General features: G+C 47.3%; 42 protein-coding genes. 37 read left to right on the top strand and 5 right to left on the bottom strand.

Features of this window, described 5'->3' with window-relative positions:
• Positions 1-39 precede the first annotated feature (39 nt).
• Together DXA36_RS23665 and DXA36_RS23660 are read left to right on the top strand one after the other, a co-directional pair.
• Complete coding sequence (locus DXA36_RS23665; RefSeq protein ID WP_118681929.1) at positions 40-645, top strand: nucleoside recognition protein; 606 nt, start codon at positions 40-42, stop codon at positions 643-645.
• Between the two features lie 279 nt (positions 646-924).
• A complete protein-coding gene (locus DXA36_RS23660) occupies positions 925-1,455 on the top strand; it encodes a spore maturation protein (protein ID WP_412250273.1) in 531 nt (176 codons plus the stop codon).
• A 111-nt stretch (positions 1,456-1,566) separates the two neighbouring features.
• Here DXA36_RS23660 and DXA36_RS23655 read toward each other — a convergent pair whose 3' ends face one another.
• A complete protein-coding gene (locus DXA36_RS23655; RefSeq protein ID WP_118681901.1) occupies positions 1,567-2,940 on the bottom strand; it encodes a sodium-dependent transporter in 1,374 nt (457 codons plus the stop codon).
• Between the two features lie 187 nt (positions 2,941-3,127).
• Between DXA36_RS23655 and DXA36_RS23650 the strand changes: the two genes are divergently transcribed.
• The 19 genes from DXA36_RS23650 to DXA36_RS23560 all read left to right on the top strand — a co-directional run bounded on the left by DXA36_RS23650 (position 3,128) and on the right by DXA36_RS23560 (position 31,110).
• Positions 3,128-4,018: a prepilin-type N-terminal cleavage/methylation domain-containing protein gene (locus DXA36_RS23650; protein ID WP_118681900.1), complete on the top strand. Its 891-nt coding sequence runs from the start codon at positions 3,128-3,130 to the stop codon at positions 4,016-4,018.
• Positions 4,019-4,063: 45 nt separating this feature from the next.
• Positions 4,064-13,381 carry a GLUG motif-containing protein gene (locus DXA36_RS23645; protein ID WP_118681899.1) on the top strand — a complete coding sequence of 3,106 codons (9,318 nt, stop codon included), beginning with the start codon at positions 4,064-4,066 and terminating at the stop codon, positions 13,379-13,381.
• Complete coding sequence (locus DXA36_RS23640; protein WP_118681898.1) at positions 13,371-13,979, top strand: hypothetical protein; 609 nt, start codon at positions 13,371-13,373, stop codon at positions 13,977-13,979. The genes DXA36_RS23645 and DXA36_RS23640 overlap by 11 nt, the downstream gene beginning before the upstream one ends.
• Positions 13,958-14,320 carry a hypothetical protein gene (locus DXA36_RS23635; protein ID WP_118681897.1) on the top strand — a complete coding sequence of 121 codons (363 nt, stop codon included), beginning with the start codon at positions 13,958-13,960 and terminating at the stop codon, positions 14,318-14,320. The genes DXA36_RS23640 and DXA36_RS23635 overlap by 22 nt, the downstream gene beginning before the upstream one ends.
• A 5-nt stretch (positions 14,321-14,325) precedes the next feature.
• Positions 14,326-15,030, top strand: coding sequence for a type II secretion system protein (locus tag DXA36_RS23630; RefSeq protein WP_118681896.1), 705 nt, complete (start codon positions 14,326-14,328; stop codon positions 15,028-15,030).
• A 448-nt stretch (positions 15,031-15,478) separates the two neighbouring features.
• On the top strand, positions 15,479-15,952 hold the full coding sequence (locus DXA36_RS23625) for a type IV pilin protein (protein ID WP_182479237.1): 474 nt from the start codon (positions 15,479-15,481) through the stop codon (positions 15,950-15,952).
• Between the two features lie 66 nt (positions 15,953-16,018).
• The gene (locus DXA36_RS23620; protein ID WP_118681894.1) at positions 16,019-16,507 is read left to right on the top strand and encodes a prepilin-type N-terminal cleavage/methylation domain-containing protein; all 489 of its coding nucleotides are present in this window, start codon (positions 16,019-16,021) and stop codon (positions 16,505-16,507) included.
• 14 nt (positions 16,508-16,521) lie between these two features.
• Positions 16,522-16,971 (top strand): hypothetical protein, encoded by a 450-nt coding sequence (locus DXA36_RS23615; protein WP_118681893.1) that lies wholly within the window; start codon positions 16,522-16,524, stop codon positions 16,969-16,971.
• 315 nt (positions 16,972-17,286) lie between these two features.
• Positions 17,287-18,006: a prepilin peptidase gene (locus tag DXA36_RS23610; protein ID WP_147366641.1), complete on the top strand. Its 720-nt coding sequence runs from the start codon at positions 17,287-17,289 to the stop codon at positions 18,004-18,006.
• A gap of 25 nt (positions 18,007-18,031) precedes the next feature.
• Positions 18,032-19,234 carry a type II secretion system F family protein gene (locus tag DXA36_RS23605; protein WP_118681891.1) on the top strand — a complete coding sequence of 401 codons (1,203 nt, stop codon included), beginning with the start codon at positions 18,032-18,034 and terminating at the stop codon, positions 19,232-19,234.
• A gap of 19 nt (positions 19,235-19,253) precedes the next feature.
• A complete protein-coding gene (locus DXA36_RS23600) occupies positions 19,254-20,711 on the top strand; it encodes a hypothetical protein (RefSeq protein WP_118681890.1) in 1,458 nt (485 codons plus the stop codon).
• A gap of 12 nt (positions 20,712-20,723) precedes the next feature.
• The gene (locus tag DXA36_RS23595; RefSeq protein ID WP_118681889.1) at positions 20,724-21,425 is read left to right on the top strand and encodes a hypothetical protein; all 702 of its coding nucleotides are present in this window, start codon (positions 20,724-20,726) and stop codon (positions 21,423-21,425) included.
• A 1-nt stretch (position 21,426) separates the two neighbouring features.
• Entirely contained in the window at positions 21,427-23,106 is a 1,680-nt protein-coding gene (locus tag DXA36_RS23590; protein ID WP_207666374.1) for a GspE/PulE family protein, read from the top strand.
• A 38-nt stretch (positions 23,107-23,144) separates the two neighbouring features.
• Positions 23,145-24,191, top strand: a complete 1,047-nt coding sequence (locus DXA36_RS23585) for a type IV pilus twitching motility protein PilT (protein WP_118681888.1) — start codon at positions 23,145-23,147, stop codon at positions 24,189-24,191.
• 376 nt (positions 24,192-24,567) lie between these two features.
• On the top strand, positions 24,568-25,032 hold the full coding sequence (locus tag DXA36_RS23580) for a restriction endonuclease (RefSeq protein WP_118681887.1): 465 nt from the start codon (positions 24,568-24,570) through the stop codon (positions 25,030-25,032).
• A 28-nt stretch (positions 25,033-25,060) separates the two neighbouring features.
• Positions 25,061-25,762, top strand: coding sequence for an ABC transporter ATP-binding protein (locus tag DXA36_RS23575; protein ID WP_118681886.1), 702 nt, complete (start codon positions 25,061-25,063; stop codon positions 25,760-25,762).
• A 71-nt stretch (positions 25,763-25,833) separates the two neighbouring features.
• The gene (locus DXA36_RS23570) at positions 25,834-28,866 is read left to right on the top strand and encodes an ABC transporter permease (protein ID WP_118681885.1); all 3,033 of its coding nucleotides are present in this window, start codon (positions 25,834-25,836) and stop codon (positions 28,864-28,866) included.
• A gap of 486 nt (positions 28,867-29,352) precedes the next feature.
• A complete protein-coding gene (locus DXA36_RS23565) occupies positions 29,353-29,799 on the top strand; it encodes a MarR family winged helix-turn-helix transcriptional regulator (protein WP_118681884.1) in 447 nt (148 codons plus the stop codon).
• A gap of 309 nt (positions 29,800-30,108) precedes the next feature.
• A complete protein-coding gene (locus tag DXA36_RS23560; RefSeq protein WP_118681883.1) occupies positions 30,109-31,110 on the top strand; it encodes a serine hydrolase domain-containing protein in 1,002 nt (333 codons plus the stop codon).
• A 219-nt stretch (positions 31,111-31,329) separates the two neighbouring features.
• Here the strand turns inward: DXA36_RS23560 and DXA36_RS23555 are convergent, their stop codons facing one another.
• Positions 31,330-32,559, bottom strand: coding sequence for an ROK family transcriptional regulator (locus DXA36_RS23555; protein ID WP_118681927.1), 1,230 nt, complete (start codon positions 32,557-32,559; stop codon positions 31,330-31,332).
• Positions 32,560-32,861: 302 nt separating this feature from the next.
• On the opposite strand from DXA36_RS23555, the gene DXA36_RS23550 reads away from it, so the two are divergent.
• From DXA36_RS23550 to DXA36_RS23530, 5 genes are all read left to right on the top strand, one after another.
• Positions 32,862-34,241 carry an ABC transporter substrate-binding protein gene (locus DXA36_RS23550; RefSeq protein WP_118681882.1) on the top strand — a complete coding sequence of 460 codons (1,380 nt, stop codon included), beginning with the start codon at positions 32,862-32,864 and terminating at the stop codon, positions 34,239-34,241.
• 128 nt (positions 34,242-34,369) lie between these two features.
• Positions 34,370-35,245: a carbohydrate ABC transporter permease gene (locus DXA36_RS23545; RefSeq protein ID WP_182479236.1), complete on the top strand. Its 876-nt coding sequence runs from the start codon at positions 34,370-34,372 to the stop codon at positions 35,243-35,245.
• 7 nt (positions 35,246-35,252) lie between these two features.
• Positions 35,253-36,074: a carbohydrate ABC transporter permease gene (locus tag DXA36_RS23540; RefSeq protein WP_118681880.1), complete on the top strand. Its 822-nt coding sequence runs from the start codon at positions 35,253-35,255 to the stop codon at positions 36,072-36,074.
• Between the two features lie 18 nt (positions 36,075-36,092).
• Positions 36,093-38,402: a glycoside hydrolase family 2 protein gene (locus DXA36_RS23535; protein ID WP_118681879.1), complete on the top strand. Its 2,310-nt coding sequence runs from the start codon at positions 36,093-36,095 to the stop codon at positions 38,400-38,402.
• Positions 38,403-38,444: 42 nt separating this feature from the next.
• Positions 38,445-39,443: an ROK family protein gene (locus DXA36_RS23530; RefSeq protein WP_118681878.1), complete on the top strand. Its 999-nt coding sequence runs from the start codon at positions 38,445-38,447 to the stop codon at positions 39,441-39,443.
• A gap of 77 nt (positions 39,444-39,520) precedes the next feature.
• Here DXA36_RS23530 and DXA36_RS23525 read toward each other — a convergent pair whose 3' ends face one another.
• Positions 39,521-41,395 (bottom strand): DUF885 domain-containing protein, encoded by a 1,875-nt coding sequence (locus DXA36_RS23525; protein ID WP_182479235.1) that lies wholly within the window; start codon positions 41,393-41,395, stop codon positions 39,521-39,523.
• Positions 41,396-41,707: 312 nt separating this feature from the next.
• Here DXA36_RS23525 and DXA36_RS23520 point away from each other — a divergent pair, with 312 nt between their 5' ends.
• From DXA36_RS23520 to DXA36_RS23480, 9 genes are all read left to right on the top strand, one after another.
• Entirely contained in the window at positions 41,708-42,793 is a 1,086-nt protein-coding gene (locus DXA36_RS23520; protein WP_118681876.1) for a GntR family transcriptional regulator, read from the top strand.
• A 326-nt stretch (positions 42,794-43,119) separates the two neighbouring features.
• Positions 43,120-44,616 carry an L-arabinose isomerase gene (gene araA / locus DXA36_RS23515; RefSeq protein ID WP_118681875.1) on the top strand — a complete coding sequence of 499 codons (1,497 nt, stop codon included), beginning with the start codon at positions 43,120-43,122 and terminating at the stop codon, positions 44,614-44,616.
• Positions 44,617-44,629: 13 nt separating this feature from the next.
• On the top strand, positions 44,630-46,231 hold the full coding sequence (locus tag DXA36_RS23510) for a xylulokinase (RefSeq protein WP_118681874.1): 1,602 nt from the start codon (positions 44,630-44,632) through the stop codon (positions 46,229-46,231).
• An 81-nt stretch (positions 46,232-46,312) separates the two neighbouring features.
• Positions 46,313-47,017, top strand: a complete 705-nt coding sequence (locus tag DXA36_RS23505; RefSeq protein ID WP_118681873.1) for an L-ribulose-5-phosphate 4-epimerase — start codon at positions 46,313-46,315, stop codon at positions 47,015-47,017.
• A gap of 271 nt (positions 47,018-47,288) precedes the next feature.
• The gene (locus DXA36_RS23500) at positions 47,289-48,125 is read left to right on the top strand and encodes a transketolase (RefSeq protein ID WP_118681872.1); all 837 of its coding nucleotides are present in this window, start codon (positions 47,289-47,291) and stop codon (positions 48,123-48,125) included.
• The gene (locus DXA36_RS23495) at positions 48,113-49,069 is read left to right on the top strand and encodes a transketolase family protein (RefSeq protein ID WP_118681871.1); all 957 of its coding nucleotides are present in this window, start codon (positions 48,113-48,115) and stop codon (positions 49,067-49,069) included. Before DXA36_RS23500 ends, DXA36_RS23495 begins: the two co-directional genes overlap by 13 nt.
• A 64-nt stretch (positions 49,070-49,133) precedes the next feature.
• Positions 49,134-49,808: a ribulose-phosphate 3-epimerase gene (rpe, locus tag DXA36_RS23490; protein WP_182479234.1), complete on the top strand. Its 675-nt coding sequence runs from the start codon at positions 49,134-49,136 to the stop codon at positions 49,806-49,808.
• Positions 49,809-49,876: 68 nt separating this feature from the next.
• Positions 49,877-50,842 carry a D-2-hydroxyacid dehydrogenase gene (locus DXA36_RS23485; protein ID WP_118681926.1) on the top strand — a complete coding sequence of 322 codons (966 nt, stop codon included), beginning with the start codon at positions 49,877-49,879 and terminating at the stop codon, positions 50,840-50,842.
• A gap of 130 nt (positions 50,843-50,972) precedes the next feature.
• A complete protein-coding gene (locus DXA36_RS23480) occupies positions 50,973-51,809 on the top strand; it encodes a response regulator (RefSeq protein ID WP_118681869.1) in 837 nt (278 codons plus the stop codon).
• 36 nt (positions 51,810-51,845) lie between these two features.
• Here the strand turns inward: DXA36_RS23480 and DXA36_RS23475 are convergent, their stop codons facing one another.
• Together DXA36_RS23475 and DXA36_RS23470 are read right to left on the bottom strand one after the other, a co-directional pair.
• On the bottom strand, positions 51,846-53,528 hold the full coding sequence (locus DXA36_RS23475) for an ABC transporter ATP-binding protein (RefSeq protein WP_118681868.1): 1,683 nt from the start codon (positions 53,526-53,528) through the stop codon (positions 51,846-51,848).
• A gap of 264 nt (positions 53,529-53,792) precedes the next feature.
• Positions 53,793-54,977 (bottom strand): acetyl-CoA C-acetyltransferase, encoded by a 1,185-nt coding sequence (locus tag DXA36_RS23470; RefSeq protein ID WP_118681867.1) that lies wholly within the window; start codon positions 54,975-54,977, stop codon positions 53,793-53,795.
• 277 nt (positions 54,978-55,254) lie between these two features.
• Between DXA36_RS23470 and DXA36_RS23465 the strand changes: the two genes are divergently transcribed.
• Positions 55,255-56,532, top strand: coding sequence for an MFS transporter (locus DXA36_RS23465; RefSeq protein WP_118681866.1), 1,278 nt, complete (start codon positions 55,255-55,257; stop codon positions 56,530-56,532).
• A 55-nt stretch (positions 56,533-56,587) separates the two neighbouring features.
• Complete coding sequence (locus tag DXA36_RS23460; RefSeq protein ID WP_118681925.1) at positions 56,588-57,589, top strand: DUF2804 domain-containing protein; 1,002 nt, start codon at positions 56,588-56,590, stop codon at positions 57,587-57,589.
• Positions 57,590-57,671: the final 82 nt, after the last annotated feature.

The raw sequence follows: 57,671 nt of genomic DNA, 5'->3' as shown, positions 1-57,671 counted from the left end.
GAAGAAATAAAATATAATGGTATAAAAAAGGACTTTTTTATGCTGAATTATATTTGGGCGGTTATGATTGCCATAGGGGTTATTTACGGCGCGCTGACCGGCAACATCGAAGCGGTTGCCAACGGGGCTCTGGACAGTGCGGGAGAAGCGGTACAGCTATGTATCACAATGACGGGTATTATGGCGCTTTGGGTTGGGCTGATGGAAATTGCTAAAAATTCCGGTCTGATTGCATCGATGACCAAAGGGATCCAACCGTTTATCTCCTTCCTTTTTCCACGTATTCCTAAAAACCATGCGGCAAGGGAATACATATCCACAAATATTATCGCCAATATACTGGGGCTGGGCTGGGCATGTACACCGGCAGGGCTTAAGGCAATGGAGGAGCTGCAGAAGCTGAACGAAGAAGAATGCAGGAGGACGGGGAACTCACCTGCTGCGGCGAGCAATGAGATGTGTACGTTTTTGATTCTAAATATTTCTTCTTTGCAGTTAATACCGGTATCCATTATTGCATACCGAAGCCAGTACGGCAGTGTCAATCCCACTGCCGTGATTGTACCGGGCATTATTGCCACACTGTCGTCCACGTTGGTGGCGGTGGTAATTTGTAAAATCATGGATGCGAAGCGGAGGGCGTAAGGCCTTCCGCTTTTGCCGATTGAAAGGATAGTAACAGCACCGTTTTTAAGATAGCAATGTGTTGAGAAAGAGGAGAAGAAGATTGAATTAGAGAAGGCTATACAAAATATTACTTGCAGGTCCAGGACAGCCCGGAAGTGGATGGGGGAACTGGTGGATCCGCTTGACGAAGCCGATGACAGGAAGAAGAAAAAAGCCGTTTTACAGTACTTTGGTTCTTAGACCGGGCGGCAGCGCATATATTGTTTAGAAAATACTGCCGAGGTATCCTTTCTTATGATGAATGCGCTGGCGAACCTATCCAATATCATAATTCCTGCCCTGATATTTTATATCGTGGCTTATGGAGTGATTCATCATACCAATGTTTATGAGGATTTTATCAAAGGGGCGGAAGATGGTTTTCATACCGTTATCAAGATTATGCCCACTCTGATTGGTCTGATGATGGCGGTAGGGATATTGCGTGCATCCGGATTCCTTGAGTTTTTTGGCGGGGTAATTGGAAAGATAACGGAACCGGCCGGGCTTCCGGCGCCTATTGTGCCTCTTATTTTTATTAAGCTTTTCTCTTCCTCTGCGGCTACGGGTCTGGTGCTTGATATTTTTAAGAATTATGGGACGGATTCCTATATCGGGATGATGACATCCATTTTAATGAGTTGTACGGAAACCTGTTTTTATACCATGAGTGTTTACTTTATGGCAGCGAAGGTGACTAAGACCCGGTATACATTAGCCGGTGCACTGACGGCAACCGCGGTGGGGGTTGTGGCAAGTGTGCTGTTGGCGGGGATATTTGGAGGATAAAGCTTTTCCGATGCCGGTACGGGCTTTGCGCCGGGGACACTGAGAGGATGGTATAGAATAATATGTAATAAAAAGGCATGTCCCGGTAGGACATGCCGATTTTTTTATGCCTTATTTTACAAATTTCTGGATATATCCCATGATAAATATAAATAATACAATTGCAGGCAGAATAAAGCTTACATATATGCGGGACCATTTGGGGAATTTGACACCCCGGCCGGCATCCGCTTCCGCGATGAAGTTTTTCCAGCCCCAGCCATAACGGCTGGTACAAAACAGCAGATATCCAAGGCTTCCCAACGGAAGCAGGTTATTGGAAACAATGAAGTCCTCCAAATCCTGGATGGTGGAACCGGCACCCAAAGGAGCGATTGCGCTCCAGATATTGAATCCGAATACACAGGGCAGGGAAAGAACAATAATCAGCACCAGGTTTACCGCAACGGCTTTCCCTCTTTTCCAGCTGAACAAGTCGATGGAAAAGCTGATGATATTTTCAAATACCGCTATGATTGTGGATAAAGCGGCAAAGCTCATAAATACAAAGAACAGGGTTCCGAAAATCCTGCCTCCGGCCATCTGGTTAAAGATATTGGGCAGAGTGACAAACACAAGCCCCGGGCCCTCTCCGGGATTCACCTGGAAGGCAAAACAGGCCGGGAAAATAATTAAACCGGCAAGCAGGGCCACCAGGGTATCTAAAACACAAATCCGTATGGATTCACCCGTAAGCGTATGATCCTTCGTGATATAGCTGCCGAAGATAGCCATGGCCCCGATTCCTAAGCTCAGGGTAAAGAAAGCCTGTCCCATGGCGGCGAATATGACATCAAACCATCCGTATTCCTTTATTTTGGTGAAGTCGGGAATCAGATAAAAAGCGGCTCCGTCCGCCGCTCCGGGCAGGGTTACGCTCCGGATGCAAAGGATGATCAGAATGACGAACAGGGATGCCATCATGAATTTTGTAATTCGTTCCACGCCCTTTTGAAGGCCGAGGCTGCAGACCAGGAAACTGATGATTACGGTGAAAATCATCCAGAAGGTCATGGATCCCGGCTGGGTAAGCATGTTATTAAATACACCGCCCACTTCATCGGGTGTCAGTCCGGTAAACTCGCCTTTTACCATTTTAACCACATAGGACAGCATCCAGCCCCCTACAGTGGTATAAAACATCATCAACAGGTAATTGCCGGCGATGGCGATATAGGATAGGAAATGCCATTTGGTACCGGCGGGTTCCAGGGCGTGAAAGCTTCTGGCCGCTGATTTCTGACTGCTGCGGCCTACGGAAAATTCCATTACCATAATAGGAAGGCCGAGTATAACAAGAAACACCAGGTAAATCAGGACAAATGCTGCCCCGCCGTATTTGCCGGTAATATAAGGAAAACGCCATACATTGCCAAGTCCTACGGCACAGCCGGCTGAAATCAGAATAAATCCCAGTCGGGATGAGAATTTCTCTCTTTTTTCCATGATAAAGTTCCCCCTCAAATTTAGTATATACGATATCAGCATATAAAAGAAAGTGGGGGAAGTCAATAGGAAAATTGGGAGGTAAGACACGGGTGTTAACCTGCTTGTGAAACGATTTTTGTTATGGTATGATGGAATAATCTCAATAATAGGGCGGATCTGCCCTTGCATGTAAAAGAGGTACTCTATGAGAAGTATAGGAAAAAAGGGGTTCACATTGGTGGAAATCATTGTCGTCATGGTGGTGGTGGGGATTCTGGCGGCAATTACGGTCCCTTCGTTGGGAAAGTATATTGATAATGGCAAAAAAAGAGATTGCGATATTAACAGGAAGGCCCTGCTGGCCCGTTTGGAGTCGGACAGAGCTTTAGCTCCCGGAGTGACGATGGCTAAGGTGCTGGCGGAAAATACGGATATCAGTTGTCCCTCGGGCGGGGTGTATCGTGCGTCGGATGATAATACGGTGGAATGTAGTGTGCATGGGAAGGATAGTGCCCTTTCGGCAGTTGATGAGGGTGTGGGCGGTGAGCTTGTGGAAATTTCGGAGGTGGAGTCTGAACTGCCTGGGGATGAGACAGAGAAGCCTGAATCTTCAACGGAAACAGTAGAGATGACGTCTTCTGTTGCTCCGGAAGTCCCTTCGAATATGATTAATGATGGAAGTTTCATAATAGATGGTATTGAATTTTACTATCAAGTAAATTTAGAGGATGAAAAAGATAATGTTCAGGTAAATAAATATAACATTTATAAATTATCAAATGGTAAATTTGCTTATGCACAAACAAATGGATCCTTAAATAATACGCAGGGAGAGAATGCTTGGTTGATGCAGGAAATACCGACTGACAAGCAAAATGGAAAGAGAGAAAAAATATATAATTTTGAAGAAATCATTGAAACTGATGGAGGAGGAACTGTCCATACTACAGAAAAAATATCTGTCGGAATGGTATTTCTATATAACGGAGAGTATTTTATGCGAGTGGATTCCGGGGTAGATAAAGGAGTATGGATTGGGTATCCGGGAGAAAGCAATAATATGCATAATTGGGTAAAATTATATCCTGTGAAGTAGCTGATGGTTTAATCACTATAAATATAGATTAACTAAGGATTAAAAATGAAATCGGATAAAGAAAGTTTATGTAAACAATTAAAACAAATGAATACCTCCGGCTTTACCCTGGTAGAGGTCATCGTCACCCTGGTCATCCTGACAATCCTTCTCACCGGTGCAGTAATGGGTATCGCCTCCTGGAACCGCAATTCTATATATAAAAAGAACAATGAATACGCGCAGACGCTGTTTATCGCTGCGCAGGCGGCGCTTGCCCAGGAAGCGGCAGCCGGCAATACACAGGAATTGCTTGCATATGTGGAAAACGGCGGTGCAGGTTCCGGGCTGGTCCGGGATTATGACGCTTCCAGAACCCTTTACTATCTGGATATCAGGGCGGATGAAAAAGATAACCTGGAAGGGAACCGCCTTTATCAGCTTTTATGTAATTATGTCTATGACCAGAAAATATTTGAAGCAGCAATCCGGCTGGAATTCGATCCGGGGGAGGGCGCGGTTTATTCCCTGAGCTATTCGGATCGGGTTACTTCTTTTAATTATTCGGAGGATGACGGATCGGACGGCGTGACAATGGGGATAAATTCCCGTATCCGTGAAGACGAAGGACTTCGTAAAAAACAACTGCTGGGATATTATGATACGGTGCTTTCCGAACAGGCCCCTTTAGAAAGCTATGGTAAGCCTTCTTTCCAGAAAGCGTCTCTGGATAACGAAGAAATGCTTGTCCTCCGTCTGAAACTGTCCCCAAAATATGAACGGTTTATGCTGAAATATAATTATGGCTTCGAAGTATATGATGCCGCACATAAAAAACGGCTTTCTTTTTATATCAAGGGAAGTGATCTGGGAGATAATGACAATAATACGGCGACCACCCATACCGCTATGGTTAAGGTGGCAAAATTCAATGAAAACGGGGATGAGGAAATTCCTGAGGAATATCCGCTTCAGATAACCGTTAACCAAAGCAAAGAAATCTGTATTGTACTGGATGCGGTGGATTTGCAGGCTTCGGAAATATTGGATGAAAAATATGCGAATACGGTGGAGGGAAAGGAAAGCTACCAGACCCTTCTGGATTCCGGTTTTTATGTAAATACTACCGGTATTCTCCGTTTTATGGGAGCGGATGATGCGTCCTTTGGAATCCCTTTTGATACGGAAAGCATCTATGTCCAGGCCTGCGCGGGCGTGGATCTTCATAATGCAAACACCAAAACCACCAACACGGGACAAAACCCGTTTATGGGGAAAAAGAAGGAATCCGCCAATAAGAACATAACATATGAAATACAGAATGCCCGTCATTTATATAATATGCGCTATACCGAAATTTTTCATGGGCTTGCCGGCTCTCCCGGCAGCGGGGAGCAGACAAAGGTAAGCTACAGCCAGACGGCAGATATCGGCTGGGGCGGAACGGACGGCCTCGTGGGCCGTTACCAGCTTTATGATACTTCACGGCCGCAGGGAGAATGGCAGGTTAATCCGGAGGCGCCGTACAGTACCCAGCTAAGCAATGCGGACGGAATGCCGTTCCCGTCAACCCCTGTCTTACATAAAAACAGCAGTTATTCTGCCGGAAAGGGTATTTTACCGGGAAATTATCAAATCCGCGGTCTGACTTTGTATGAAGAAAAAACGGCAAAGGTATCCGATTATAAACAGGTAAAAAATTATGCACTGGGCCTTTTCCGATGGAATGAGGGTCAGATTTCCAATGTGGATTTTTACGATGTGAAAGTGGAAGGACAGAATTATGTAGGCACGGTCTGCGGAGTCAACCTGGGATCCATATCCCGCATTGCCGTAAAACGGAGCGAAGAGATGTCGGCCATGACGCAGAACGAACTGGCAGAAGCGAGCTATGTCAATGGATTGCAGTTCGTGGGAGGAATTACAGGAGGGGATCTTTTTCTGCTGGATACGGACAAAGTAGATGAGACATATCTTACAACGGACGGCAGAGGCCAGCAGCTGAAGGGTTATATACAGCTGCATAACGAGGTTCCGGTTACCGGGAATTCTTATGTGGGCGGCATTATTGGGGCATCCTGTTTTGGAAACGACAAGCTGACCGCTGCCGGCAGCGTGATTCAGGAATGTACAAATAAAGGGTCTGTCACCGGTTATCTGGGCAAGAAGAAAACGTCTGTTTATCTGGGAGGAATTGTGGGCTATTCGTATGGGGCTAGCCTGAGGAACTGTGAAAGTACACTGGGGAACAAAGATTTTTATGCGATGGAAACCAGTGATTTTGCAGGAGAAGATGACTTTGTCGGCGATTATATGGGGGGAATTGTCGGATATGGTACGGCAGGAAGTACCCTGGAAAATTGCACGACCAAAGGAGGAACCCTGAAAGGCCATAAATATGTAGGCGGTATTGCCGGCTATCTGGAATATGACGCAAGCATGGGAAATATGATTCTGGATGGTAAAGGCGCAGAAAATAAAACGGATATTATTGCCTATGAATATGCAGGAGGTATTCTTGGGGCAAATGCTTCCCTGGATAACAGCCGGGAACCATTGGAAAGCTATGAGGAAGCCAGAATCGTCCAAAACTGGACGAATAAAGGGATTGTGGTTTCTTTTGTGGGATATGCGGGCGGAATAACCGGTTTTAATACAGGAAAGCTGGTGGATTGTACCAGTACGAAAGATCTTACGGTTGCAGATGGGGAAACACAAATAGCGGCGATCCGGAATTGGATCAATTACGATACGGAAGGATGCACCGGAGGTCTGGCCGGTTATAACAATGGTTTGGTGAAGGCGGCTTCTGGAAAAACAAACGGGGATATTGTTGTAGGCACCAACTATGTCGGCGGCCTGATTGGCTATAACGATGCGGATGGTGTCCTGGATCTGAGCAAATATAACAGGAAAGGCGGTTATGTGGACGGTGATGCCTTTGTGGGCGGTCTGATCGGATGCAATGTATCGGATACCGTTTTTTCCGGGACAGAGGAAGCGTCTGCGGATAAGCTGCTTCAGGCGGAACCGGATTGTGTATCGGGTTTATGGTATGTGGGAGGTCTGATAGGAGGGAATTTGGCCGCTATGGATAATGCGGAAGGCCAGGACTGGTATCTCCAGTGCCGGACCGGAAACCAGATGGGAAAAGTAACGGCCATACATAATGGAAATTCCAAAATAGTGGGCGGAATAGCAGGAGGATATATCGGCTACAACCGTATTTTATATGTACCGGGAGATTCCGCCCAGAGGCGGGAACGTATCCGGAAGGAAGCGGAAGTCCTGGCTGATATTGCAGGTACTTATGGAAAAGATCTGACAGGTGCGGTAAAAGCTGTCCTCCAATGGGAAAAGGATACCGGGAATCTTTCGGGAGCCGGTAAACTGTATCTTGTAGATACCACAGGCGATGCCGGCGAGACGACGGCAAATACCGGGAAGGGAACCCATAGCAATGGCGTGGGGGAAGTCAGCGGCGGTGTAATGATCGGGGGTATTATCGGATATAATGCCCGGGATACCCATCTGGAACTGCGCGGCCTGGTGAACCGGGCTTCGGTGTATTCGGAAGGAAATATTTCTTCTACCGACTTCACATCTTTAAACAGCCGGAATGCAGCCGGCCTGACACAGGCTGTACTCGCCTATGATGAAAAGGGTACCCCTTATATCCGCAGCGATGGAGATCCGGTCAATTATTCCTATACCGGCGGAATCATCGGTATGGCGCAAAACAAGGTGACCATTGATAACTGTATCAATGAAGGTGCTGTGACTGCTCAGGCTCTGGGGACTACTTATTACGGAAATCTGACAGAAGTGAATGCCGGTACGGTTATCCGTTGCCAGGTAAAATTGCCGGATACATCCCAGGGACTCTATGCCGGCGGTATTACAGGGAAGAATACCGCAGAAGGAAAAATTATGGACTGTACGGTATCCGGGATTGTAACCGGCAGCCGGATGGCAGGAGGTCTGGCGGCTGAAAACTTTGGCCAAATCAGTACTTCCACCGGTGATCACCCCTTTTCTCTGACAATGAAAGGAAGCGTGAGGACAGAGAATGGCTGTACAGGCGGAATCGCCGGTTTTAATGCCGGCACTGTCAGCGGGGCCGATGCCGATGTGGAGATATCCGGAAATGTGTACCGGGCTGGCGGTATTGCCGGTGTCAACAGAGGAAGCATAGATGCGGGAGAAGCGGAAGGGGAGATTCTTATATCCTCCGGTTCCGGCGCTGTTGGCGGTATTTCGGGAGAAAACCAGGGAAATATAACGAATTGTACGTTTTCCGGGAATGTACAGGCAGCAGGGACGGACTTTACGGGAGCCGGTGGAATTGTGGGACTGGTTTCCGGGGAATCCGTCATAACCGGCTGTGAAAATAACGGTATCATAACAGGGGATCATAATACGGCAGGTATTATCGGCATCGTGGACCAGACGGATGGCCGGATTACCCTACAAGTGGAAAATTGCGTAAATCATGGGACAGTATCCGGGAAGCATGCGGCCGGCGTGGCAGGCAGGATCTCAGGGATTGCCAACGGAACCCTTTTAATCCGCAATTGTGTGAATACGGCTGATCTTGATGGAAATGCATCTGTTACAGGCGGAATTATCGGCGTATTGGACGGGAAAGCAAACGGGGGAGAGATTTCCGTAAATGACTGCCGGAATTACGGAGAGCCGGTAAACCAAAAGGATACCATGCATGGCATTCTGGGTGAAACAGCAGAAGAGGAACAAGGGACCTTTGAAGCGGACAAGTATTTGAAGATATCGGAATGCATCAATGTGTCGGATTTAAAAAATCCGGTGGCTTCCGATTCCCTGCGTCCTGCCGCTTTCGATAATAACTATTATTTTACGCAGCCTGCTTCCTTTGACGGAAATACCATGGCGGTTACCCTGTATCCCGATTCCGGGACAACGGCTGACAATGCGGCAAACATTGCGGATAATGATAACCGGACCAGGGCAGTACTCAAAAAAAGCGCAGATGCAAGTGTAAAGCTTACCTTTAAGGATAAGGACGGAAAAGATACCGCTATTAACACGGAATATCTGCGTATTTCCTGGTTCCGGGAACAGGACAGCGAAAGGACGGTTCAATTTACCCTTACCGTAGCTTATGAAGGCGGAGAAACTGTAGATCTCAAACCGGCTGACGGAAGCGATTTTTGGAAGGGAAAAGCCGGGGGAAACAAAGACGCGGGAGCATCCTTGGAGGATTGCGAAAGGGTATCCCTGAAGGATTCGCAGGGATGGCGGAATGAAAAAGTGGAATCCATTACGATCCATCTAAACGGATATGAGGAAGCGGCGTTTCAGGCCCTGAATTATTACTCCATATGGGATATCTATGTGGATAACACGCAAATGCCTCCGGAAGAAGCGCAGAAAAGAGGGATTGCAGAACCCCTGTATGTAAAGAAAAACCCGAATGCGGACAGCTGGAATGCCTATAGGAAGAGCAGGTTCGACAATGTGCCTTTCATCCGGGATATGTCTGAAAATCCGTGTACCTGGAGCGAAACCGGCAAAGAATTATATCTGCGGATTGATGATCAGCTCCATTGGAAAAACAGAGTCAGGGAAAAACTGAACCCGCCGCAGGGATTGCAGGTGAAGCTGGAAAACAGCGAGTATCATATATCCTGGGATTCTAGGGACGAAGCCTATGGGTATGAAGTAAAGGCGGTTTTGTATACCGAAATGAAGGAAAGCAGTAAGGTGGAAGGCAAAGGAAGCAGTGCATACATCCCTACTGGGACAAACACAGTTATCACCCCTTCTATGGACTGGGCCGGATTGTATCTGCGGATCTCCGTCAGGGCCAAGAGTATTTTCGGGGAAGAATATGACTCGGATGAGGTATATTATGCGGATGAAAATAACAATACCTATATAAAAGTACAGCCTATGCTGCCTGCACCGGAAATCTATCTGGAAAAACAGGACAGTGCGGCGGATACCTGGTTTCTGCATTTGGAAAATGCACAGGCCTACAAAGCAGGGACCGGATTTGCCGGTTGCAGACTGGTTATTACCCTCCAGACAGGTGATATCGGGGAGGAAAAAGCAAGCTTTTCAAGCAAGGATTTCCAGGTGAAAAACGGCGAAGTGGTTATGGAAATCAAGGATATCCAATTTGGCGGGGAGGAAAAGTCGCAGATAGGATTCCAAATGTTTCCGGAGGAAGAAAGTAAATACTTAAAATCTCCCGTAGTTACCATGGAGCAATGGATGTTAACCGGGGAGTATCTGAAAGACCAGGTAGCGGAAATCAGCCTGGATGGGGGAACGCCTTATTTGACCGGAACCTCTCCGGATACCCTGGGTTATGATACGCTTTTTAAGAGTTCGACGGAAGGACGCAGTACCCTGTATCGGACGGAACTGGTTATGTTCGATCCCCAGCTCGGTGCAGAAGTCGCTGCAGGAAGCAGCGATACGGTTTCCGGAAGGGCCAGGGAAGAAATAACATCGGGCAGTATTTCAGACGTGAACCTGTTACTGGCAGAGTACCAGGCAGAAGGCCTGTGTCCGGAAATGGATAACATCAAGGTCAGGACATATGCCTATGCATCAGGAAACACATTGACAGGGACAGACGGAAATACGGCGGAAACACCCGCCTGTTACCTGGGAAGCAGGAAACCATTGAATGAACAGCCCCTTACAGCGAAGCAGTTGGTTTCAAATGGGACCTATCTTACCAAGGATGGAACTTTTACTTTGATGGATAGGAGTGGAAATGCAAAAAACAAAAACAAATATAAGGTTAACAGTGGCTATGTAATAGAACGTGTCGGTGCCCGCAGTGACGGAGAGCCATTATATAATGTGTATACCAGATTTTATCTGAAGGATCCGGCTGCTTCGCCGAAGCAATATGCGGAACAAACCATTAAGTTAAATGACTTAAAACAGCCTGCTCCGGTTATTTCGGAGGAATACGAACAAAACGGTGATACAACAACCTTCCGCTGGGACGGCGGACAAAGAGACGGCGGTGCCGGATATCAGGTAAAACTGATGGGCATCCGGGAAGATAACAGTGAGGTTTGTCTGGAAAGCCTGAAGGAAACAGAACAGACAAGCCTTACCATAACCGGATCCGGCTGGGAGGATAATTATAAGACCATGCGGCTGGAGGTTACCAGGCTGGGTATTCAGAAGGAGATAACGGATTCTTTTGGCGGGACAAGGCAGGTAGTTGATAAACTGTACAGTAAATCCGTAAGGGAAAATGACAGGAAGCTTCCCGTGATTACCTGGGGAACCGTACAGCTTACGTCACAGGACGAACTGAATTACGATATTTACTGGAACCGTATATTAGACGAACCGCAGCGCAGCTATCTGAAGGAATACAGGCTGTATGCCCAGGTTTCCTGCGGGGAGGCTGAAAAGAAAGAGACGCAGGAGCTGGAGGAGAAGCTGAAAAAGGCTTATGGAGATGCTTCCGTGGAGATGCTGAAGGATGTTTCAGGAAAGCTTACAGGCTTTAAAGTATCTCTTTCCGTAAGAAAAAAAGCAGCCGGACCTTATGAACCAGGGTATAATAAAAATTATAGTGAAAACAAAGAAGAAAACTTTAGCCTGGAACCCTTCAGCGGCTGGGAAGTGGAACTGTATGTCATTGCGGCAGCAATGGATGGAAATGAAGGATTCCGCGATTCCGCAGAAGGCCCGCATTACAGGGTGAAGATACCGGAGCGCCTGGAATTGCCCGCAGGTATAATGACGGATCTGAAAGATGAAAACGGCGGAAAGATTACCGGCGGATCCGAATATCCAGAGGACGCTTTTGATAAGCTTTCCATGAAATATGTCCTTCAAGGCAGTGGACTTTCCGGTGAGTATAAACTGGAAGCTGCCGTTTATGCTGAAAGCTATGAAGGAAATGATTTTATTAGGAAAGACGGAACCATAAATCCCGATTTCCTGGATGAAAACGGGGCAATAACCGTCCAGCCGCTGGCTCCGAATACGGATCAGCCGTGTGTTGTAGTATCACAGGCATTATCGGACACGGTTACATTTGCATTACATAAAGACAATTTAACAGGCTGGAGTACAGAACTTGCCGGGAAATATCTGGTTACCCGGTACAGGGCTGCGCAGGAGGAAAGCATCAGTTCCGTATGGTCCGGTTATCAGATTGTGCAGCTTCCGAAAGTGAAACCGGATGTTGTTTCATTAGTGAGAGAAGATACGGAAGAGAATATCGGAGTGCATTCTGTTTTCCGGGAAACATTCTTGTGGGACTGGAAATATGAGGAAGGAACCTGCCTCGTTGCAATCAAAGATTTATCAGGGAACAGCCATACTATTTCCATCGATTTTGCAGAAGGAAATATCCCTGTGGTTAAAACAGATAATACAGAGATAACCATGCAAAAGAAACAGGATAATGTCTATGAAGGAAACCTGGATTCGATTACTTTCGAAACTGCATGGCCGTGGGAGAATTCTGTGTCAAAGCATTCGGCCAGACTCAGGATTGTTAATAACGGAAAGGATGGAGTTAATACATTCAGGTGCAGCCTTATCCTGCCGGATATCAGCAAAGTCTATGGTACGAAGGCAGGGGAGGAATTCCAATATCTGTTTACTTCAGCGATTTCGGTACAACAAACCTTCGGGGCAGACAGTGCCCGTGCGAATTCAGACACCGTGTTCTTTGTTCGTACAGGGGAGCAGGATAAACCGGAATCACTGTCATGGGAAAAGGGGGAAACCGACAAAACGTTGGATGAAATTCTAGGATCATGGAATAGCGGTGAACTTGGCGGTAAACCAATATTTACAGTACAAGACGGCAAAGTTCCGGTAATACTTCGTAAAGACGATACTACGACAGCTTTTGTCAATGGAAAAAACACCTTATCGGGTAACAGCCTGCCTGCTAAAGAAAAAACGGATTCTGTATCGGACAACTCAATCGAGACTGAAACCGGCATGGAGGAAGAACAGGAATCCGTGTCCCATACAAGCACAGGAACGGCTCCGGAAAAAGAAACGGAAACCGGCACCGAAACCGACACTGGCATCGAAACCGGCACCGAAACGGAAGCATCTACAGAAAGCCATACGGCGCCTGAAAGCGAGTCAGAGTCCCAGAACCGGACAGAGTATGAAAGTCAGACAGAGTCCCAGAGTTATACGGAGTCCCAGAGTCATATGGAATCCCGGAGCCATACGGATCCTGAAGGCCGTATGGAGTACGATCACAAGACAGAGCCCCGGGGGGAAGAACCGAAACCGCAGATATATACACAAACTGCGGCTCACCCCGGCTCCTATGCCGGCAACGGAAACGGGCCGGCAGACGGAATAAAGAAGGAGGAGCCGGGCCATGTGGGATAAGAAAAGAAAGAGGAATGCCGGGAGCAAACGGATAAATAAAAAGGGAGATGCCATGATTGTTGTGGTTTGCCTTATGTTTCTTTTCACGGCGCTTTCCCTTGCCCTCCTTCTGTCCGTATCCGCAGTAACCGGATCCCTGAAGAAAAATGCCGCCCTTACCCGCTGCCGCATTGCTGTGGAAAGCTTCAGCGAAATGATGGCAAAGGATTTGACGGATACCACCCGGGTTACTCAATTCCAGGAAGATGTCAAAGCTTTGCTTCTCAGTGACACCGCTTTTGATTTCTGCTGGTATACAGGGAAGGAAGGCATGGCATGGGAATTCCAGCCCCAGTTTGATAATGGAAAAGCGGTAAAAGATACCATACGCGGATATGATATTACTATAAAGGTTTATTATGGTAATGAAACCGGTTTGGATGCGGATGAATGGAATAAGAGGAAAGAGGAGTCAGAGGAAGCATTAAAATATGGCGATCTGTTTCTTTATACGACAGTTACCTGCAGCAAAGGAAATGACAGCTACCACATCCGGCAAAAATATAAGCTTCTTGTTATAAAGGAGGAGGCTGCAAAATGGATATTTGTAAAATCATAATAAAATACAAAAAAGCGGTAGAGGATACAAAGGGTACCTCTATTGTATCTGTAGTAGTAGCTTTTTCTATCCTTATGCTGGGTATTCTGATGATGACCACCTCCACAACAGTTTCCCTGAAACTGATCAATGAATCCGGGGCAAAAAGGAAGGTAATTGAGAATGCCGTGGAGGAATATTATATAACAGGGGAGAAAGGGATCCTGGTATCCCAGAACTATACGCTTGTTCCCATAAAAGGAAGCGGTATGGAATTACGGATAAACAATTCCCGGGGATATGCCAAAACATATACGGAAGACGGTATCAGCTACGAGTATTACTATTTTGATAAGGACTGAAGAAAATGAGGATTTGGAAAAAACTGCGGAATAAAAAAGGCTATACGCTCATAGAACTGATAGTTACCTTCGTCCTCATCGGAATCTTTATGGTATCCGCTACTGCTGTCATGTCTTCTTTCATGCATGTATTTGCAAGGGTGAAAAGTATTTCCACAGCCCAGAATGTAGCGGATATCCTTTTGACAAAGGCCACAGGAGAACTTGCAGACGGACAGGGCGGGATATTTGTTCCTCTGGGAGAAAGCGCAGCGGATGAAGAAAAAAAATATGCCTTGTATATCCGGCAGCATTTGGATCCTGACGGCAGCAGGCATGACAGCGCGGTGTTCCTGAATGAAGAAGGCATACAAGTGTCTGTGGGGATGCTGGGGGATATACTGCCCGAAACGGAGCGAGCCGGTTTGGACGAGAGCGGGATTATGGACCAGATGCTTCTTCTGCGCTATTGCACAAAGGCAGTGGATCCCGAAACAGGTTCAACAGCTGCAGATAGTATAGAGTACACCAACTGGTACTATGGAAAGCCGTCATACATGGGAACCCAATTGACAGAGCTGAAAATAGAAAAGGTAAAAGAGGATAAAAATTTAATCCGCATTACAGTTACTTTGGAAAATTCCAAAACACATTACAGCCCTCAAACAATAAGCCGGGTAGTGAAGTGCCGCAATATGGATGCCAGTGACATTAATGTTGTTATAAATTGATTATTCACGAACTACAGAGTATTAATTATGTTAATTAGAGTGCTAAATTTATAAAAAATTAATAATATTTCGTATATTTGTAGAAAAAAACAGGAAATGTTGACAAGTAATGTCGAAAAGCTTATATTAATGATACTAGGATTCTTATATGTAATGACCGGTATATTAAAGAAAACAGCAGGATAGAACCAATTACTGATACCTTCATTAATAATATGAGAATATCCACAGTACGGAAACTTATTGGCAACGGGTTTGGAAAATCCATAGATTAGGAGCGAAGGAGGCAGAAAACAGGGAACGGATATGGGATATCCGTAAAAACTGCCTTAAGAGGATTGTATGCAATATGCCAGATATATTGTGATAAAGGCATGGGAATACAGATCCTGCAGGTAGACAGGTTTTGAGTATTACATAAAATTTTGAAGAAAAGAAGGGTATGATTATGAAGTTGATGGAAAGATTGAAAAAAGATAAAAAGGGATTTACCCTGGTGGAAATGATTGTTGTTATTGTTATTATTGGTATTTTGCTGGCGATATTAGTCCCTGGTATGTTTAAGTATATCCAGAAAGCAAAGGATAAGCAGATTTTGGTGGATGCGAGAACTGCATATTTGGATGTTCAGATGGCGGCACAGGAAGCATATGGTGCGAATGGAATTACTGGATCAGATGTGGCAACTGAATTTAAAACAATAAAAGATTTTGAAGGAGAAAGAACAGTGACAGTGACGAATGGTACTAAAAATGTAACTGTCACAGTTAATGTTCCTGAGAATGGGAAACTTACTGTTACTGATGTAGATGATAAAACTGGAAAAGTTAAATCTATGACATATACACGTGGGGATAGAGAAGTTAAAATGGTAAATGAGGTATGGGAAGAAGTGGAACCGGTTGGTGGAAAAACTGACTAATCCATAATAATTCTAAGTTTGTATTGTAATCTTCTCTCATTATCATTTTTTTAAGTGGGGTTAATTATGGAAGATAATATTAGACCCAATAATAAGGGCTTCACTTTAGTCGAAATGATAGTTACTATAGTTATACTAGGCATTCTATTAGCTATACTTATACCAGGCATGTTTAGATATATTGAAAAAGCTAAAGATAAACAACTCCTTGTAAATGCAACAAGTACATATAAAGCGTTACAAGCAGAGTTACTTTTGGAGTATAGTAAGCCTGATGCTAATTTGGAAATTATAGTAATGACCTATGAGAGAAAAATGGGCTGGACGAATGATGATATTTCAGATATTCCGGTAGGTGCCAAGGCTATTATGGTTTTGAGCGGTAATAAAGATGTAGATACGGTTTTCGAAGAACAGGGTTTCGGAAACTTTATAAATCCAAAAACTGGTGAAATAGAAGCAATGTTATATATAGAAAACGGCAAATATGTGACATATACAAAATATACCGGTTGGGGAGAAGCTAAGGATTTTAATGGCGTAATAATTGAGTAGGATTAATTAAAAAGATGGGTAAAATTAGAAATGCGTTGACTCATAGTTTTGTTAGATATTTTATATATGCTATTAGTATATTATTTGTAATAATAATGGTGCTGATTCCAGCCGTTAACTACTATGAAATACACACCCGTTCCCGATTAATCCTCATGGACACCAAAAACATCCAGCTGGCCATGCGTCTCCTGTCGATTCAATACTATGGTCAGGATCGCAATATCTATCAGCCCGGCGAGCCTTACGGTATGGCTGAGGATACCATTAAAGAAATCAAGCAGCTTTCCGGTGCAGAAGGTGAGATAACACTGGTATATTGGAATACCTCAAAAGGGCTGCCGGGGAAATTTTTCTATCAGACAGATTCCTTTTTAGCTGTTTATGAGTACGATGACAAAAGAGATGAGCCGGAATGGAATATCTATCGGCTAAAAGAGGTAATGGCTCTGGGTAAGGAATAGGCAATAAAAAGTATTCCTTATCATAAATAAAGAAACAAGACAGTTTTCTGCCCGGATATCATTATGATACCGGGCAGGAAGTTTATTCCTGCGAGCGACGAGCCAAATAGCCATGCTGGCATGGATATTTGGCTACTGCCGCGAGGGTCAAATACCCCGCTGCTCTGTAGCGCTACAAGTTTGATACCCCGTTGCTTGCAGCGGGGTCTTTGATTTGGGAAAATAATTGCAGATACATAGGGGATACATCCGGTTTGTCGGGAAATATGTGTTGTCTCTTTACTGCGGATAATCTATAATAGGCAAAGAGATGGTTTGTTTGACAGACCGGAAATGCGGGGGCTTGGAATGCTGCTTACAGGACGTGTTTTTATGTACATACTGGTATTTGTGGCGGGGGCCTGCTTTTTTTATCTTTTAACCGGGATAATTTATCTGGTATCCCGGAACGTGGGATTTTCGGAAGGGTACAGAGCTTTTTTTAGAAATGGATTTCAGTTCCGTTATGCAGGAAGTGGTATTCTGGGAGGAATAATGGCTTTAGCCGCGGCAAGATATTTTCAGAGTCCGATGTCTGTGATAACAGTTATCTTGTTTTGCGGCCTCCTGTTTGTAGTGGGAGGCGTGGACTGGATTACCATGGAAATTCCTGATTTATTTGTGGCGGCGGCTTTTGTATTAGGTATTCTGTCTGTATTTACGATACCGGAAACGAGTGTGTTTTCCAGGTTTATTGGTATATTTGTGGTGAGTGTACCGCTGCTGCTGCTTACTTTGGCAGTACCGGGTGCTTTTGGAGGCGGGGATATTAAGTTAATGGCTGGCTGCGGGCTATTTCTTGGAGTGAAGCTGTGTCTGCTTTCTTTGGCGTTTGCAGTTTTAACAGGCGGTCTGTACGGAATCTGGCTTTTGGCAGTACGGAAAAAGAGCGGCAAGGAGCACTTTGCTTTCGGGCCATTTTTATGTGTGGGCATGGCCGCGGCTTTGTTTGGGGGAGAATGGGTATTAAACTGGTATCTGGGATTTCTATACTGAAGAAAAAGGCACGAAAGGGAACAATATGCCTAAGTACAGTTATAAAGCTAAAGAGGATAACGGAAAAATTGTGACGGGGTTTTTGCAGGCAGCTGATGAAAACGATTTGCATCAAAAACTCCGGATTGAAAATAAATATCTGATAAGTGCCAAGCGGGAAGAAGAAACAAAAAGACTGCGCAGGATTAAAGCGAAATATCTGTCTGACTTTTGCAGGCAGATAGGAACGCTTTCTTCTTCCGGAGTGTCCCTTGTAAGGGCGCTTAATATGGTAGCTCAGGATGAGACAAATAAAATAAATGAGAAAACGGTATATGAAAATCTACTGCGGCAGGTGAGACAGGGGACAGCACTTTCAGATGCTATGGAGGAACAGGGGGATGCCTTTCCCGAACTTTTGATTAATATGTTCCGTTCGGCTGAAACGGCAGGTAATCTGGATGTGACTGCTATGCGTATGGCGGATTTTTACGACAGGCAGTTTCGTATGAACACCAAAATCAGTAATTCCACTCTGTATCCGAAGATTCTCAGCGGGATTATTGTAGTGGTTGTGATTTTTATGCTGGGTTATATCCTCCCTCAATTTCAGGACCTTTTTGATCAGATGGAAGAATTGCCTATACCTACAAAGATATTATTTTTTATGAGTGACGGAGTAAAGGATCATTGGCTTATTTTGTTAATTATTCTTGCTTTTATGATTCCTGCAGTCATACTTATCTGTCATTTGCCGGCAGTAAAGCTTCAATTGGATAAATTGAGGATTAGGCTGCCTGTTTTCGGAAAGCTTTTAAAGATTATCTACACGGCCCGGTTTGCCAGAACTATCAGTTCTTTATATTCATCCGGTATTCCTATTGTTCAGGCTCTTCAAATCGGCAGAAAGACAATAGGTAACACTTATATAGACAGCCAGTTTGATACGGCGGTTGCCAAAGTGCGGACGGGAGGGAACTTGTCGGATGCATTGGACGGGATAGACGGGTTTACAAAAAAGCTTACTTCTGCTGTAAAGGTAGGGGAAGAGACGGGAAGCCTTGATACGATGCTGAATTCCATTGCTGATTCGATGGAATATGAGTCAAATATGGCTATAGACAAAATGGTGGCTTCACTGGAACCGGTGCTGATTGTAGTAATGGCGATTATAGTAGGGTTTATTATGGTTTCGGTACTGATGCCTATTTATGGTTCTTATGATGCAATAAGTAATTCCGGGTATTAACAGAAAGGACAGAGCTTGCATGCAGACCTGTGTATATATGTCTAACCGTAAGATACAGGTAGCGGTTGGAAATCCGAAGAAGCATTCAATAATAGTAAAAAGGCTGTATGAAACCGAGGCGCCGGAGGGAAGTATTATCAATGGTGTTATTACGGGAGAAGAAGAGCTGGGGGCCCATTTGGAACAGTTTTGGAGGGATAATAATCTTCCTTCCAGGGATGTTTGTCTGGTACTGCACAGCTCTCAGTTTATGTCAAAAACTCTGGAAATTCCATTAATGAATACAGTGAAAACATTGAACTATATTCAGAGGGAATTCCCCGGGATGGATAATGCATCGGAAAGCGTTTATGGGTATTTTCAGATAGATACGAATAACGGAAAGGGAATGCGGGAAGTGTTTGCAACCCGTATGGAAAGAAATTTCCTGGATTCCTATAGAAAATTGTTTGCATCTGTGGGAATTCAAATAACTTCTGTGCAGGCGGCCCTTGGATGTGTGGTATCAGTGCTTCATCAGATGGAGCTTGTTAAAGGGAAAACCTGTGTAGTCCAGCTGCAGGATGGGGATAATCTTACCAGTATTTTACTGGATAAGGGAGTCTATTGCTATTCCAGCGTAAGCCGTACGTTCAGTGAGCATGGTACGGAAAGCTATGGTATGGAGGTGGCAAGAAATATCAGCGGAATCCTTCAGTTTGCATCCGCGCAGAAGCTGGAAAATTCTGTTACTGATATTTTCTGGGCCGGATTTCCGGATACGGATATACAAGTATGTGCCCAGACTTTGGCGCAGATGGATCCCAATCTCACGGCGGAGCGTCTGGAGGATGAGAGGGTATTACAATTTTCAGAGGGGTCTGTGGATAATTTCCTTTTTGCAGTCAGCGGGTTATTTAAGCTGGAAAAGGAAAGCAATCTGTATTATCGGTATAAAAAAAGTTCGGAGAGCTATCGGAAACGGCAAAGCCTGATAAAACAGTTGATTCCGGTATTGCTTCTTTTAGTGATCGTTTCGGCTATTACGGCTTTTTTTATGGTTAATTGCCTGATAACACAAAAGAAACTCCAGGAGGTAAGGGCTTATAATGAGGATCCTGTGGTACTGGAACAGAGTGCAAAGTATGATGAGCTGGAAAATGAACTGATGTGGAACCAGACTTTGAAGGCATCTCTGGAACGTGCCAAAAAGAATATAGAATCTTATCCATCCTTCCATAGTTCCATCCGCATGGAAATAGAAAGCTGCTCTTTGGGTCAGGTGGTGATTGACGTACAGAGTTTTGATGCGGCTACAGGTATTGTTAACGTGGATACGGCAGCACCGGAGGTTGAAGACATTAATCAGTTCATTGATCGGCTGGAAGGAAAAGATATATTTGAAGGGCTTGATTATACAGGCTATGTCTGGTCGGAGGAAAGAGGAATGTGGACAATAAACCTGGTCTGCTACCTTTCGGAGGGCGCCGGTAAATAGGAGGAGTGCAACGTGAAGATAACAACGGAAGTTACGGAGAGAGATAAAAAGCTTCTTCTGTTTATGGCAGTATTTGTTATTGTTGTGGTATTTGGTTTTTTTATCATACGTCCTTTGGCGGAAACGGACGCTGCATTAAAGGATGAACTGGTGATGCAGGAAGATATGCAGTTGCGTACCCAGCAGAAGCTGATGCTTCTGTCTTCTGTGGAAGCAAATGTGGAGAAAACGGAGGAGGAGCTTGACGCCGCTGCAAAGGAGTTCTATCCCGTGATGAAAAGTCAGGAAATCGACAAGCTTCTTACAGAGATTGTGTTAAAATGGGGGTTGGATCCCAAGCAGCTGACGATTCAGATGCCGGAGAGTGAAATGATTCTGGAGCCTTTTTATGCGTCGCAGGCCGCATTGGAAGAAGCGCTTTCCCAAGCAGCCGTCCAGGGTGAGGAAGAACAAACAGACAGCACGCAGGCAGCAGCGGCTTCCTTTTATGGAATATATGCTGCGCAGGCAGAACTTATAGTAAAAGGCGATCGCATGGTAATGGAACAAATGGCGGACGAGATATCGGAAGATTATCCGGCTATCCGGATTACAGGTGCTGCCTGGGGAAGAGAAATCAACAGTTTACGGGATGAAAGGGGAGAGTATATTTCTTCTGCCAACGATACCCTCCGGCTTCAGATGGAAATCTACATGTATAAAAGGGACAAATGAAATGGAAATAGCATCTATAAAGAATATCCGCCTGGGTCAGCTTTTGAAGGAAGCGGGATATGTAACCGAAGAACAGATCGAAAAGGCAGTGGAATACCAGAAGCAGAATCCGGGAATGCGAATCGGGGATGCCCTCATTGCCCTGCATTTTATCACGGAAGGGCAGAAGGTAGAGGCTCTTGCCGCCAAACTGGCGCTGCAGACAACGGATATATCCTCCATATCGGTGGATATTGATGCGGTGGGACTGATACCCAGACAATTGGCGGAAAGGTATCTTATGCTGGCGGTGGGCAAGAACGGGGATCGCCTCATGGTGCTTACCAATGACCCGCTGAACTATTACGGGATCGAAGATATCCGTCAGATAACGGGGATGCAGATAGAGATCCAGCTGTGTGAAAAGTATGCGCTGGAAAATGCCATTTCTTATTATTATTCAGAAGTATCCGCTAAAATGGCAGCTAATAAAGCAAATACCAGCAGTGAAGATATGGTGGAAGAGCTGCAGATCGAGGATGCGGATGATGACACTCCTGTCATAAACCTTTTAAACACACTGATAGAGAGAGCGGTTAATACCAACGCCAGTGATATCCATATCGAACCCTTTGAACATAAGACAACCGTGCGTATGCGTCTGGACGGTACGATAACCGAATATGTAACGCTGCAGAAACAGCTTCATGCTTCCCTGATCGCCCGTATCAAGATTTTATCCGATCTGGATATTGCGGAAAGGCGGGCTCCCCAGGACGGGCATTTCAGAACCCAGGTAAAGGGGGAGATGATCAATATCCGTGTTTCCGTCATTCCAACGGTTTTTGGGGAAAAGGCGGTGCTTCGTCTGCTCACAGGAAATGCAGTGATCGATCATCCGGCATCTTTTGGAATGAAGGAGGAGGATTATCAGAAATTCCGCAGGCTTCTCCGTTCCCCCAACGGGATTATTTATCTTACAGGCCCTACAGGAAGCGGAAAATCCACGACGCTGTATATGATTCTTGAAGAACTTTCTGAAAAGCAGGTGAATATCTCTACCATTGAAGATCCGGTGGAGAAAAATGTGCCCCGCATTAACCAGATGCAGGTAAATGTCCTGGCGGGTGTTACCTTTGAATCCGGTCTGCGCGCCCTTCTGCGTCAGGATCCGGATATTATCATGGTAGGTGAGACCCGTGATGCGGAGACGGCTTCCATATCCGTGCGGGCCGCGATTACCGGGCATCTTGTTTTTTCCACGCTGCATACCAATGATTCCGTATCCTCGGTCATCCGTCTGGTGGACATGGGACTGGAATCCTATATGATCGCCAATTCCCTGGTAGGGGTGGTGGCGCAGCGCCTGATGCGTAAGGTATGCCCTTATTGTGCCCAGGCGGAAGAGCCTACGGAGGAGGAACGGGAATTTCTGGAGCGGGATATCCACAGGGTGATGCGCCCCAAAGGCTGCCGGTATTGTAATAACACGGGTTATAAGGGCCGTACCGCTATCCATGAAATCCTTACCATCGACAGGGAGATACGGGAAATGATATCCCGCAGGGCAACTATGGAGGAAGTAAAGGACTATGCCACAGACAGGCAGGGGATGCGTACCCTGAAGGAATGTGGTGTGGATCTGGTGGAAGCGGGAGTGACCACCATGGAAGAGCTGATGAAGGTTGCCTATTATGCGTAGGGCAATCGGAGCAGAGGGCAACCCGGAAGGAGTCATTTATGGATATTCATACAATCATAGCTATGGGGAGGCAGACCGGCTGTTCGGACATTCATTTATCGGAAGGGCTTCCCATGCTGATAAGAGTAAAAGGAAGGCTGGAATTTGCCCCCATACAGCCGGGTGAGGAAGAAACCCGGCAGATGATTCTCCAGATGCCGGACGTATGGCTGCAAAAGGAGTTTTCGGAAGGAAAGGACGTGGATTTTGCCATTCAGTCCCCCGACGGAGGCAGGGAGCGTGTGAATATTTTCCGGCAGCAGGGAAAGCTGGCCTGTACCATCCGCCTGCTCAATGACCGCATCCCTACTATAGAGGAACTTCAGCTCCCGCCTATACTGAAACAGCTGGCAAATGAGCCGAGAGGCCTGATTCTGGTTACGGGGCCTACGGGAAGCGGCAAGTCCACAACTCTGGCGGCCATGATCGATTATGTGAATGCGTCCAGGCCGGAGCATATTATTACCATAGAGGATCCTATTGAATATGTATATGAAAGAAAACAGGCGCTGATCCATCAGAGAGAGGTGGGGAGGGATGTTTCTTCTTTTGCCGCCGCCCTGCGTTCCGCATTGCGCGAGGATCCGGATATCATTCTGGTAGGGGAAATGAGGGATTATGAAACGATTTCAGCAGCATTGACGGCGGCGGAAACCGGGCATCTGGTACTTTCTACCCTTCATACAACAGGGGCGGCGCAGACGATTGATCGTATTATTGACGCCTGCCCGGCGTCCAGCCAGAACCAGGTGCGCATCCAGCTTTCCGGTGTGCTGAAAGGAATTGTCACGCAATGTTTGATTCCCACGGCAGACGGAAGGGGACGGACCGCGGCAACGGAGATGCTTACGGGAACGGATGCGGTTATGAATCTGATCCGGGAAAGCAAAGGGCATCAGATGTCTACCATTATGCAGTCGGGTGCGGCAAACGGTATGCATACGCTGAACGGGGATTTGGCCCGCCTTGTTTCTGTTGGAATGATTTCCAGGGATAATGCGTATAAATATTCCAATGACAAAAGAGATTTGGTAAATTATATCTAGGAAATCAGGGAAAAAAAGTGTATTATGTAAAGGAGGGGAATCAGAACCGGCGCCGGTAAGACAGCCGGTCTGGTTCCTTTTGTTATTTATTACTCAAACTTCGCAGGAGCAAAATGGCCTTCCGCCCGCTGGCAGAGCGTTGTCCCCGGGACGGAAAAGGATATTCGCCAGTCCATCAGGCCAGACATTCCGATGAGTCCGAAGGCGTCAAGTGTGTCAGATGAGGCTGACACACTTGATCGGTCTCATCTCCATGGCCTGAGAGGATCTGGTGAACATTCCTTTTCCGTCCCGGGGACAACGCTCTGCCAGCGGGCGGAAGGCCATTTTGCTCCTGCGAAGTTTGAATTTATTACGTAAAACGGAGTTTTAGAATATGGATCAGTCATCGGTTATTTTTATCAGTGTGATGTCGGCAGCGGGGCTGGCGGTATTGGTTTTTGCAGCATTTCTGGTGTCCCGGCGGTGGAGGCATAAAAGACGGACCCTGCATATGGATGAAATGGAAGGGCACGATTTTGAATATTTCTGTGCGGATCTGCTGCGGAAAAAGGGGTTTCTGGATGTGGAGGTCACCAAAGGCAGCGGGGATTACGGCGTGGATATCCTTGCGGAAAAGGACGGGGTAACCTATGCGGTGCAGTGCAAGTGTTATAATGCGCCCATCGGTGTGAAAGCGGTGCAGGAAGCATATGCGGGCCGGGATTATTATGACAGGATGGTGGGAGCGGTTATGACAAACCAGTATTTTACCTCGGCGGCGGTGGCGGCGGCAGGAAAATTAAAAATTCTTCTCTGGGACAGGGGATATGTGGAAAGCATGATTGAAGAGCGGGATTAGAGGCTGTTTGGAAAAAGGCGGTGGATTTATGGCTTTTGTAGAGTTTAAAAATGTAAAAAAGGTTTATCATATGGGTGAAGTGGAAATCCATGCCCTGCGGGATGTTAATTTTGAAATCCAGGAAGGGGAGTTCTGTGTAATCGTGGGAGCTTCCGGTGCCGGAAAAACGACCATACTGAATATATTGGGAGGTATGGATACGCTTTCCGAGGGGCAGGTTATTCTGGATGGTAAGGAAATATCCGCCTATAACCAGAGGCAGCTGACTTCTTACCGGAGATATGATATAGGTTTTGTTTTCCAGTTTTATAACCTGATACAGAATCTGACGGCTCTTGAAAATGTGGAGCTGGCATCCCAGATATCCAGGAATCCCCTGGATGCGGCGGAGACACTGAAAAAGGTAGGATTGGATGAGAGAATGTCCAATTTCCCGGCTCAGCTTTCGGGAGGAGAGCAGCAGCGGGTGGCGATAGCCAGGGCCCTTGCCAAAAACCCCAAGCTGCTTCTGTGCGACGAGCCTACCGGGGCGCTGGATTATAATACGGGGAAATCGGTGCTGAAGCTGCTGCAGGATACCTGCCGGGAGACCGGGATGACTGTGGTGGTGATTACCCATAACCAGGCAATCACAGCCATGGCGGATCGGATTATACGGGTAAAGAGCGGCACGATACGAAGCATGGAAATGAATGCCCGTATCACTCCTGTGGAAGAGATCGAATGGTAGCAGTGGGGAAAAAGGAACGGTGAAGGCACGATACCGTTACGTAAAAGCGTTTCAGCCGGGAGAGGGATGTAATGAAGTCCACCATATTAAAGACAATTTTACGGGAAATCAGAGAAAGCCTGGGGCGTTACATGGCGATTTTGGCTATTGTGGCGCTGGGGGTTGGATTTTTTACGGGATTAAAGGTGACAAAGCCGGCCATGCTTAAGGCGGGCGGGGAATATCTGGAGGATAATAACCTGTACGATCTGCGTCTGCTGTCCACAGTGGGCTTTGATGAACAGGATGTGAAAGCGATCAACAGCCGGGATGGCGTGGAGATAGCGGAAGGATCGGTGTATACGGATTTTCTGGCTCTGGACGAGGAAGGTTCGGAAAGTGTGCTGCGGGCACATTCCCTGCTGTGGATACAGAACCATGTGGTAGTGCAGGAAGGGCGGATGCCCACAGCGGCGGATGAGTGCGTAGTGGACAGCCTGAGTTTTTCCCGGAAGGAAATCGGCACAACGCTCCGGGTATCGGAGAACAATGAAGAAGATACCATGGATATGCTGGCCTATAAGGAATACAAGATTGTGGGGATCTGCGACGCTTCCTATTACATCAATTATGAAAGGGGATCCACGGCGCTTGGAAACGGCAAGCTGAAGGGATATATATACATACCGGAGGACGGATTTGATACGGATGCTTATACGGAAATCTTTGTAAGGCTGACGGATAAGTTTCCTCTCTACAGCCAGGAATATAAGGATTATATAGAGGACTGCCTTGACTGGGCGGAGCCACTTTGTGGGGAAGTGGCACAGGCGCGGTATGTTAGGCTTAAGGAAGACGCCCAGTGGCAGATTGCGGACGGGGAACGGGAACTGGAAGAGCAAGTGGCCGAAGCGGAGGAAAAGCTTGCAGATGCCAGGGAAGAGCTTCTGGACGGGGAAAAGGAAATAGAGGATGCCAGGCAGGAAATCGCGGACGGCTGGCAGGAAATCGCCGATGCCAGGGCAGAAATCGAAGAAAACAGACAGGAACTGGCGGATTCCCTGTCTGAACTGCAGGATGGAAAGACGGAAATCGCGGACGGTCTGGATCAGCTGGAGGAAAAGAGAATCGAAGCATCTGACATGGAAGGGGACGAAAAGGATGCCTACGAAACCGGCCTGAATCTGAAGGAAGCCCAGGTGAAGGGAAAGAAAACGCAGGTAGAAGCCGGGCTTGCCCAGGCCAATATGGGGAGCCGGCAGCTGGAGGCGGCGGAAAACAAGATAACGCGGGAAGAAAAGAAGCTTGCGGATGCGGAAAAAGAGCTGGCGGACGCCGAACAGGAACTGGCGGACGGCTGGGAGGAATATGAGGAAAACCGGCAGAAGCTGGAGGAGGAGACGGCCGATGCCAGGAAAGAACTGGAGGATGCCAGGGAAGAACTGGCGGATCTGAAATCACCGGAAACCTACGTGTTCGGCCGGGATAAAAATATCGGATATGCCTGCTTTGAAAGCGACTCGGATATCGTGGAAGGGATTGCCAATGTGTTTCCTATTTTCTTTTTCCTGGTGGCGGCATTGGTTTGTATTACCACGATGACTAGAATGGTGGAGGAACAGAGGACGCAGATTGGTATTCTCAAGGCTCTGGGCTATGGGGAGGCTACCATTATGGGCAAATACCTCTTTTATTCAGGAAGCGCCGCCGTACTGGGGTGCGGTATCGGATTCCTCCTCGGTTCTTATGTATTCCCTATGGTTATCTGGAGTGCATACCGGATGATGTACCGTTTGGGGGATATTCAGGTTATTCTGGACTGGAAGCTGGGCGTTATTTCCCTGGCCGTATCGATTATATGTTCCATGGGAACCACGATAGCCACCTGCCGTTATGAACTGACCAGTGTTGCGGCTGAACTGATGCGTCCCAAGGCCCCCAAAAGCGGCAAACGGATTATCCTGGAACGGATCCCTTTTTTATGGAACCATATGAAATTCCTGCTAAAGGTATCCGCCAGAAATATTTTCCGTTACAAGCAGCGTTTCTTCATGATGGTTTTCGGCATCGGGGGATGCACGGCCCTGCTGCTTACCGGTTTTGGTGTCAAGGATTCCATCAAGAGCATTACCTACAATCAGTTTGATGAAATCCAGATAAATGATATGAGTGTCATTTTCAGTGATCCCTGGCAGGATATGGACGGCAGGGAATTTGAAGAGGTGATGGCGGAAAATGCCCGGGAATTTATGCTGGCCTTTGAGGAGAGTGCGGATTTGACCAGGGGGGATAAATCCAAATCCCTTACCCTGGTAGTGCCGGAAAAGGCGGAGGAAATCGGTTATTATCTGAACCTGCATACTACCCGGGAGGAACCGGTTGCCTACCCCGGGAAGGGGGAGGTAGTGCTGACGGAGAAGCTGGCAGATAAATGCGATGCAAAAATCGGAGATACGGTAACCATCCAGGATGACGACAGGAACACCCTGGAACTGAAGGTTTCGGGTATCAGTGAGAATTATGTGTATAACTATGCATATATCAGCCCTGAAACCTGGGTGGATCAGATCGGAAAGAAGCCGGAATATAAAAGCGCTTATATTAATGTGAAGGAAGAAAAGGATGTACACAGCGTATCCGCCGCCATTATGAATTGTGACGGTGTGGCCTCCGTTACTATCAATGACGATATGAAGGTACGTTTCAGCAGCATGATGAAGAGCCTGGATTACGTGGTTCTGCTGATTATCGGCTGCGCGGGATCCCTCGCCTTCATTGTTCTGTATAACCTGACTAACATCAATATTACGGAAAGGCTGCGGGAAATCGCCACTATCAAGGTACTGGGCTTTTACCGCAGGGAAACTGCCAGCTATGTATTCCGTGAAAATCTGGTGCTTACGGGAATCGGAGCCGGCGTGGGGCTGATCATGGGAAGGTATCTCCATCAGTTCGTCATGTATAATATTGATATTGACATGATTGCCTTTGATGTCCATATCGCACCCCTGAGCGTGCTGTACAGTATCGTGCTTACCTTTGTGTTTGCCGGGATCGTGGACTGGGCTATGAATAAAAAACTGGACGGCATCAATATGGCGGAGTCCATGAAATCTGTGGAGTGAGGCGAGCGTCCTGTCCGTAACGGATCCTCCGTGTTCCATGCTTCCCTCCCGGCCCTCTTCCCGTTCCCTGCGTGGCGGCTTGTATGGGAGGGCATGTATTCCGGTTCAACTTCGGAAAAGGGATATTTCTAACTGTTCTGTCTTTCCGGTCTGCCGTCAACGCAGCTAAAACTCCTCCCTCCGGTCGTCAGACATCGCTGCTAAGGGCAGACGGCAGACCGGAAAGACAGAGCAGTAAGAAATAATCACCTTTTTCTCCCATTCACCGGAATACATGCCCTCCCATACAAGCCGCCACGCAGGAAACGGGAAGAGGGCCGGGAGGGAAGCATGGAACACAGGGGAACCGTTACGGACAGGATGCCGGAGAGATATTTACTTGGAAAATTTGAGAATCAAACCATTTTGATTGAAATATAAGTTGGAGTAAATTATAATGATGGATAGGATAGCGAAATTATAGTGCAGGCAAAGGAGGAAGCCCCGTTGGATATCAATGAAACACTCAATGAATTGTTGGTGAGGCTGTTCCGCAACATCAACGCGATTGAGGAGCAGGCCATCCGCACGGAAGAATACAAGGATATGACCGCCAACGACATGCATGTCATTGAGGCCATCGGCACCGGTGCGGCCAAGAATATGACTTCTGTGGCCAAAGCTCTGGCAGTCACTACGGGTACCCTGACCATTTCTGTAAACAGCCTGGTGAAAAAGGGGTATGTGGATCGCGTCAGAAGTGAGGAGGACAGGCGGGTGGTGCTTATCTCTCTTACGGCGAAAGGAAAGAAGGCCTTTGCCCACCATAAAAGCTTCCATGAAGAAATGATCCGTAAGGTGGTGGAGGGACTGCGTGAAGAAGAGCAGGCGGTGTTGCAGAAATCACTTGGGAACCTGCTGGAATTTTTCCAGGGGATACAGAATGGCAGATAAATTGCAGTAATTCAATAAAAAATAGCGGCGTTTGAATTTGTAAAGTCGGCTTCATATAAGGACAATGAGGCTGGAAAGGCTGATGAATAGGGCATTTAGCGGTTCTTTCCAGCTTGTACTAAAAATATTTAAAGGTCATTAATCGCCCAAAATCCTGCCCTGATTTTATAAAGATTAGAGGCACAATATAAGAATAGATGAGACAGCCTGACAGATTCTACATTAAAATTGAGAGTATAAGAAACAAGAATATTCGCTTTAGGCGGATAAGTTGAACACAAGATTATTTATATAATTGGGGTATGGCGAATGAATATTGATCGTATTTGGAATGAATGGCCCGACTCGGACAAGTTTTCAGGAGTGTTTTCTGTAAGAGGCCAGGAGGGAGTAATATTTGAAAAGTGCTGTGGTTATCGCAATAGAAGTGAAGAACTTCCCAATAATGCGAGCACAGCTTTTGGCATTGCTTCTGGTACAAAGCTATTTACAGGATTAGCCGTTTGTAGGCTGATTGACACAGGGAAAATAACATTAGAGGATAGACTGTGGAACATATTACCATATGATTTAGGGCAGATAAATAAAGAGGTTACGGTTCTTCATCTTCTCACACATACCTCTGGCATCGGGGATTATCTTGACGAGGAAGCCCCAAATTCTTCTGAAGCAGAACAGGAATTATGCAATAAATATCCTGTTTATTTATGGGAGAGACTTGAATACTATTTACAGATGATTACACCGCTACCACAAAAGTTTGAACCCGGTACACGATTTGGTTACTCTAATGCCGGATTTATTATGCTCGGTCTAGTGATTGAAGCAGTTAGCGGTACAACATACCAACAGTTTGTGACAAATGAAATAATTCTTCCTTTGCAACTGCAACATACCAACTTTTATCGCATGGATTCACTACCTGCAAACACCGCACTTGGATATACCAGCCCATTTCAAACCAACATATACAAACTTCCAATATTGGGCGGCTCTGACGGAGGTCTATACACCTGTGTTAATGATTTAGATATACTGTGGCGCACAATATTTAGTGACCATTTATTAACAGAGAGAACACGGGAAGCCTTTTTACAGCCACAGGTAGTTATTAGTGACAGTAAGAGTTATGGCTTGGGGGTGTACCGTTTTGATAGTGGCGGCAATACGGTATATTACGCTGTTGGCGGCGATTTCGGTGTTGATTTTTTCACAGCGTATATTCCAAAATATAAGATTGTAGCTTCTGCATTGGGGAATTCAGAGATAAATACTTATCCCCTGTTACATGGGATCATTTCGACATTATAGATATTTACCTGAAAGATAATGAGCATTTTGTTTATTCACCTTATTGGTATAATAGGTACTTGATAATACCGCCTTGTACTTATGCGTATCGTCTTATTTGTGGTACCAAAATGATGCCAGGCTTTACAAAACCAATCAATAAAAAATAAAATAAGAACGGTGAAAGCCTCAAAGGGATGGATTATGACAGCCATACTTTTGAGGCTTATTTCGTGGCGTTTAACGGGAGAGGGGCAGATTATGTGAAAACACTTTATCTGCAATAAAGGCAATGGAACCGATTAAAGGAGCATCGCCGTTGAACCGGGAGTGTATAACGGTTATCTTATCATAATTGGCTGAAAGAAGAGTGCGGGATAACTTGTTTTTAATAATATCTTCTATGATGAATCCATCAAGAGAGGAATCATAGCCCACAATCAGAGTTGCTATATTTAATAAATTGAGAGTGTTAATCAGGGCATAAGAAACATAAGAACAAAATTCTTCAATTGCGATAATAGCAAGATTGTCCTTCTTATTCGCGCAGTCCACGATATCGCACCAGGTCGGGTGGCTGACGGATACCAGGGGAGAGTCGGGATAAAAAGGAGACAGCTCCCGAATCTTCTGTCTCATATTGTCAACATTGGCATACAAATCGAGACACCCTTTATTCCCGCATGCACATTGAGGACCGGCAAAGTTAATGGAGGTATGCCCGATTTCGCCGCTTTGGCCGGTATCTCCATTATACAGACTGTCTTTCAGTACAAGTCCGGTTCCGATGCCGTTCATTATATGGAGGTATGTAAAATTTGGAATATCTTTTCCGATACCATATAGTTTTTCCGCAAGCGCTCCGGCATTTGCATCATTTACCAGAAAAGTGGGGAGTCCCGTAAGCTTTTGGATAACAGAAGTAATTGGAAAGTTTTCAATTCCGTAAAAATAGGGGGGATTCAAAATAATGCCGTCGGAACTGTTTAGCGGCCCAAGAGAAGCAATGCTTATAGCCAGAACGGAACGTTCTGTCCGGGCCATAAGGATATGGAATCCCCGGATAAGCATTTCAATTAATGCATCACCGTCTTGCAGCGTGGAATATTCATATGTAATTTGCTCAAAAATAAAACCGCTCAAATCACCTAACACAATTTGGCATAATTCCCTTTTTATAAGCATGCCGCATATGCAGGGAGAGTCTGGGGAAAGGGTGAGCATAATAGGTTTTCTGCCGTAATTGCCCGTACTATTTTGTATAAGAGGGCTGTTTGGCAGAGCTTTCTCGGTAACAATCCCCTGTTCAATTAATTCAGTTACAATATTTCCCACTGTCATTTTGGACAGACCTGTCATTTTTGCAATATCAACACGGGAAATTCCTTTATTTACAGTAATCAGTTTTAAAACCAGCATACGGTTTTTTTGTTTTACATCCTGATTATTTGAACCCGAACTTTTCTGCATTTCTTTCTCCTTGCTTCCGGACAGCATGATCGTAATAGGTTCTGAAAGTTTCAAGAATACATCTTTATTCAAATTATAGCATAGTGTTAATAAAAGACAATAGTACAGTTAATTTATTAAATAAAATTAAAACTAATATAAAATACAAAAATATATACAAAAATATAGTATTGAAATTGTAATTTATATAGAAAGTGCATTTATATAATAAAATAAATTGACTTTACAATCTACATTTACTACAATTTAATTGTAAACATGGTTTCGTTATCAGCGTACAATATACGCAGGATGGAGGGAGTATGAAGAAAAAAATAGCAGCAGCGGCTCTGGTCATTACACTGGGGTTATCCATGTTGGCAGGGTGCGGTCAAAAAGCGGCGGAGGAACCGGCTGTAAAACAAACAGCGCAGGAAAGCGAAGCCGTTACTGAAGAGGGTGATGGGGAGAAGAAAACGGAAACGGCGAATTCTGAACTCAGCGGGAAGATCACATTTTGGACGACAGGGGATAAGAGTAATACAAATGACCATACGTATCCCTGGATGGAAGAAAACATAAGGCTTTTTGAAGAAAAATATCCGGGATGTGAAGTGGAAGCAACTTTTATTACATCCGGCGAAGATTATCTTACCAAAATTACTACGGAGGTTGCTGCGGGCAATGCGCCTGATGTATTCCGTACCTATCTGACCGGCAGGCTTCAGCCCTTCGTGGATGGCGGAAAAGTACTGCCTATTGAACATATGCTGGATACATATCCGGAAACAAAAGCCATCATGAATGATAAGGCGCTGGCATTATCCACCTTTGACGGAAAAGCCTATGCCATTCCATTGATTGCCAGCGGAGAAATGTTATTCTATAATAAGAAAATTTTCAAGGAGTGTAATGCCGAAGTACCTGAGACTTATGAAGAATTATTAGCGCTGGCTGACCTTTTCAATGAAAAGGGAGTTACACCATGTATGTTGGGAATTTCGGATCCCTGGCCGGGAACTATCCCTTACATGATGATTTTTAACCGACTCAATGGAAATGAGCTTTATGAAAAAGTAGTGCTTAATAAAGAGGCGGATTTCGCTGATGAAGCGTTTGTCAATGCAGGGCAATATCTGCAGGACATGGTAAACAGGAACATGTTTAACGAATCGATAGTGGCTATCTCTCAGGAAGAAGCGGGAATTAAATTCAAGGCCGGGGAATCCGCAATGATAATTGACGGTTCATGGTCCGTACCCGGTTTTGCAGAGACCTTGGGTGATGACGTTGGAATTTTTAATCTTCCCGCCATAGAAGGCGGTAAAGGCAGCGCCAATGACTGGCTTATGAATTTTGATGAGGGATTCGCCATTTCCTCGGGAACTAAAAACCAGCCGGTAGCGGAAGCTTTTTTAGCTTTCATTTTCTCACCGGAAAGACAGGCTGCCTATGCAGAAACAGGTGCTCTTATCGCCTGTAAGAATGTAGATTACGATACCAGTAAAATCAGCCCGCTTACCACGGAGGTAATGAATGCATTTGAAGGTGCTGCATATTCCATTATCCCCTGGGATAACCCGCTTGGTACTGATGTGGGACAGGAATTAAACAATACCACCCAGGCCATTATTACGGGGGGAGATCCCGGGAAGGAATTTGGGAAGCTGCAGGAATATGCAGAAGATGCCTGGGGGGAATGATAGAATAACCTGCCTTCCTAATGGGGGCAGGAAACGCAGACACTGGGTATCCTTTCAGCAGCCGCCCAACGGATGTGTATACGCATCCGTTGGGCACGCTGCCAGCGGGAATAAAGGAGGATCACTGCATGAATAAAATGTTAAGTAACAAAAAGACAATTGCGATTTTTATATTACCGGCCCTGCTAATTTTTACATTAATTATACCAGTGCCTCTGCTTATGTCTGTTGGTCTGTCTTTTTTTGACTGGGATTTACTGTCCAGCGCCAGATTTGTAGGAATCAGAAATTTTGTCAAGCTATTTACAAGGGATGATATTTTCAGGAGGTCAATCGGTAATACCTTTCAATACCTGGGGTTGTCTGTTCTTTTTCAGATTCCTCTCGCTTACTTTCTGGCTATCTTACTGACAAGGGGAAAACGGTTTGAGAAACTGGTCAGAAATACGGTATTTATGCCTGCAATCATTTCCGGAACAGCGGTATCCCTGATGTTTTATTTTATATTTCATCCGGAAGTCGGGTTGCTGAATGCCTTTTTAAGAATGGTTGGTCAGGAGGATCTGGTCCATTTTTGGCTTGCAGACAGCAAAACGGCTATGGTTTGTGTCTGTATTGCCGTTGCATGGCAATGGGTAGGGTATCATATGGTGATCTTTGTCACAGGAATCACATCTATTTCCAACGATATGATCGAAGCCGCCAAAATTGACGGGGCAAATTCATGGCAGCTTACTACAAAGATTATCACACCAAATATGAAACCGGTTCTGCGGGTCAGTATTGTATTGATAACTACGAGTTCCTTTAAGGCTTTTGACTCGATCTATGTAATGACGGGAGGCGGGCCTGCACATGCAACAGAAGTAATGGCTTCCCATATGTATAATAAGGCTTTTTTGCAGCTGGATTATGGATACGGGTGTGCGATTGGTTTGATTCTTTTTCTGTTCTGCCTTGTTTTTTCCGGGGTGATCCAGACCATATTAAAGGACAGGGGGTGATCGCTTGATGAAGAAAAAAATGATAAATATCCTGAGATATTTTTTCTTTGCCTTTCTGTTATTGGCAGTGGCTTTCCCTGTCTTATTTATATTTCTTTCCTCCTTTAAAACGACGGAAGAGATATATGGGAATCCGTGGGCGCTTCCGCAGATATTCAGTCTGGATTCCTACATAGCTGTATTCACCGAATATGGTATCTTGAGAAATCTGATTAACAGCGTCATATATTCTTTGATAACGTGTATTGTAACGGTAGTGGTATCGGCGATGGCTTCTTATGCGATAGCAAGGATGCGCTGGAAGCTGAGCAAGCTTTGTATGACGTATCTGCTTATGGGAATCATGATACCGATCCATTCCCTGCTGGTTCCGCTTTATATCTCAGTATCCCGGCTGCACATTACCAACGCCCTGGCGCTTGTTTTAATATACATTGCCGGAGCGATACCGACAGCGGTTTTTATAATGACAGGATATCTGCAGTTGATACCTCTTGAACTGGAGGAAGCGGCGGTTATTGACGGGGCGTCTATCGGCCAGTTGTTTTACAAGGTGATTATGCCTTTGTTAAAACCTTCTATTGCTACAATTGGTATTATCACTTTTTTAAATGCATGGAATGATTTAATGATGGGATTAATATTTCTGACAAAAGAAAAAAGCAAGACAATTCAGTTATTTATTTCACAGTTTAAAGGAGACCATTTTACAAACTATCCCATTCTTTTATCGAGTATTATTATTTCAGTTATCCCGATGCTCATTGTTTATCTATGCATGTCTGACAGACTTGTGAGCGGGATGACGCAGGGAGCGATAAAAGGCTGATGAAGAGAGGGCGAAAGAATGCAGAGAACAGTATTGGACGGGGTATGGACATTAGGGATATGTCCGAATGAAATATTTAAAAAGAAAAACATAGATATTTGTAATTTGCAGGATCTGTGCAGCAGTGGAATTACGGTGATTGAAGGTCGTGTTCCGGGTAATTATGAAATAGATTTGGAAAAGGCGGGGATAATTGACAATCCCTTTTACGGAAAAAATCTGTTGAAATCTCTGGACCGGGAAATGGATCATCTTTTTTACGGAAAAGAATTTATATGGGAAGAAACGGAAGGTGACACGTATATTCTGCAGTTTGATGGTATTGATACGATTGCAGATATTTATTTAAACGGAGTATTTATAGCACATACGGAAAATATGCTGAAAGGGTATTCGTTTGAAATTGGAACAGACCTGTTAAAAAAAGGGAGCAATGAGCTTCTGGTACATATTGTGCCCGTGAACCTGGAAGCGAGAAAGTATGACAATCCATTATTCCAAAATGGACTGAAATACGAAATGGACAGTTTGCATATCAGAAAATCACCCTATATGTATGGATGGGATATTTTCCCCAGAATGTTATCCGGCGGAATATGGAGATCCGTCGTAATCTATCCAAAACCGGAGTTCCGTTTTATACAGAGCTATCTTTTTGTGAGGAATCTGGAGGACGATTACAGCAGTACCCAGTTGGAATATTTCTATGAACTGGATCTGAATGAAGAAGCGTACCAGGGGTTCGAAGTTGTGTTGGAAGGCAGCTGCGGGGATTCTCGTTTCCGCAAGAGTTGGGATGTGTGGTCGAAAGCGGGACATTTTACTTTAGATGTAAACAATCCTGTTCTTTGGTGGCCGAGGCGTTCGGGAAAACCGGTATTATATGATGTTAAGGTGCAGCTGATGAAAGAAGGGGTCTGCTATGCCCGAAAAGAGTTCCGTTTCGGTATCAGAACGGTGGAATTACAGAAAACAAGCCTGACGGATGAAGAGGGGAAAGGTGAATTCTGCTTTCTTGTTAACCATAAGAAAACTTTTATATTAGGCACGAACTGGGTTCCCCTTGATTCCCTTCCGTCAAGAGGAAAAGATCGGATTGAACCCTCGTTGAAACTGGTTGAAGACCTGGACTGCAATATGATCCGCTGCTGGGGAGGCGGGTATTATGAAGATGATTATTTATATGAACGCTGTGATGAGCTGGGGATCTTGGTGTGGCAGGATTTTATGCAGGCCTGCGGTCTGTATCCGGAAAACGAGGCATTTCTCAGGAATTTTGAAGACGAAGTGACATGGCAGGTGAGAAGGCTTCGGCAGCATGCCTGTCTGGCGCTTTGGTCCGGCGATAATGAAAATGATATGTCTTATGGATGGCTTACAAATTACAGACTGGATCCGAATCAGAACAGAAATACCAGGCAAATAATACCCCAGGTTTTGCGGATGAACGACTACATAAGGGATTATCTGCCCAGCTCGCCCTATATGGATGAGACTGCCTATCAATTTTCCACTTCCGATTCCTATCTTCCGGAACAGCATTTATGGGGGCCAAGGGATTATTATAAGGGAGATTATTATCGGAATGCACTTGCGCACTTTGCAAGTGAAACCGGGTATCACGGCTGTCCCGCGACAGAGTCAATAAAAAAGTTTATCACACCGGAGGGGCTTTGGCCTTATACGGATAACGGGGAATGGCGGCTTCATGCATCATCTCCTACTATGAAGGAGGACGAGACATACGCCTACAGAATTGAACTGATGGCTAATCAGATAAAAGTTTTGTTTGGGGAAGTTCCCGACAATCTTGAGGATTTTGTCTGTATGAGTCAGATATCCCAGGCAGAAGCCAAAAAGTATTTTATAGAAAGATTCCGTATCGGGAAATGGAGAAGGACAGGAATTATATGGTGGAATGTGATCGACGGCTGTCCGCAGTTTTCCGATGCGGTGGTTGATTACTATTATAATAAAAAAATGGCTTATTACTATATCAAACGTTCTCAGGCCAGGACTGCCTTGATGTTTGATGAACCTGACGGACATACGGCACAGTTATATGGAATAAATGACTGTGATGCGGAGAAGCATGTTCGGTTTAAAGTGACTGACGTTGTATCGGAACGTGTTATATATGAAGGAGAATGCAGGATTCCTGCGGATTCATCTATTGTGATAGCTTCGGTAGATACGGTTGCCTATGATAAGTTTTTCCTTATAGAGTGGATGTGTGACGGAAAAGAGTATAAAAATCATTATACTTTATGGGTGCCTCCGTTTAATAAGGATTTGTATATGGAATGCATCAGAAAAGCAGGACTGTAATCAGAATCACTGATGCTGCTAATCCGGATAAGGAGAACAATCATGGAGAAATATGCAATAGGCGTGGATATAGGAGGAACCAAATGTTCCGTAGTACTCGGAGAAGGACACATACCGGATAACAGCCTGAAAGGATTTATAATAGATAAAATATGCTTTCCTACAGAAGCAGCCAAAGGACCTGCATTTACTATCAGAAATATTATGGATGCTGTTCATGAAATAATGCGGAGAAACCATGTCTTGCCGGAGAATGCCATAGGTTTGGGAATCAGCTGCGGCGGACCGCTGGATCACAGGAAGGGTATCATTATGAATCCTCCGAATCTGTATGGATGGAACGATATCCCTATTGTAAGGCTGATGGAAGAGGAATTCCGTATCAGGACCCTGCTCCAGAATGACGCCAATGCATGTGCACTTGCCGAGTGGAAGTTCGGTGCCGGAAGAGGGTACCGGAATCTGGTTTTTCTTACATGCGGTACAGGTATGGGGGCAGGATTGATACTGGATGGAAGGTTATACAATGGGACAAATGATATGGCCGGGGAAGTGGGGCATATCCGTCTGGAAAAAGAAGGTCCTGTGGGCTTCGGAAAATCCGGTTCCTTTGAAGGCTTCTGCAGCGGAGGCGGAATAGCCCAGATTGCAAAAGCCAAAGCGGTGGAAAAACTGCAGATAGGTATTAAGCCGGCCCTGTGTCCTGAATTGAATGCACTGGAAGGGCTGACGGCTAAAACGGTGGCCCGGGCAGCTGAACAGGGGGATGAGCTGGCATGGGACATCTATAAAACAAGCGGTTATTATCTGGGCATGGGACTTTCTGTCATAATAGACATTCTGAATCCCGAGATTATTGTCCTTGGGAGCATTTACGAACGGAGTGAACATTTGTTACTGCCCAGCCTGAAAAAAGTGATAGAAAAGGAAGCGCTCAAAGCATCACGGGAGGTCTGCAGGATAGTTCCTGCCAGACTGGGGGAACAAATAGGCGATTATGCTGCGTTGTCTGTGGCTTTTGGGAAAAAAGAACAGGAATAAAAAAAGAAAGAATGCCGTCAGTGTACCGGTGGATTATCAGCCGGGCCACTGACGGCATTTTCTGTTTGGATAACAACCTATTGCATCGCCAGCTTTTTATCCGTTTTCGTATAGGCAATGGTGGTTCTGGTAACCGGCGTCTCTTTCAGCCGTTTTTCCAGATTGGTAAAGTCTGACGGGCCAGCCTGCAAGAGGAAGGTGTGGAACCGAAGCCGGGTATAATCCTGCCCCCAAAGCTCTTTTGCTTTTTCCTGCAGAGCCAGTATTTCCAGGTAACCCAGATAATATTTCAGATAGGTCGTTGGCTCCGTCCGGATATAATCGTAAATGGCGTCTGCTGTTTCCGTATCCGAAATGCCGAAGGCGGCGAGGGAACGGTATACGTCCTGGCGGGTCGCGCCGTAATAATGAATGGACAGATCCAGCAGGCAATAAAGGTTTACCTGCAGGTTACGTTCCAGGCAGGCAATATCCACTAATAAGGTGGTGGCATTGGGAGCGCCGTTGGCAAGCAGGACGTCGGACGCATAGCCATAGGCGATGTTTTCCACATAATAGGCCCAGCCTTCCACAAAACCGCCGTAGAACAAGGCACTCCGCACCGGATTGGCAGTCTGGGAATTTTCATAAAGCTGGCTGTATACGGTCTGATATAAGTGGCCCGGGTAGCCCTCGTGGGCCAGGGTGGTATACAGCTCCAGCCCCGGGGAGGTGGAGGAATTGTTGACATAGATGACATTATCTTCCAGATCATCTATAGGCGGGGTGAGGTAAAAGGCCGGGCTTGTGTAGTCCTCCATGGATTCCGCCACTGTTTTGGTGCGGCAGGTGGGAAGGGTGTCCGTAAGAGCGCTGAGCGGGGGAAAGTCGGCCTGGATGCGCTGCTGCAAATCAGTCAGGATTTCCTGGGCATTCTCAAAAGGAAATTCCGGGATAGCACTGAGGGTGATGGAGGTACTTCCTGTTTGTTCCCGATAGGTTTCCACCAGGGCCTGAAGGTTCTGATAACAGCTTTGGAACTGGTCCGAAAGCATGGCCTGTATTTCCTCCGGCGTGCGGAAGCTGCCGGTATTGTGCCGGAGAAGATAGAGGTAGTAGGCCCCGCCGGAGGGCAGTTCACATAAACCTCCCTGATGAGTGCCGCTTCCGGAAAGAAGAAAGATGGCATCTGCCAGGGCCGTATATGCCGGCGCTACCAGTGTGGTCAGGATCCGGTTATTTTCCGCTATGTAGAATTCCATTTCCTCTCCGGTCAGCAGGCCCTCCTGCACAAGGGATTCCGTGCGTTCCTGAAAGGTGGTCTGGAGAAAATGTTCCCCGGAAGAAAGCAGGGCGGGATCCATAATGGCATCGCATTGTTTTACAATGGAATTGGCATCCGACTCCGTCATAAACATACCTGCGTTCGCTTTTTCCTTTTCGTATTGGGCAAGGCTTTCCAGGTATGCGGGGATACTTTCCAGTATTTCCAGATAATCCTCCAAATCCTCCTTCGTCCGGAAGGAATACTCCGCAAGTAGGACGGGAAGCTGTGACTGCATCCCGGAAGATGGCGTGAGCGGTTCTTCATAGTATTCACAGTGCGCGCCCGCCAGTTCATTTTCCAGATAGGGGACAAGGAGGGACCAGGTGTAACGGTCCTGCTTATTCAGTCTTTCCGGATTGATTTCCTGCAGTATGAGAAGCTGGTTTTCCAGGACGGCGGCCGCTTCCTGCCGGGACTGCCTGGAATACAGGGGGAGCGTGGCCGGAGATGGCTTCTGGAGATAGTCTGAAGGATCGGCCAACGTATAGTGCAGGCTGAGGCTATCCTGACGGAAGGATTCTGCAAATAATTCCTCTGTCAGATGGCGGAAGCGGAGGGTATCGTTGTAGAGGTACAAAAAAAGAAACAGCCCTGAAAAAAGAAGAAGGGCCGCGGCGGCAATAATGAGTGGAATGCGTTTTTTCAAAGAACTTATTCCTTGGGGGTTTTTAACAGTTTATGAATCCTCGGGAATATTCATGACAGGGAATCTCGTTCCTTGCGCCTGCAGCAGAAATGTATCTAAAATAAAGTTGTATATATACAACTTTTATTAAATGTATTTTGAAATGTCATTATAATATTGACATGCGTATTTGTTTGGACTATAGTGAAAATAACGGACAGCCTTGCCTGACCTTGTCTTGTTACTCGCGGTACAGGAATAATACAACTTGTAAAAACATAGGTACAACTATGCAGGAAAGGAAGGGCATCCATTCGGACAGGGAGGGATTGTATGGAGAAAAAAGCCAAGTACAGGGAAGTGGCCGACTGGGTGAAGGAAAGGCTGGAAAAGAAAGAACTGTGTCCCGGAGATAAGCTGAATTCCGAAAATGAGCTGAGCGGGCTGTTCGGCTTAAGCAGGCAGACCGTACGACATGCTATCGGTGTCCTGGAGGAAGAAGGGATAGTGGTCAGGAGGCGGGGAAGCGGCACGTATATCAGTGACAGCCGGTCGGCCGCCCTGGAGAATAAGACGAGAGTAGCGGTGGTGACCACCTATGTGGACAGCTATATTTTTCCCAGGACCATACAGGGGATTGAAAACACGTTGTTTGAAAGAGGCTACTCGGTGCAGATAGCGTTTACCAATAACCAGCTGGAACGGGAACGTACCATTCTGGAGGATATAACAGCCAGGGATGATGTGGCAGGAATCATTATGGAAGCTACCAAAAGCGGCCTGCCCAATCCCAATCTCCCTCTGCTGCAGAAGCTGATGGAGCGGAAAATACCGATTTTGTTTATTAACAGTTATTATCCCGGTCTGGCGCTGCCCCATGTCACACTCAATGACAGGCAGGCGGCGGAGATGGCGGTAAAATATCTGATTGACGCCGGACACCGCAAAATCGGCGCTTTGCTGAAATTTGACGACGGCCAGGGCCATCTGCGTTATGCGGGGTATCTGGATGTGTGCAGGAGGGCGGGGATTCCCGCAGGGGATTCCGGAATTGTCTGGCTGGATACAGAGGGGGAACAGCATCTTCATGATTACCGGGAAAGGATTCTCCGGAATTTTAAAGAATGTACCGCTGTTTTCTGTTATAACGACAAAATTGCTTTTCAGCTGGAAGGGCTTCTGAAGGAAGAGGGAATCCGGGTTCCGGAGGATATTTCATTAATCAGCATCGATGACTCGGAGCTGGCGGAGCTGGCGGAGACCAGGCTTACCAGCGTACACCATCCCACCGACAGGCTGGGGGCCAGGGCGGCGGAAAATCTGTTGGCCGCCATGAAAAATAATGCGTTTGACGGAACCTGCGAATTCGTAACGGAACTTGTGGAAAGAGACTCCGTCAGGCGTCTGAAGCGGCAGTAAGGAACTGTGAAGGTACTGGACAGTTACCACATATAAATAAATCAAACTTCGTAGTTGCCGAATGGCCTTCCGCCGGCTGTCTGCGTGGCGTTCCCGGGACTGAAAAGGAATTTTCGCAGGTGCCTTTCAGGCTATGGAGATGAGACCAGTCAATCGTGTCAGACTCATCTGACACAATTGACGTCCCTGGGCTCATCGGAATGTCCAGTCTGACGGACCTGCGAAAATCCTTTTCAGTCCCGGGAACGCCACGCAGACAGCCGGCGGAAGGCCATTCGGCAACTACGAAGTTTGATTAAAAATTTTTATTCAGGAGGAAAAACGAAATGAAAACAGGAAGAGACTACAAATTCTGGTTTTGTACAGGTTCCCAGGACCTGTATGGGGACGAATGCCTGAGAAAGGTGGCAGAGCATTCCGCCAAAATCGTAGAAGGGCTGAACGCATCCGGCAGGCTTCCCTTTGAAGTGGTTCTGAAACCCACTTTAATCGATCCGGCTACCATCAGAAGAACCCTTAACGAGGCAAATGAAGACGGCGGATGTGCAGGGGTTATCACCTGGATGCATACCTTCTCCCCCGCAAAAATGTGGATTCTGGGACTGAAGGAATACCGCAAGCCGCTGTGCCATCTGCATACCCAGTTCAATGAGGAAATCCCTTATGATACCATTGATATGGATTTCATGAACGAGAACCAGTCTGCCCACGGCGACAGGGAATTCGGCCATATGGTGAGCCGTATGGGAATAGAGCGTAAAATTATTGTGGGACATTGGGCAAATGCCGGGGTACAGGATAAAATAGGAAGCTGGATGAGAACGGCAATCGGCATCATGGAATCTTCCCATATCAGGGTATGCCGTATCGGGGACAACATGAACAATGTTGCCGTAACCGAAGGGGATAAGGTAGAAGCGGAAGTTAAATTCGGATGGGAGATCGATCATTACTGCGTAAATGATGCGGTGGAATATGTGAATGCGGTTTCCGAAGGGGATGTAAACGCCCTTGTGGAAGAGTATTACAGCAAATATCAGATCTTACCGGAAGGCAGGGATCCGGAAGAATTCCGCGCCCATGTGGCGGCCCAGGCCAAAATAGAGATCGGCCTTGAGAAATTCCTGGAGGACGGGGATTATCACGCAATTGTTACCCACTTCGGCATGCTGGGCGGACTGCAGCAGCTTCCCGGCCTGGCTATCCAGAGACTGATGGAAAAGGGCTACGGCTTCGGCGGAGAAGGGGACTGGAAAACGGCGGCAATGGTGCGTCTGATGAAAATTATGGCGGCTGGTGTGCCCGACGCCAAAGGAACCTCTTTCATGGAAGACTATACATATAATCTGGTACCGGGAAAAGAAGGCATTCTGCAGGCCCATATGCTTGAGGTCTGCCCTACCATAGCGGAGGGGCCTATATCCATTAAAGTGCAGCCCCTGTCCATGGGCAACAGAGAGGATCCTGCCCGTCTGGTATTCACCTCCAAGACAGGGCCTGCAGTAGCAACCTCCCTGGTCGATCTGGGCAACCGTTTCCGCCTGATCATCAATGCGGTTGACTGTAAGAAGTGTGAAAAGGAAATGCCGAAGCTTCCCGTCGCCACGGCATTCTGGACTCCCCAGCCCAGCCTTGAGATTGGGGCCGAGGCCTGGATTCTGGCAGGAGGCGCCCACCACACCGCATTTTCCTATGATCTGACTGTTGACCAGATGGTTGACTGGGCGGCCGCCATGGGAATTGAAAGCGTGGTAATCGATAAAGATACCACGATCCGCAGCTTTAAAAATGAACTGAAATGGAATTCTGTATATTACAGATAAGGAGGTTTTTATTATGGGTATGACAGAAATAAAAAACGCAATTATTAATGGAAATACAGCTTTGGGGATTGAGTTCGGCTCAACCAGGATTAAGGCTGTGCTGGTAGGGGAGGATAACACTCCCATCGCGGCAGGGAACCATGAATGGGAAAACCGCTATGAAAATAATATCTGGACCTATAGCCTGGAAGATATTTGGAATGGGCTGCAGGACAGCTACCGGAAGATGGCAGAAGACGTACAGGACAAATACGGCGTTGCTCTGACGAAGGTGGGTGCACTTGGCTTCAGTGCTATGATGCATGGATATATGGCTTTCAATAAAGAGGAAGAGCTGATGGTGCCCTTCCGTACCTGGAGAAATACCATTACGGAAGAAGCATCCGTGAAGCTGACGGAGCTGTTTTCTTTTAACATCCCCCAGAGATGGAGCATTGCCCATCTGTATCAGGCGATCCTGAATAAGGAGGAGCATGTTAAGGATATTGATTTCCTGACAACGCTGGAGGGTTATGTGCACTGGAAGCTGACCGGCAGAAAGGTGCTGGGTATCGGAGAGGCAGCAGGAATGATGCCTGTGGATGCGGCAACCAGGCAGTACAGCGGCAGGATGGTGAAGGCTTTTGACGAGCTTGTTGCACCGGAAGGATTTTCCTGGAAGCTTCTGGATATTCTCCCGGAAATCCTGGTGGCCGGAGAGAATGCGGGCTGCCTGACGGAAGAAGGCGCACAGCTTCTGGATACCACAGGGCAGCTGCAGGCAGGCATACCCGTATGCCCTCCGGAAGGAGATGCGGGAACGGGTATGGTGGCTACCAACAGCGTGGCGAAGCGTACCGGCAATGTATCCGCGGGAACCAGTGTATTTGCTATGGTAGTCCTGGAAAAAGAACTGGCGGAGGTGCACCCCGAAATCGATATGGTAATGACTCCTGACGGAAGCGCCGTAGCCATGGTCCACTGCAATAACTGTACCTCGGATTTGAATGCGTGGATAGACCTGTTTGAAGAGTTTACCCAGGCGTTTGGCATGAAGGTGGATAAGAACGACCTGTACGGCACCCTCTACCGCAAAGCTCTGGAGGGGGATCCGGACTGCGGAGGCCTGCTGGCTTACAACTATTTCTCCGGAGAACATATCACGGGCTTTGAGGAAGGCCGCCCTCTGTTTGTAAGAAACCCGGAAAGCAGCTTCACCCTGGCAAACTTCATGCGTGCGCATCTGTTTACCGCACTCGGTGCGCTGAAAACCGGTCTGGATATCCTTTTGAAGGAAGAAAAGGTACAGATAGATAAGCTGCTGGGCCACGGGGGACTGTTTAAGACCAAAGAAGTGGGACAAAAGCTGCTGGCAGCAGCTGTGAATGCCCCTGTTTCCGTCATGGAAACCGCAGGTGAGGGCGGCGCATGGGGAATCGCCCTTCTTGCCTCCTATATGAAGGATAAAAAGGCGGATGAGTCCCTGGCCCAGTTCCTGGAAAACAGGGTGTTTGCAGGAAATACCGGTGTAAAAATAGATCCCGATACAAGGGATGTGGAAGGCTTCAACAAGTTTGTGGAGCGCTATACCAAAGGGCTGCCAATTGAAAAGGCAGCCGTGGAAAATCTGATTTAAGCTTACACCAGAGGCGCCTTCCCGTGGGAGGGCGCCTGTGTGAGGAAAAAACATCGTGCAAAACGGACAGGAGGATCGAATATGTTAGAAGAACTGAAAAAAAGAGTATATGAGGCCAATATGCTTCTTCCCCGGTACGGCCTGGTTACTTTTACCTGGGGAAATGTGAGTGAAATCGACAGGGAAAGCGGCCTTTTTGCCATCAAACCCAGCGGTGTGGACTATGACAGCCTCACCCCGGAGGATATGGTGATTGTGGATCTGAACGGGAATAAAGTGGAAGGAAAATATAACCCCTCTTCCGATACGGCGACCCATGTGGAGCTGTACAAGGCATTTCCTGAAATAGGAGGGATTGTACATACCCACTCTTCCTATGCCACCAGCTGGGCACAGGCGGGAAGGAGCATTCCCTGCTATGGAACCACCCATGCCGATTATATCTACGGAGAGGTTCCCTGCCTGCGCTGCCTGACCAAAGAAGAGATTGAAGATGCCTACGAGGAAAATACCGGCCATCTCATCGTCAATGAATTCAAAGCCATGGGAAAAGACGTAAAAGCGGTTCCCGCCGTACTCTGCAAAAACCACGGACCCTTCTCCTGGGGCAAGGATGCCCATGAGGCCGTACACAACGCAGTCGTGCTGGAAGAAGTAGCCAAAATGGCCTACCGCGCCGAAACCATCAACGTAAATATCCAGCCCGCCCCCCAGGAACTCCAGGACAAACATTACTTCAGAAAACACGGAGCCGACGCTTACTATGGACAAAACGGGGGTAAATAGGGTATTATATTCGTGACCAGGCAGAACCGGACAGGCTCAGAAGGCCTGGGATGGGCAAACATGGATACGCCCCACATCCATGCTTGCCCATCCCAGACCTTCTGAACCTGCCCGGCGAGCGAAGCGACCGAAAGACCGGAGGTCTTGAGGTTCTGCCGTCCGGCTGTCACCACCCCGACACCCCGGCCCATCACCTCCCTACCTCTTTTCCGCCGGCGCTCTGGTTACCACCCCACCCCAACCAACTTAAATTTATGGAGGAAAAACATTCATGGATAATCTTGAACTCGCAAAAATGGCGAACGAGATCCGCAAAGGCATTGTAACTGCCGTTCACAGTGCCAAAGCCGGCCATCCCGGCGGATCCCTTTCCGCAGCAGATATTTTCACTTATCTCTACTTCGAAGAAATGAACATCGACCCGGAGAACCCCGACAAACCGGAAAGAGACCGCTTTGTCCTTTCCAAAGGCCATACCGCGCCGGGACTCTACTCCACCCTCGCCCACAGAGGGTTCTTCCCCGTGGAAGATCTCACCACCCTGCGTAAGCTGGGATCCTATCTGCAGGGACATCCCTGCATGCAGCACATCCCCGGCGTGGATATGTCCACCGGTTCCCTGGGACAGGGTATTTCCGCAGCCGTAGGCATGGCTCTCGGCGGAAAGCTGGATAACAGGGACTACCGTGTATACACCCTTCTGGGAGACGGTGAAATCGAAGAAGGCCAGGTGTGGGAAGCGGCCATGTTCGCAGGCTTCCATAAGCTGGACAACCTGGTAGTGGTAGTTGACAATAACGGCCTCCAGATTGACGGCCCCGTTGATCAGGTATGCTCCCCCTACCCTATCGACAAGAAATTCGAAGCATTCAATTTCCATGTAATCAACGTGGATGCCCATGATTTTGATGCTATCCGTGCGGCATTCCGGGAAGCAAAAGAAACCAAAGGCATGCCCACCGCAATCGTTGCCCACAGCCTGAAAGGAAAGGGCGTTTCCTTCATGGAAGGAAATGTGGCATGGCACGGTACCGCGCCCAACGATGAGCAGTATGCAGTGGCAATGGCAGATTTGGAGAAAGTAGGTGAAGCATTATGTCAGAAGTAAATAACAAACCGGTTCAGAAAATAGCAACCAGAGAAGCTTACGGAAAGGCACTTGCTGAATTCGGTGCACAGTATCCGGACCTGGTGGTCCTGGATGCGGATTTGGCAAATGCCACCAAAACGAACACCTTCCAGAAAGCATTTCCCGAACGCCACATCGACTGCGGAATCGCCGAATGTGACATGATGGGCATCGCAGCCGGGCTTTCCACTGTGGGAAAAATCCCTTTTGCCAGTTCCTTCGCCATGTTTGCAGCCGGACGTGCCTACGAGCAGGTACGTAATTCCATCGGCTATCCGCACCTGAATGTAAAGATCGGTGCGACCCATGCCGGTATCACCGTAGGGGAAGACGGCGCATCCCACCAGTGTCTGGAAGATATCGCCCTCATGCGTGTCATTCCCGGAATGGTGGTAATCAATCCCTGTGACGCTGTGGAAGCAAGGGCAGCAGTACAGGCAGCCATCGAATATACAGGACCCGTATACCTTCGTTTCGGCCGTGCCGCCGTACCGGTAATCAATGACAACGACGGCTATCAGTTTGAAATCGGCAAAGGGGTCCTTCTCCGCGAAGGAAGCGACGTTACTATCGTAGCGACCGGCATCTGTGTGCCCGAAGCTCTTCAGGCGGCTGAAAAGCTTGCTGCCGACGGCATCAGCGCCGAAGTGATCAATATCCATACCATCAAGCCCCTGGATGAAGAGCTTATCATCAAATCCGCGAAAAAGACCGGAAAAGTAGTGACAGCGGAAGAGCATTCCATCATCGGCGGGCTCGGCGGCGCCGTGAGCGAAGTGCTTTCCGAAAAAGCGCCCACGCCGGTATGCCGTATCGGAATGAACGACATCTTTGGGGAATCCGGATCCGCAGGCGCATTGGTAGCTAAATACGGTTTGGATGCAGACGGAATTTATGCAAAAGTAAAAGCGTTTGCAAAATAAACCCGCAAAGGTATGCCGGCCCGTACAGGGCCGGCAGTACTTCGCATAAGGAATAGAAAAAATTATGAATATATTATCACCATCCATTCTGGCGGCCGACTGTGCCAGGCTGGGAGAAGAAATCAGCCTGGTGGAGGCGGCGGGAGCCGGATATCTGCATATAGATGTTATGGACGGCATGTTTGTGCCTTCCCTTTCCTTTGGCATGTGCGTGGTTTCCTCTCTGCGGAAAGTGACGGACATGGTATTTGATGTCCACCTCATGGTGGAAGAGCCCATCCGCTATATTGCGGATTTTGCCAAGAGCGGATCGGATATCATTACCGTTCATCTGGAAGCCTGCAGTGATGTGGAGGAAACGCTGGACTGGATCCACAGCCTGGGACGTAAAGCCGGACTTTCCATCAAACCGTCCACGCCTGTTTCCGCTGTGGAAAAATACCTGGATAAAATCGACCTGCTGCTGGTTATGACCGTGGAACCCGGCTTCGGGGGCCAGAAATATATCCCTGCCTCTACAGAAAGAATCCGGGAGGCACGCCGGCTTATTGATGCAAGACAGGCGTGTGTGGATATCGAGGTAGACGGCGGAATCACCGTGGACAACGTACGTATGGTCCTGGATGCCGGTGCCAATATCATCGTGGCTGGATCCGCTGTTTTCAACGGAAACAGCACGGAAAACGTTACGAATATGATGGAAATCCTGGCTTCCTGCCCGAATGGAAAAGAAAAGTAAAAAGAATGGCTGCGGCCATTCTTTTCTTCAAATACACGATTGCGCCTGACGCGCGGAAGGAAGCGCTTATGAAAATCCTGGTAACCCCTCCCTTCACGGAGGAACAAAAAAAGCAGATACTTTCTGCCGCAGCAGATCCCCGCGATCTGCAATTCTGTTTAAAAAAAGATATCACTCCCGCTCTTTTAAAAGAAGCGGAGGTTATCCTCGGTAATCTGGAAAACCCGGATCAACTGCAATATGCAGAACATCTCCAATGGATCCAGCTGAATAATGCAGGGACGGAAGGTTACTGCATTCCGGGCAGGCTGCCTGAAACGTCAGTGCTTACCAATGCCACCGGCGCATACGGACTGGCGATATCCGAGCATATGCTGGCTTGCCTGTTCCTGCTGCGTAAAAAACTGGATTTGTATTATGTTAACCAGCTTCAATGCCGCTGGAAGAGCGAAGGCCATGTGGGTGTCATTCAGGGAACAACGGCCCTTATTATCGGCCTGGGGGATATCGGTACCGCCTTCGCTGCCAAAATGAAAGCCCTGGGCTGCCATACCATAGGGATTAAGCGCCGTGTGGGGGAAAAGCCGTCCTGTGTGGATGAACTGTATGGAATGGAGGCGCTGGACAGCCTTCTGCCCGGAGCTGACGTAGTGGCCATGAGCCTTCCGGGCAACCCGTCCACCTACCATATCCTGAACAGGGAGCGTATCGCTCTGCTTTCCCCAGGGACAATTGTTTTGAATGCAGGCCGGGGGACTGCTATAGATACGGATGCCCTCTGCGAGGCGCTGTATGCCGGTAAAATCGCAGGGGCTGCCCTGGATGTAACGGATCCCGAACCGCTTCCCGCCGATCACCCTCTGTGGAAAGCACCGGGGGCAGTCATAACGCCCCATATTTCAGGGGGCTATGCGCTGCCTGAGACGCTGCAGAAGATAGCGGAAATTTTTGCGGAGAACCTGAAGCGTTACCAGTCAGGCGAACCGCTGATGAATGTTGTGGATCCGGAAACCGGATATTCTTCCGGAAAATAAAAAAAACAGTTATTTTTATAGGTATTTCATCCGATGATTAATAATAAATACGTCTCTGCAATTCGGGCGCATCAGCTGTCCGGGAATAAGCGGAACGCGGAGAAACAGAGTAAAGGGATGGGATGAAAAAATGGATGGAGAATCAAAAAAAACAATACTTATTGTAGATGATGTGGAAATGAACTGCAAGATGCTGTCCGTGATTCTGTCGGAGAAATACCATACACTGGAAGCGGACAACGGAAAAACAGCAATGGAAGTCCTGGAGGAAGCACAGGAACCGGTTTCCCTGATTTTGCTGGATATCATTATGCCGGTAATGGATGGCTTCCAGTTTTTGAAATGGATTCAGTCCGCCGAAGCGTACCGGAATATCCCCATCATTTTTGTCACCTCTGAAACCTATGAGGAAAATATTCTGGGCGGTATTAAAATGGGCGTGCGGGATGTCATAGCAAAGCCGTATAATCCCGAGCTGGTACTGAAAAGAGTGGATAACCTGATTTTGCTTTCGGAGCATGCGGAGGGGAATGAGAAGAATCCGATACCCCGTGGAGGGGAAGCCGCACCCCAGCGGCCGTTGTCCAATACGGCACTTATTGTGGATGATATCGGTATTAACAGGGCTATTATTAAGAATGCCCTGACCGAAGAATACAAATCGCTGGAGGCAGCAAACGGAAAAGAGGCACTGGAGATTCTGGAAAAACAGGGAGATAAAATTGCGGTGGTGCTTCTGGATATTATTATGCCTGTAATGGATGGTTATGTATTTATGCAGGAAGCAAAACGCCAGCATCTTCTGAAAAACATACCGGTAATCGCCATTACATCGGAGGACTCCCCGTTGAAGCTGGACAGGCTCATGAATCTTGGCATCTGCGAAATCATACAAAAGCCTTTTACACCTTCTGTGATAAAAAACCGGATTGATTATATGGTAAAGCTGCAAAGTTGCACCAAATAAAGCATCTGCTTACCGGGAACCGGTTAACATACGGGACTATATGCCTGCCTTGTAAAGCTCCTGAAAATACAGATTGTGCTGCATAAGTTCCTGAAAGCTTCCATCTCCCTCAATATTGCCGTTTTTCAATAGAATTATCCGGTCGAAGGCCCGGATGGAATTTAGCCGGTGGGCGATGGCGATGATGTTTTTTCCGGCCGCCAGGGAGAGCACTTCATTCATGACCAGTTCCTCCGTTACATTATCCATGGCCGAGGTTGCTTCATCCAGGATAATGAGCCGGGAGGAAGAAAACCACAGCCTTGCAAGGGCCAGCCGCTGCCTTTCACCTCCGGACAGCTTGATGCCCTTTTCTCCCAGCTGGGTATCCAGGCCGTCGGGCAGGGCGTCGAACCACTCCTGGAGTTGTACTTTTTGTAACACACGGACGGCGCCATCGTCAGGAACGGAGGCATCGAAAAGCAGGTTTTCCCGGAGGGTACCGTCAAAAACAGGGCTTTCCTGGGGAATATAGGTAATATGTCTGTAATAGCTGTCCAGGTTAAGCCCGTTCAGATTGTGTCCATCCAGAAGGATGGCTCCGTCCTCTGCTTTAAGAAGGCCCGCTATCAGTTTGATAAGAGTGGATTTTCCTGACCCGCTGTTCCCCGCCAGAGCCACTTTCTCGCCGGGGGCGATGGACAGGGATACCTGACGGAGCACCGGATTGCCGTTATAAGAAAAGGCGGCCTGCAGGATGGTTATTTCCCCACGAAAATCCGGCAGCTCTGTACCTGCAAGAAGCCGGTCCTCTTCCGGCAGATCAAGAAACGAGGTATAGCGTTTGAAGGAGGCGGAGTCCAGGCGGAACTGGACGAATAATACATTAAATATCGCAATCGGCGTGTAAGCGTTATCCACCAGGGTGAGCAGAGCCACAACAGAACCGATGGAAATGGAACGGGTATGCCAGGCATACAGCAGCAGAGCGCCTTTTATCAGGGTGATGAGGATTGCAAATGCAGCAAAAAAAGCTTCGTGGATAAATGAAATCCCTATTTTTGATCGGACGATCTGATCCCGTGCCTTTTCCGCCTTCCGGATCTCCGCCGGAAATTTCCGGTTCAGGCGGAATACCACCATTTCCATAAACCCACGGGTGAGAAAATGATTGAGCAGTTCTTCGTTATCAAGAACTCTTTCCTTCATACGGTATAAAAGCTTCAGCAGGATATTGGTAATAAGAAAAACAAGGAGATAGCCAAGGGCCACGGTACCGGCTATGACCCTGTTGAGCCTGTAGATAAAAAACATGCTGAATAAGGCGGAGGGAAGCAGGTTTTGCACAATTTCAAACCAGAACTGGCACAAGATGCTTTTTCCTGCCAGGGCACCGTTTTCCACGCGCTGTATCAGCTTTCCCGTCCCCATGGACTGATAAGCCAGGTAATCGATACGGCTTGTTTTATGCAGGGCGAGAAGCTTTAAATCCAGAAAGATGCCGTTATTCAGTTTCTGCATGGGGTATTCATCCAGATAACTGCACACACAGTGCAGCAGAAGAAGCCCTGCGTATAATAAGATATAAAGCAGGGACAGTGTTCCGTCCGTAAATTTATCAATGACCTTCTGGAAGAAGCTGATGCTGTAGTTGGACAGAAAAGACAGCCCAATCCCCAGGCTTATGTAGATGCTGATCCAGAGCTTGTTTTTTCTGACAATATTTTTTAGATAATTCATATCTGTACTCCTTTGGCAAATGGTTAAATGGCTGCGTTAAAGTCAGTACAGCTATGCCCGTCAGCCGGAACGGATACTCAGTACAATCAGCCGACAGCTTACATAAACTGTACTGAGCTTCTACCTCGTTTCTGTCTCATAAGAGCCCACCTCCTTACAATGCACTGCCCTTTTTGGCAGTGCATCCGGCAATTCATGATGAAATTCCCCGCCGGCCTCTGCAGGCGGGCGGGGAACTTACAGAACAAACATATAATAACCGCATTAATCCCGTTTTACAACCGCAGCACAACCCATGCCGCCTCCCACACACAAAGTGGCCAGGCCGGTCTTTACATCGCGTTTCTGCATTTCATGGAGAAGCGTAACCAGGATGCGGCAGCCGGAGCATCCTACGGGATGTCCCAGGGCAATGGCACCGCCGTTTACGTTCAGTTTATCAAGGTCGAAGCCCAGATCATGTCCCACGGCCACAGACTGGGCGGCAAAAGCTTCATTAGCTTCTATTAAGTCAAAATCATCCATGTCCATACCGGTTTTCTTCAGAACCTTCCGGGTAGCCGCCACAGGGCCGATACCCATAATAGAAGGATCCACGCCGGCCAGCTCCCCGGCGATCCAGGTCGCCATAGGCGTGATGCCAAGCTCCTTCGCTTTTTCTTCACTCATGACAACGATAGCGGCAGCGCCGTCATTAATGCCGGAGGCGTTGCCTGCGGTTACCATACCGCCATCTTTTTTGAAAGCCGGTTTTAATTTGGCAAGGCCTTCGCTGGTAACCCCTTTTCTGGGGCCTTCATCTGTATCCACTATTATGGAGCCCTTTTTGGTCTTTACCTCCACCGGAACGATTTCTTCCCGGAAACGTCCTTCATCCATGGCGGCTTCACATTTTTGCTGGCTGTTTGCCGCAAAATCATCCAGCTGCTCTCTGGTCAGTCCCCATTGCTCACAAATGTTTTCAGCCGTCATGCCCATATGATAACCGTGGAACGCATCGGTGAGGGCATCCTTCAGCAAAGAATCCTCAAGCGGGGCATTGCCCATACGATAGCCGTACCGGCCCTGCTGAACCAGATAGGGAGCGCGGGACATATTTTCCGTACCGCCTGCAATAATAATGTCCGCGTCTCCGCAGGCAATCAGCTTGGCCGCCAGATTGACGCAATGAAGCCCGGACCCGCATAATACATTAATTGTGGTAGCCGGAACCTCTACCGGAATACCTGCGTTAACAGCGGCCTGTCTTGCCACATTCTGCCCCTGCCCTGCCTGGATAACACAGCCCATATATACTTCGTCAACCATATCCGGAGTGATTCCGGCCCTGCCCATTGCCTCTTTAATAACGATGGTTCCGAGATCTGCTGCGGGAACGGTGGAAAGCGCGCCGCCCATAACGCCGATTGCGGTCCTGCAGCCGCCGGCTAATACTACCTTTCTGCTCATATATCCTCCATTCAGCCATTATCTGGCATTTTGTGTTTGTATGAATGTATTTTAGCACGGGGCCATAAGAAAAACAAGGCACACAGAGGGCGGGGTAAACGCCAGTTACTGTCCGCTCAGTACTGTGCATTTACTGCACCGTACGTGAGAAAATGATACAAGAGTGCATAAACACAACGCCGAAGGAATCATTTATTTATGTGGTAAAACCTTTATAACAAGTGTAAAATAGGAGTATAACCACATAGTTACAGGAAGCAGCGGGAGGGGATGCATCATGGAGAAAATCAGCCGTAAAAACTGGATCTTGATCTGGGTACTTGGAATGACCGGGCAAATCTGCTGGAACATTGAGAATTCCTGGTTCAATACGTTTGTATATGACAAAATTGCGCCGGAGCCGGCTATTGTATCCTGGATGGTGGGAGTGAGCGCCGCGGTTTCCACCTTCTGTACCTTTCTGGTGGGAACCTGGGGGGATCGCAGGGGAAAAAGAAAGCCTTTTATCTGCTGGGGGTATATATTGTGGGGGATTTTTACCTTTCTCTTCGGGGCTACGGAGAGGATTCCCAAAAACCCGCTGTTTATCGCGGCTGCCTGTGTGGTGCTGGCGGATGCGGTGATGAGCTTTTTCGGTTCCGTTGGAAATGACGGGGGATTTGGCCCGTGGACGACGGATATTTCCAATGAAAACAACCGGGGGAAGCTGGGAGGCGCGCTGGCGGTTATGCCTGTATTCGCCACCATATTCGGTGCGGTGGTATCCGGAATTATCATTGAGAGCATAGATTTTTTCGCTTTTTTCGGCCTTATGGGAGGACTGGTGGCGGCAGTGGGGCTTTTTGGCCTGTTTACGCTGGAGGATGCGCCGGGCCTGCGTCCCAAACGGGATGAAAAGGGATTCCGGCATCAGTTCCTGACGGTTTTTAACTGGAATACGGTGCGGGAAAATAAAGAGCTTTTCTGGGTGTTTCTGGTGATGACCGTATATTTTATCGGTTTTAATGTTTATTTTCCCTATATCACGATCTATTTTGTGAATTATCTGGGGTATGGATATGGGATGACGGGGATTATTCAGGGCGTGGGCCTGCTGGCGGCAGCGGTTATGACGATCCCTGCCGCCCGGTTCATTGACAGGGGGAAAACGCCTCAGGTGATACTGGCGGCCCTCCTGTGCAATACCGCAGGGCTGCTTCTGGTCAGCCTTTCCCAAAGTCTTGCGGTTCTGCTCATCGGTGTGTTCGGGGCCGGAATCGGATATATCCTGGTGCTGCAGGCGCTTACCGCCTGGATGAAGAATCTGTATCCGGAGGATCAGCGGGGGCAGTTTGAGGGAATCAAACAGATTTTCTTTGTCTGTGTGCCCATGATTATAGGGCCGGCCATTGCCACACAGGTGATTAACCGCCTGGGAGTGGAGATGGAGGTAAGCGGTTCGGTGGGAATGGTGCCCGGTCCCAGCCTGTTCCTGGTTTCGGCGGTACTCACGCTGTTTACCCTGATTCCTTTGGCGGCGGCAGGGAAAAGAAATAAGCAGAGGCTCTTAAGATAGCGGAATACAGGAAGGGCCGTCTGAACTGTTAGTGCAGTATGAAAAGGGGATGAATATGGAAAAAGAACTATTGAAAGAAGGGCCGGTACTGGACGGGAAGGGACGCCCCATACCGGGATATTCCAGAAAAAGTACGCTGGTGTATGACAGGAAGGCGATTAAGGCCCCGCCGTGGAGAATCAAGGAATGGGACTTTTATCAGATTTCCAATGACAGGCTGTGCCTGCAGTTCACTATCGGCCATGCCGCCTATGCGGGGCAGGTGAGCATGATGCTGTTTGATTTTGCAAAGGGGGAAAAGCTGCTGGATCAGAGTAAAATCCTGGCTCTGCCCTTCGGTTCCCTTCATATGCCGGAAAATGCGGAAAAGGATAACACCCTTCTCTACAAGAAGGACGGCGTGTACATGCGTTTTGAGACGGTGAACCAGAAACGGCTCCTGACCTGCCGCTGGGAGGATACGGAGGTAAAAATCCGTCTGGAACGCAGGAATCCCAATTCCCTAGTGATCAATCTGCCCTTTGACGAATATGCCCATGCCTTTTATTATAATCATAAAATAAACTGCATGACGGCGGAAGGGTATGTAAAAGCCAAAGGCAGGGAATGGAAGTTTGACAAAAAGAGTTCCTTCGGTATTCTGGACTGGGGCAGAGGTGTGTGGCCCTTTCATAATGAATGGTACTGGAGCAACGGCAGCGGCTGGCTGGATGGGGAAATGTTCGGTTTTAATCTTGGCTGTGGCTTCGGAAATACGGATACTGCCAGTGAAAATATGCTTTTTTATAAAGGAAAGGCCCATAAGCTGGGGAAAGTGGATTTCAAACTGGGAAAGGAATATATGGATCCCTGGCATCTGAAGGACCGGGAGGGACGGCTGGATCTGACATTGACGCCCTGTTATGACAGGACGACCCGTATCAAGCTGCTCTGGGTGAACAATTGCTGTCATCAGATGTTCGGGAAATTTACAGGGAAAGCGGTGCTGGATGACGGAACGTGTCTGGAGGTAAAGGATGTTGTGTCTTTTGCCGAACACGCGGTAAATAATTGGTAATAATACGGTAATACTATGTTGCAAGTGCCGGGTGCAGATAAAAAAGTTTGGCGTCCCGCGGCCCTGCTTCCCTGTGCGGCCT

The organism is Eisenbergiella sp. OF01-20, from assembly GCF_003478085.1.
GTDB lineage: Bacteria > Bacillota > Clostridia > Lachnospirales > Lachnospiraceae > Eisenbergiella.
Note: the sequence above shows the minus strand (reverse complement) of the source record. Positions and strands in the feature narration are given on the sequence as shown.

Bases quoted from the DNA above. Each gene is read 5' to 3' on its own strand.
- DXA36_RS23550 (WP_118681882.1), top strand. From the start codon at position 32,862: ATGAAGAAAAAAATAGCAGCAGCGGCTCTGGTCATTACACTGGGGTTA.
- DXA36_RS23545 (WP_182479236.1), top strand. From the start codon at position 34,370: ATGAATAAAATGTTAAGTAACAAAAAGACAATTGCGATTTTTATATTA.
- DXA36_RS23645 (WP_118681899.1), top strand. From the start codon at position 4,064: ATGAAATCGGATAAAGAAAGTTTATGTAAACAATTAAAACAAATGAAT.
- DXA36_RS23605 (WP_118681891.1), top strand. From the start codon at position 18,032: ATGCCTAAGTACAGTTATAAAGCTAAAGAGGATAACGGAAAAATTGTG.
- DXA36_RS23505 (WP_118681873.1), top strand. From the start codon at position 46,313: ATGTTAGAAGAACTGAAAAAAAGAGTATATGAGGCCAATATGCTTCTT.
- DXA36_RS23615 (WP_118681893.1), top strand. From the start codon at position 16,522: ATGGGTAAAATTAGAAATGCGTTGACTCATAGTTTTGTTAGATATTTT.
- DXA36_RS23570 (WP_118681885.1), top strand. From the start codon at position 25,834: ATGAAGTCCACCATATTAAAGACAATTTTACGGGAAATCAGAGAAAGC.
- DXA36_RS23580 (WP_118681887.1), top strand. From the start codon at position 24,568: ATGGATCAGTCATCGGTTATTTTTATCAGTGTGATGTCGGCAGCGGGG.
- rpe (WP_182479234.1), top strand. From the start codon at position 49,134: ATGAATATATTATCACCATCCATTCTGGCGGCCGACTGTGCCAGGCTG.
- DXA36_RS23555 (WP_118681927.1), bottom strand. From the start codon at position 32,559: ATGCAGAAAAGTTCGGGTTCAAATAATCAGGATGTAAAACAAAAAAAC.
- DXA36_RS23520 (WP_118681876.1), top strand. From the start codon at position 41,708: ATGGAGAAAAAAGCCAAGTACAGGGAAGTGGCCGACTGGGTGAAGGAA.
- DXA36_RS23485 (WP_118681926.1), top strand. From the start codon at position 49,877: ATGAAAATCCTGGTAACCCCTCCCTTCACGGAGGAACAAAAAAAGCAG.
- DXA36_RS23560 (WP_118681883.1), top strand. From the start codon at position 30,109: ATGAATATTGATCGTATTTGGAATGAATGGCCCGACTCGGACAAGTTT.
- DXA36_RS23495 (WP_118681871.1), top strand. From the start codon at position 48,113: ATGTCAGAAGTAAATAACAAACCGGTTCAGAAAATAGCAACCAGAGAA.
- DXA36_RS23585 (WP_118681888.1), top strand. From the start codon at position 23,145: ATGGATATTCATACAATCATAGCTATGGGGAGGCAGACCGGCTGTTCG.
- DXA36_RS23650 (WP_118681900.1), top strand. From the start codon at position 3,128: ATGAGAAGTATAGGAAAAAAGGGGTTCACATTGGTGGAAATCATTGTC.
- DXA36_RS23655 (WP_118681901.1), bottom strand. From the start codon at position 2,940: ATGGAAAAAAGAGAGAAATTCTCATCCCGACTGGGATTTATTCTGATT.
- DXA36_RS23600 (WP_118681890.1), top strand. From the start codon at position 19,254: ATGCAGACCTGTGTATATATGTCTAACCGTAAGATACAGGTAGCGGTT.
- araA (WP_118681875.1), top strand. From the start codon at position 43,120: ATGAAAACAGGAAGAGACTACAAATTCTGGTTTTGTACAGGTTCCCAG.
- DXA36_RS23575 (WP_118681886.1), top strand. From the start codon at position 25,061: ATGGCTTTTGTAGAGTTTAAAAATGTAAAAAAGGTTTATCATATGGGT.
- DXA36_RS23465 (WP_118681866.1), top strand. From the start codon at position 55,255: ATGGAGAAAATCAGCCGTAAAAACTGGATCTTGATCTGGGTACTTGGA.
- DXA36_RS23530 (WP_118681878.1), top strand. From the start codon at position 38,445: ATGGAGAAATATGCAATAGGCGTGGATATAGGAGGAACCAAATGTTCC.
- DXA36_RS23625 (WP_182479237.1), top strand. From the start codon at position 15,479: ATGAAGTTGATGGAAAGATTGAAAAAAGATAAAAAGGGATTTACCCTG.
- DXA36_RS23510 (WP_118681874.1), top strand. From the start codon at position 44,630: ATGGGTATGACAGAAATAAAAAACGCAATTATTAATGGAAATACAGCT.
- DXA36_RS23640 (WP_118681898.1), top strand. From the start codon at position 13,371: ATGTGGGATAAGAAAAGAAAGAGGAATGCCGGGAGCAAACGGATAAAT.
- DXA36_RS23665 (WP_118681929.1), top strand. From the start codon at position 40: ATGCTGAATTATATTTGGGCGGTTATGATTGCCATAGGGGTTATTTAC.
- DXA36_RS23540 (WP_118681880.1), top strand. From the start codon at position 35,253: ATGAAGAAAAAAATGATAAATATCCTGAGATATTTTTTCTTTGCCTTT.
- DXA36_RS23535 (WP_118681879.1), top strand. From the start codon at position 36,093: ATGCAGAGAACAGTATTGGACGGGGTATGGACATTAGGGATATGTCCG.
- DXA36_RS23660 (WP_412250273.1), top strand. From the start codon at position 925: ATGAATGCGCTGGCGAACCTATCCAATATCATAATTCCTGCCCTGATA.
- DXA36_RS23635 (WP_118681897.1), top strand. From the start codon at position 13,958: ATGGATATTTGTAAAATCATAATAAAATACAAAAAAGCGGTAGAGGAT.
- DXA36_RS23470 (WP_118681867.1), bottom strand. From the start codon at position 54,977: ATGAGCAGAAAGGTAGTATTAGCCGGCGGCTGCAGGACCGCAATCGGC.
- DXA36_RS23475 (WP_118681868.1), bottom strand. From the start codon at position 53,528: ATGAATTATCTAAAAAATATTGTCAGAAAAAACAAGCTCTGGATCAGC.
- DXA36_RS23590 (WP_207666374.1), top strand. From the start codon at position 21,427: ATGGAAATAGCATCTATAAAGAATATCCGCCTGGGTCAGCTTTTGAAG.
- DXA36_RS23620 (WP_118681894.1), top strand. From the start codon at position 16,019: ATGGAAGATAATATTAGACCCAATAATAAGGGCTTCACTTTAGTCGAA.
- DXA36_RS23630 (WP_118681896.1), top strand. From the start codon at position 14,326: ATGAGGATTTGGAAAAAACTGCGGAATAAAAAAGGCTATACGCTCATA.
- DXA36_RS23500 (WP_118681872.1), top strand. From the start codon at position 47,289: ATGGATAATCTTGAACTCGCAAAAATGGCGAACGAGATCCGCAAAGGC.
- DXA36_RS23460 (WP_118681925.1), top strand. From the start codon at position 56,588: ATGGAAAAAGAACTATTGAAAGAAGGGCCGGTACTGGACGGGAAGGGA.
- DXA36_RS23480 (WP_118681869.1), top strand. From the start codon at position 50,973: ATGGATGGAGAATCAAAAAAAACAATACTTATTGTAGATGATGTGGAA.